This window comes from Collinsella aerofaciens (assembly GCF_039752985.1).
GTDB classification, from domain to species: Bacteria; Actinomycetota; Coriobacteriia; order Coriobacteriales; family Coriobacteriaceae; genus Collinsella; species Collinsella aerofaciens_BT.
The window spans coordinates 1-45,681 of sequence record NZ_JBDMHA010000007.1 but is presented as its reverse complement, the minus strand read 5'-3'; the positions used below and the strand labels follow the sequence as shown (position 1 = coordinate 45,681).

40 protein-coding genes, 1 pseudogene and 1 riboswitch are annotated in these 45,681 nt (G+C 59.4%); of the genes and pseudogenes, 16 read left to right on the top strand and 25 right to left on the bottom strand.

The features are described from left to right. The first annotated feature begins 610 nt into the window (after window positions 1–610). From ppk1 to ABHR76_RS01890, 5 genes are all read left to right on the top strand, one after another. Window positions 611–3,013: a polyphosphate kinase 1 gene (ppk1, locus tag ABHR76_RS01910; protein ID WP_346976671.1), complete on the top strand. Its 2,403-nt coding sequence runs from the start codon at window positions 611–613 to the stop codon at window positions 3,011–3,013. A gap of 98 nt (window positions 3,014–3,111) precedes the next feature. Next, window positions 3,112–4,440, top strand: coding sequence for a 23S rRNA (uracil(1939)-C(5))-methyltransferase RlmD (gene rlmD, locus ABHR76_RS01905; RefSeq protein ID WP_346976670.1), 1,329 nt, complete (start codon window positions 3,112–3,114; stop codon window positions 4,438–4,440). A 106-nt stretch (window positions 4,441–4,546) separates the two neighbouring features. Then, the gene (locus tag ABHR76_RS01900) at window positions 4,547–5,089 is read left to right on the top strand and encodes a DJ-1 family glyoxalase III (RefSeq protein WP_346976669.1); all 543 of its coding nucleotides are present in this window, start codon (window positions 4,547–4,549) and stop codon (window positions 5,087–5,089) included. After that, window positions 5,086–5,667 carry a Maf family protein gene (locus ABHR76_RS01895; protein ID WP_346976668.1) on the top strand — a complete coding sequence of 194 codons (582 nt, stop codon included), beginning with the start codon at window positions 5,086–5,088 and terminating at the stop codon, window positions 5,665–5,667. Before ABHR76_RS01900 ends, ABHR76_RS01895 begins: the two co-directional genes overlap by 4 nt. Before the next feature lie 101 nt (window positions 5,668–5,768). Beyond that, window positions 5,769–6,770, top strand: coding sequence for a P1 family peptidase (locus ABHR76_RS01890; protein WP_346976667.1), 1,002 nt, complete (start codon window positions 5,769–5,771; stop codon window positions 6,768–6,770). Window positions 6,771–7,146: 376 nt separating this feature from the next. Here the strand turns inward: ABHR76_RS01890 and ABHR76_RS01885 are convergent, their stop codons facing one another. Next, a complete protein-coding gene (locus ABHR76_RS01885; RefSeq protein WP_346976666.1) occupies window positions 7,147–8,178 on the bottom strand; it encodes a glycosyltransferase family 2 protein in 1,032 nt (343 codons plus the stop codon). Then, complete coding sequence (glf, locus tag ABHR76_RS01880) at window positions 8,171–9,373, bottom strand: UDP-galactopyranose mutase (RefSeq protein ID WP_346976665.1); 1,203 nt, start codon at window positions 9,371–9,373, stop codon at window positions 8,171–8,173. The genes ABHR76_RS01885 and glf overlap by 8 nt, the downstream gene beginning before the upstream one ends. 231 nt (window positions 9,374–9,604) lie before the next feature. On the opposite strand from glf, the gene pta reads away from it, so the two are divergent. After that, window positions 9,605–10,585: a phosphate acetyltransferase gene (gene pta / locus ABHR76_RS01875; RefSeq protein WP_346976664.1), complete on the top strand. Its 981-nt coding sequence runs from the start codon at window positions 9,605–9,607 to the stop codon at window positions 10,583–10,585. A 348-nt stretch (window positions 10,586–10,933) separates the two neighbouring features. On the opposite strand, the gene ABHR76_RS01870 is transcribed toward pta, so the two are convergent. The 9 genes from ABHR76_RS01870 to rnd form a co-directional block, all read right to left on the bottom strand. Beyond that, complete coding sequence (locus tag ABHR76_RS01870; protein WP_346976663.1) at window positions 10,934–12,112, bottom strand: acetate/propionate family kinase; 1,179 nt, start codon at window positions 12,110–12,112, stop codon at window positions 10,934–10,936. A 164-nt stretch (window positions 12,113–12,276) separates the two neighbouring features. Next, window positions 12,277–13,455: an acetate/propionate family kinase gene (locus ABHR76_RS01865; RefSeq protein WP_006234305.1), complete on the bottom strand. Its 1,179-nt coding sequence runs from the start codon at window positions 13,453–13,455 to the stop codon at window positions 12,277–12,279. Between the two features lie 120 nt (window positions 13,456–13,575). Next, on the bottom strand, window positions 13,576–14,736 hold the full coding sequence (locus ABHR76_RS01860; RefSeq protein ID WP_138112160.1) for an MFS transporter: 1,161 nt from the start codon (window positions 14,734–14,736) through the stop codon (window positions 13,576–13,578). 119 nt (window positions 14,737–14,855) lie between these two features. Next, entirely contained in the window at window positions 14,856–15,746 is an 891-nt protein-coding gene (locus tag ABHR76_RS01855; RefSeq protein WP_138112158.1) for a LysR family transcriptional regulator, read from the bottom strand. Window positions 15,747–15,787: 41 nt separating this feature from the next. Continuing rightward, window positions 15,788–16,123: a histidine triad nucleotide-binding protein gene (locus tag ABHR76_RS01850; RefSeq protein WP_035137921.1), complete on the bottom strand. Its 336-nt coding sequence runs from the start codon at window positions 16,121–16,123 to the stop codon at window positions 15,788–15,790. Between the two features lie 155 nt (window positions 16,124–16,278). Further along, window positions 16,279–16,545: an exodeoxyribonuclease VII small subunit gene (xseB, locus tag ABHR76_RS01845; protein ID WP_006234311.1), complete on the bottom strand. Its 267-nt coding sequence runs from the start codon at window positions 16,543–16,545 to the stop codon at window positions 16,279–16,281. Window positions 16,546–16,587: 42 nt separating this feature from the next. Beyond that, window positions 16,588–18,039 carry an exodeoxyribonuclease VII large subunit gene (gene xseA / locus ABHR76_RS01840; protein ID WP_430392680.1) on the bottom strand — a complete coding sequence of 484 codons (1,452 nt, stop codon included), beginning with the start codon at window positions 18,037–18,039 and terminating at the stop codon, window positions 16,588–16,590. A 115-nt stretch (window positions 18,040–18,154) separates the two neighbouring features. Then, complete coding sequence (locus ABHR76_RS01835; RefSeq protein ID WP_138112154.1) at window positions 18,155–18,859, bottom strand: zinc metallopeptidase; 705 nt, start codon at window positions 18,857–18,859, stop codon at window positions 18,155–18,157. Between the two features lie 64 nt (window positions 18,860–18,923). Next, a complete protein-coding gene (gene rnd / locus ABHR76_RS01830; RefSeq protein WP_138112152.1) occupies window positions 18,924–20,057 on the bottom strand; it encodes a ribonuclease D in 1,134 nt (377 codons plus the stop codon). A 98-nt stretch (window positions 20,058–20,155) separates the two neighbouring features. Here rnd and ABHR76_RS01825 point away from each other — a divergent pair, with 98 nt between their 5' ends. The 5 genes from ABHR76_RS01825 to ABHR76_RS01805 all read left to right on the top strand — a co-directional run bounded on the left by ABHR76_RS01825 (window position 20,156) and on the right by ABHR76_RS01805 (window position 26,970). Beyond that, window positions 20,156–21,073 (top strand): diacylglycerol/lipid kinase family protein, encoded by a 918-nt coding sequence (locus ABHR76_RS01825; protein WP_022094107.1) that lies wholly within the window; start codon window positions 20,156–20,158, stop codon window positions 21,071–21,073. Between the two features lie 410 nt (window positions 21,074–21,483). Next, window positions 21,484–23,286: a C69 family dipeptidase gene (locus tag ABHR76_RS01820; RefSeq protein ID WP_175406014.1), complete on the top strand. Its 1,803-nt coding sequence runs from the start codon at window positions 21,484–21,486 to the stop codon at window positions 23,284–23,286. Window positions 23,287–23,694: 408 nt separating this feature from the next. Further along, window positions 23,695–24,267 (top strand): hypothetical protein, encoded by a 573-nt coding sequence (locus ABHR76_RS01815; protein WP_346976661.1) that lies wholly within the window; start codon window positions 23,695–23,697, stop codon window positions 24,265–24,267. Between the two features lie 212 nt (window positions 24,268–24,479). Then, complete coding sequence (locus ABHR76_RS01810; RefSeq protein WP_346976659.1) at window positions 24,480–26,231, top strand: ABC transporter ATP-binding protein; 1,752 nt, start codon at window positions 24,480–24,482, stop codon at window positions 26,229–26,231. Next, window positions 26,224–26,970, top strand: a complete 747-nt coding sequence (locus ABHR76_RS01805; protein WP_346976658.1) for an energy-coupling factor transporter transmembrane component T family protein — start codon at window positions 26,224–26,226, stop codon at window positions 26,968–26,970. Before ABHR76_RS01810 ends, ABHR76_RS01805 begins: the two co-directional genes overlap by 8 nt. A gap of 125 nt (window positions 26,971–27,095) precedes the next feature. Here the strand turns inward: ABHR76_RS01805 and ABHR76_RS01800 are convergent, their stop codons facing one another. Both ABHR76_RS01800 and ABHR76_RS01795 read right to left on the bottom strand, forming a co-directional pair. Beyond that, window positions 27,096–27,842: an aspartate/glutamate racemase family protein gene (locus ABHR76_RS01800; protein ID WP_346976657.1), complete on the bottom strand. Its 747-nt coding sequence runs from the start codon at window positions 27,840–27,842 to the stop codon at window positions 27,096–27,098. 84 nt (window positions 27,843–27,926) lie between these two features. Then, window positions 27,927–29,183 (bottom strand): carboxylate--amine ligase, encoded by a 1,257-nt coding sequence (locus tag ABHR76_RS01795; RefSeq protein ID WP_346976656.1) that lies wholly within the window; start codon window positions 29,181–29,183, stop codon window positions 27,927–27,929. 234 nt (window positions 29,184–29,417) lie between these two features. Between ABHR76_RS01795 and ABHR76_RS01790 the strand changes: the two genes are divergently transcribed. Both ABHR76_RS01790 and ABHR76_RS01785 read left to right on the top strand, forming a co-directional pair. Further along, a complete protein-coding gene (locus ABHR76_RS01790) occupies window positions 29,418–30,017 on the top strand; it encodes an MOSC domain-containing protein (RefSeq protein ID WP_346976655.1) in 600 nt (199 codons plus the stop codon). A 267-nt stretch (window positions 30,018–30,284) separates the two neighbouring features. Then, window positions 30,285–31,418 (top strand): coiled-coil domain-containing protein, encoded by a 1,134-nt coding sequence (locus tag ABHR76_RS01785; protein ID WP_346976653.1) that lies wholly within the window; start codon window positions 30,285–30,287, stop codon window positions 31,416–31,418. A 37-nt stretch (window positions 31,419–31,455) separates the two neighbouring features. Here the strand turns inward: ABHR76_RS01785 and ABHR76_RS01780 are convergent, their stop codons facing one another. The 7 genes from ABHR76_RS01780 to ABHR76_RS01750 form a co-directional block, all read right to left on the bottom strand. Beyond that, entirely contained in the window at window positions 31,456–32,832 is a 1,377-nt protein-coding gene (locus tag ABHR76_RS01780; RefSeq protein WP_346976652.1) for a serine/threonine protein kinase, read from the bottom strand. Between the two features lie 98 nt (window positions 32,833–32,930). Further along, window positions 32,931–33,353, bottom strand: coding sequence for an XRE family transcriptional regulator (locus ABHR76_RS01775; RefSeq protein ID WP_346976651.1), 423 nt, complete (start codon window positions 33,351–33,353; stop codon window positions 32,931–32,933). 32 nt (window positions 33,354–33,385) lie between these two features. Next, window positions 33,386–33,829: an FxLYD domain-containing protein gene (locus ABHR76_RS01770; protein ID WP_346976649.1), complete on the bottom strand. Its 444-nt coding sequence runs from the start codon at window positions 33,827–33,829 to the stop codon at window positions 33,386–33,388. 164 nt (window positions 33,830–33,993) lie between these two features. Continuing rightward, the gene (locus ABHR76_RS01765; protein ID WP_050766085.1) at window positions 33,994–34,263 is read right to left on the bottom strand and encodes a hypothetical protein; all 270 of its coding nucleotides are present in this window, start codon (window positions 34,261–34,263) and stop codon (window positions 33,994–33,996) included. Window positions 34,264–34,346: 83 nt separating this feature from the next. Next, entirely contained in the window at window positions 34,347–34,688 is a 342-nt protein-coding gene (locus ABHR76_RS01760; RefSeq protein ID WP_346976647.1) for a HigA family addiction module antitoxin, read from the bottom strand. Continuing rightward, window positions 34,660–34,941: a type II toxin-antitoxin system RelE/ParE family toxin gene (locus ABHR76_RS01755; protein ID WP_271744584.1), complete on the bottom strand. Its 282-nt coding sequence runs from the start codon at window positions 34,939–34,941 to the stop codon at window positions 34,660–34,662. Before ABHR76_RS01755 ends, ABHR76_RS01760 begins: the two co-directional genes overlap by 29 nt. Before the next feature lie 101 nt (window positions 34,942–35,042). After that, window positions 35,043–36,230 carry an amidohydrolase gene (locus tag ABHR76_RS01750; protein WP_346976646.1) on the bottom strand — a complete coding sequence of 396 codons (1,188 nt, stop codon included), beginning with the start codon at window positions 36,228–36,230 and terminating at the stop codon, window positions 35,043–35,045. Window positions 36,231–36,375: 145 nt separating this feature from the next. Next, window positions 36,376–36,544, top strand: a riboswitch (Lysine riboswitch). A 65-nt stretch (window positions 36,545–36,609) separates the two neighbouring features. On the opposite strand from ABHR76_RS01750, the gene dapA reads away from it, so the two are divergent. Genes dapA through dapD form a run of 3 tightly spaced genes read left to right on the top strand, consistent with a single transcriptional unit; the run spans window position 36,610 to window position 40,411 of the window. After that, the gene (dapA, locus tag ABHR76_RS01745; RefSeq protein ID WP_346976644.1) at window positions 36,610–38,919 is read left to right on the top strand and encodes a 4-hydroxy-tetrahydrodipicolinate synthase; all 2,310 of its coding nucleotides are present in this window, start codon (window positions 36,610–36,612) and stop codon (window positions 38,917–38,919) included. Next, window positions 38,912–39,652, top strand: coding sequence for a 4-hydroxy-tetrahydrodipicolinate reductase (gene dapB / locus ABHR76_RS01740; protein WP_346976642.1), 741 nt, complete (start codon window positions 38,912–38,914; stop codon window positions 39,650–39,652). Before dapA ends, dapB begins: the two co-directional genes overlap by 8 nt. A gap of 39 nt (window positions 39,653–39,691) precedes the next feature. Further along, window positions 39,692–40,411, top strand: coding sequence for a 2,3,4,5-tetrahydropyridine-2,6-dicarboxylate N-acetyltransferase (dapD, locus tag ABHR76_RS01735; protein WP_346976640.1), 720 nt, complete (start codon window positions 39,692–39,694; stop codon window positions 40,409–40,411). A 97-nt stretch (window positions 40,412–40,508) separates the two neighbouring features. On the opposite strand, the gene ABHR76_RS01730 is transcribed toward dapD, so the two are convergent. The 5 genes and pseudogenes from ABHR76_RS01730 to ABHR76_RS01710 form a co-directional block, all read right to left on the bottom strand. Next, window positions 40,509–41,513, bottom strand: a complete 1,005-nt coding sequence (locus ABHR76_RS01730) for a nucleoid-associated protein (protein ID WP_022094136.1) — start codon at window positions 41,511–41,513, stop codon at window positions 40,509–40,511. A gap of 111 nt (window positions 41,514–41,624) precedes the next feature. After that, on the bottom strand, window positions 41,625–42,785 hold the full coding sequence (locus tag ABHR76_RS01725) for a DUF2974 domain-containing protein (RefSeq protein WP_346976639.1): 1,161 nt from the start codon (window positions 42,783–42,785) through the stop codon (window positions 41,625–41,627). 114 nt (window positions 42,786–42,899) lie between these two features. Next, window positions 42,900–43,850: an L-lactate dehydrogenase gene (locus tag ABHR76_RS01720; RefSeq protein ID WP_006234343.1), complete on the bottom strand. Its 951-nt coding sequence runs from the start codon at window positions 43,848–43,850 to the stop codon at window positions 42,900–42,902. Between the two features lie 201 nt (window positions 43,851–44,051). Then, window positions 44,052–45,215 (bottom strand): pyridoxal phosphate-dependent aminotransferase, encoded by a 1,164-nt coding sequence (locus tag ABHR76_RS01715; protein WP_006234344.1) that lies wholly within the window; start codon window positions 45,213–45,215, stop codon window positions 44,052–44,054. Window positions 45,216–45,333: 118 nt separating this feature from the next. Then, window positions 45,334–45,681, bottom strand: a pseudogene (locus ABHR76_RS01710) (NAD(+) synthase); the annotation flags it as partial.

Sequence of the window (45,681 nt, the reverse complement as noted above, 5' to 3'; positions counted from 1 at the left end):
CAGACCTTCCTGAGCTTGCCGATCTCGGAAGGCACGTGCAGACCTTTCGTCATGGCCTCCTACCTTTCTTTCGGGCCTTACTGGCCGAATGTATCAGCGCCCCTCCGTATGGGACGCTGCTTGCTGACAGCTCTAGTTATATCCAAAAACCACCTGCAATTCCACCTCGCCCCCGAACGGTCAGCAAAGTGCGATGAACGGTATATCGCATATGATTCCCCCATGATGCACTTCGGTTCTCTAAAGCAGGTTTTCAAAGGTAAATGTTCTTTTTTCTAAGGAATTAAGCTAGATTGCACAAATATTTTCATGTTTAGGAATTGCATAGCTAAAACGGTTTTCTGCATATATATGTCGTTTGTCCATGATTCAATTTGGATTCGATTATATTCAGCTCGCAATCATTCTTATTCATACATCCTCACCAGTTGAGTATGGATATAGATTGTTTCCAAACGAGTTGGACAGTTAGTTGCATGCCTTGGCAGCGTAAGAAGTAGGTAAAGATACCGTTCACGCGATACGTCCGTGCCAGCGGTCGACTAAATTGAGACAATAGTGAAAAGTGTTAGGCTACCGTCCTCTGTGGGGACTGAACGGACAGATGCATATGCCGAGCAAAATCGAAAAGAAGCAAGCCGCCGCAAAGCTGCGCAAACCGCCGCGCGACTTCTCGTACACGCAAAACCGAGAGCTTAGCTGGCTGCGCTTTGACAACCGCGTGCTTGACGAAGCCTTCGATGAGACCGTTCCGCTGTTCGAGCGTCTAAAGTTCGTGTCGATTTTCGAGTCCAACCTCGACGAGTTTCTCATGGTGCGCGTGGGCGGCCTGTCCGATCTGGCAGAGCTCAAAAAACAACCTGTCGACAACAAGAGCAATATGACCGCCTCCGAACAGGTCGATGCTGTCATGGCCGAAATGCCCGGGCTCCTTACCCGTTGGGAGTCCATCTTTAAGAGCATCGAGGGCAAGCTCGACACCTTGGGCGTTCACCGCGCCCGCATCGATTCGCTTACGCCCGAGGAGCGCACCTTTGTAACCCGCTACTTCCAGGCCTACGTGTCGCCGGTCATCTCGCCGCTGGTCATCGATCCGCGCCACCCCTTCCCCAACCTGCGCAATGGCGCGCTCTATCTGGCCTGTGGTCTGGACGGCGCCACCGACGAGGAGAGCCTGCTGGGCCTTATCGAGATTCCCGCCTCGATGAACCGCGTGGTCGAGATCCCCTCGCCCACCGGCACCTACTCCTACATCTTGCTCGAGGACGTCATCCTCGCCTGCCTGGACAGCTGCTTTGGCTCCTATAAGCCGCTGGATCGTGCGCTGATCCGCGTCACCCGCAACGCCGACATCGATCCGGACGGCGAGGGCGTCGAAGAGGAAGAGGACTACCGCCAGCACATGAAGCGCATCCTCAAGAAGCGCCTGCGTCTGCAGCCGGTAGTGCTCGCGGTCTCGGGGTCGCTCGAGAAGGCAACGCTCAAGACCATCCGCAAGGCGCTCGAGCTTTCGCGCCGCTCTGTCTTTACCTGCGATATCCCGCTCGACCTGGGCTACGTCTTTGGCATTGAGGGCAAGATTCCCGAGCACCTGCGCAACGAGCTGCTCTTTACGCCGTTTAAGCCGCAGCCCAACCCCACCATCGACATGACCCGCTCCATCCGCGAGCAGGTGCTGCAGCACGACAAGCTGCTCTTTTATCCCTATGAGGCCATGAACCCGTTCTTGGACCTGGTGCACGAGGCCGCCTATGACCCCGAGTGCATCTCGTTGCGCATCACGCTCTACCGCGTGGCCAAGCAGAGCCGCCTGTGCGAGTCGCTGATCGATGCCGCCGAGAACGGCAAAGAGGTCACGGTGCTCATGGAGCTCCGCGCGCGCTTTGACGAGCAGAACAACATCGAGTGGGCCGAGCGCCTGGAAGAGGCCGGCTGCACCGTCATCTACGGCTCCGAGGGCTTTAAATGCCACTCCAAGATCTGCCAGCTCACCTATCGCGAGGGCATGGCGCTCACCCGCCTCACGCTTTTGGGCACCGGCAACTTTAACGAGAAGACGGCCAAGCTCTACAGCGACTTTATGCTCATGACCGCCCATCCCGGCATCGGCGAGGACGCCAACCTGTTCTTCCGCAATCTGTCGCTGGGCAACCTGCGCGGCGACTACCGCTTCCTGGGTGTGGCGCCCGTCGGACTGAAACCGCTCATCATGCGCGGGCTTGACCGCGAGATCCAGCGCGCCCTTGCCGGCGAGCCCGCCCGCGTGTTCTTTAAGCTCAACTCGCTGACCGACCGCGAGGTTATCGACAAGATCGCCGAGGCATCGTGTGCCGGCGTGCGCGTGGACATGATCATCCGCGGCATCTCGTGCCTCAAGCCCGGTGTTCCGGGCAAGACCGAGAACGTGCATGTCCGCTCCATCGTCGGACGCTTTTTGGAGCACGCCCGTGTTTACGCTTTTGGCGTGGACTCGGACATGATCTATCTGAGCTCGGCAGACATGATGACACGCAACACCGAGCACCGCGTGGAGATCGCCTTCCCCGTGCTCGACCCCACCTGCCGCGCCCTGGTACACGAGTACATGGGTATGCAGCTGCGGGACAACGTGAAGGCCCGCAGCCTCACGAGCGACGGCACCTGGGTTCCCGTGGAACGTGCAGAGGGCGAGAAACCCTTCAACTCGCAGGAAGCCCTGCTGGAGCGTGCCTATCGCAACGCCGAGGCCGCGCCCGAGCCCGTCATTGAGGCGAAACCTGCCCCCGAGCCCGAGCCGCAGCCGGTAGCACCCAAGGTCCAAGAGGTCCAGGCGACCGTCATTGAGCCCGAGCCTGCACCTGCACCTCGGCCCGAGCCGCAGGTCACCAAGCCCGCACCCGAGACGAGTGCCCGTCGCGATAAGCCCGCTGGCAAGACCAAGGCCATCGAGCGCCATCGCCCCGGCCGCGTGCGCATGGGCCTGGGTCTGATCGGCCTGGGTCTTAAGACGCTCATTACCGGCAAGACGAAATAGTCGTTTGTAGAAGCAGTTTGTAGAAGCGCCCCGCATTTGAGGAAAGCCTCGGATGCGGGGCGCTTTTCCCTGCTACCATGGTGCGAACAACAACGCGAATGACAGGCAGGAATATGAAGCTCACTATAGAATCGATGACCTACGGCGCCGACGGGCTGGCGCACGCCGACAACGGCAAGGCCGTCTTTGTGCAGGGCGCCGTGGCAGGCGACACCGTCGAGGCCGAGGTCGTACAGGACGGCAAGTCGTTCATGCGTGCCCGCACCACCGAGATTCTGGAGCCAAGCCCCGATCGCATTCAGCCTCCCTGCCCCTTCGTGGGCATCTGCGGCGGCTGCTCGTGGGGCAATCTCTCACGCACGGCACAGCTCGCCGCCAAGGAGCAAAACCTGCGCTCCACGCTCGAGCGCATCGGCAAGTTCGCTCCTGAGCAGGTCGATGAGTTGGTACAGCCCATCTGCCACACCAAGGACGACTGGGGCTACCGCAATAAAATCGAGCTCGAACCGACCGTCGTCAACGGTCGCGTGCGCCTTGGCATGCACGGTGTCGACCCCAGCAAAATCGTGACCGTCGATACGTGCCCGCTGTTCGATAAGCGCTTCCCGAAGGCGCTCAAATCGGTCGTCGGCGCACTCAACTATCTAAGCGGCAGCCATGACTTGGGGCTCGAACGCGTGGGCATTCGCGCATCGCGCCGCACCAAGGCACTCGAGGTCGCACTCTGGACGCCCACAGGCTCTTTTCCGCGCTCGCAGGTCTCCCGCGTGCTGGCGGACGCCGCTCATCCCACGAGCATCGTGCGCGTGATGGGCAAGGGCGAAAAGAAGGCCCGTCGTGTCTCCAAGGTCGAAATGCTCGCCGGAGAGGGCTCATGGACCGAGAATATCGCCGAGGGTCAGATGCGCTTGTCTGCCCCGTCTTTTTTCCAGGTCAACACCAAGGGTGCCGAGATTTTGATCGATCTTGTCATGGAAGCGCTCGACCCGCAGGAAGACGAGCTTGCCGTGGACCTGTACTGCGGTGCCGGCACCTTTACCCTGCCGCTCGCCCGCCGCTGCGACTTTGTCGCCGCCGTCGAGGCCTACGGCCCCGCCGTGCGCGACCTGCGCCGTAACCTGGAGATCAACAAGCTCGATAACGTCGACGTCATTGGCGGAGACGCGGTGCGCGAGTTCCCCGACCAGGATGCCGACGTCTTGGTGGTCGACCCGCCGCGTGCAGGCCTCGCCCCCGAGGCGATCGACCTTATCGCCAGCACGAGTGCTCGCGATGTCGCCTACGTGAGCTGCGACCCGGCCACCCTGGCGCGCGATCTCAAACGCTTTGTCGAAGAAGGCACCTTCTCCCCCGTAAAGATCACGCCAGTCGACCTGTTCCCACAAACCTTCCACTGCGAGACCGTCGTCCACCTTAAGCGCAACTAGCCACTTAATCATTGCTCAGAAAAATCATTGGGAAATCGAGCGTGGCAAGCGGAGGTCTTCGGGGTATAAGACGGCTAATTGTATGCCGCCTATGAAAGGAACCCTCATGCCCAGCGTTGCCGTTCTCGCCGCCGATGGCTTTGAAACTATTGAATGCTTGACCATGGTCGATGTCATGCGTCGCGGCGGCGTACGTGCCACGCTCGTCTCGATCATGCCCACGCGTGAGGTCGTAAGTTCGCTGCAGATCCCCGTGACCTGCGATGCGCTCTTTGATGAGATCGACTTTGACGAATACGACTGTGTCGTGCTGCCCGGCGGCCTACCCGGTGCTACCAACCTGCGCGCCGATCAGCGCGTCTGCGACGTGGTCCGCGAGTTCGCCGCAACCAAGCACGTCGCCGCCATCTGCGCCGCCCCGTTTATCCTGGGCGAGCTCGACCTGCTCGAGGGGCGCCATGCCACGTGCTTCCCTGGCTTTGAGAAAAGCTTCCCCGAAGGCGCCTATACCGGCGAGAAGGTCACGCAAGACGGCAACATCATCACTGCCAGCGGCATGGCACAGTCACTCCCCTTTGCATTGGAGCTGCTGCGCACGCTCGCCGGCGACAAGGCCGTCGAGAAGGTTGCCGAGGGCATTCAGCTATGATTTTGGCTTCGCAATCACCGCGCCGCATCGACTTGATGCGCGAGGCGGGCTATGACATTCGCATCATTCCTGCCGATATCGACGAAACGCCGTTTGATGGCGAGGCCCCGCTTACGCTCGTTGAACGCTTAGCACGCGCAAAAGCCGCCGCCGTTGCCGCCGAGCATGCCGAGCCCAATGAGCTGACGGTCGCGGCCGACACCATCGTCACCTTTGACGGCAAGATTCTGGGCAAGCCGGCAACCGAGGACGAGGCGCGCACCATGCTCCGTGAGCTTTCGGGCCGCACGCACCAGGTCGCAACCGGCGTCTGCATCGTTAAGGCAGGCGATACGGCCGCCCCGCATGCCGCCGAGAGCCTGTCCTTTGTCGATGTGACCGACGTGACGTTCTACGAGCTCACCGACGAGCAGATCGAGCACTACGTCGCCTCGGGTGAGCCCATGGACAAGGCCGGCGCCTACGGCATTCAGGGCACAGGAGGACGCATGCTCGTGCACGATATTTCGGGCGACTTCTATAACGTGGTGGGCCTACCCATCGCCCGCGTCGCGCGCGCGATTCAAAAACTCTCGTAATTGCATCTGGCGCTGGGTATCCCCCGGCGCCTACAATTTTGGCGTACCGTACGGATCCCGACCGGGCACAAGGCGCGGCGGAAAACCGATAGGAGTTAAACATGGATACACTGCTCGAGGCCATTGACGTCTGCGATGTCGATGGCTTTTGCTATGGCAACTATACGGACGAGGAGGCCGGCACCGGTTGCACCGTAATCGTGGCACCCGAGGGCGCCACCGGCGGCGTTGACGTTCGCGGCGGTGCTCCAGCATCGCGCGAAACCGACCTGCTGCGACCCGAGAACACCGTCGACAAGGTCCACGCCGTCTGCCTTTCGGGTGGATCGGCCTTTGGCCTCGAGGCTGCAAGCGGCGTCGCTCGCGAGCTTGAGAGCCGCGGCATCGGCCTTCCCGTCGGCCCCACGCAGGTGCCCATCGTGTGCTCCAGCTGTATCTTCGACCTCGCCTATGGCGACCCGACCGTGCGCCCCGACATTGAGGCCGGCATCGCCGCCGTGCGCGAAGCGCTCGACCACACCCCCGCCACGCTCGAGCAGGGCAACGTGGGCGCCGGCACCGGCGCCACTGTAGGCAAGCTCATGGGGCCTGCCACCTGCATGAAGGCCGGCCTTGGAACTGCTGCCGTGGCGCTCGGCCCCGTCAAGGTGGGCGCCGTGGTCTCGGTCAACGCCTGCGGCAACGTCGTCGACCCCTTCACCGGCGAGTGGGTCGCCGGTATGCGCGCCGCAGCCGATAGCGACCAGATCGTCGACATGGAACTCGCAGCCTTTGCCGCCGCCGGATCCATGCAGATGCCGCTCGACCGCACCAACACCACCATCAGCTGCATCGTCACCAACGTGGAACTCACTAAGGCACAAGCCACCAAGGTCTCCCAGATGGCCGCAGACGCCTACGCACACGCCATCCGTCCCACGCACACCACCAACGACGGCGACACCATCTACACCCTCGCCAGCGGCAAACTGGGCGCCCAGGCAAGCGCCGCCGTTCCCCTAGACCTACTGGGCATGCTCGCCGTAAGGGCCCTACAGACCGCCATCGTAAACGGAGCCAAAACCGCCAAAACCTCCCACGGCATCCCCGGCGCCGCGAAGTAACCTCGCTCGACCGTCGGTCGGAGGCGGGCGGGCATTACGTTTGCTGCTCTACAGTCCTATGCGAGACGAAGGCCACATTAAGTGGCCTTCTTTGCATGCGGAACTCGCGACAAACGTAATGCCCGCCCGCCTCCGACCGACTACCAACTTAATTCTTTTCAGCCCAGGCCCCTGTGTACCGCGCGTCGAAGATCTTCAAATTCAAATAAACTGACAATCGATTCTTATAGCAGAGGCCCCTTGGCCTTTAGTTTGATACAAGTTCCGCACGAGCCGGAAAGCACTTAATGTGCTTTCCGTGCGAGCAGGACTGTTCGCAGTAGCAAACTAAAGGCCAAGGGGCCCAGTCAACCTATCAACAGCGATTACTCAGCAGCTAGTTGAATTTGAAGATCTTTGAGGCAAGACGGTATAGGCCGAGTGTGGTTTTGTCTCCGGCCCGTCCGCGCAGATTGGTGAAGAACCCGACCACGCCGTAGCGGGCACGACGATACATGCGCTCGTCGTAGGCCTTCAAATCATTCCACAGCATCTTTAGGCGCTCGTCGGCGCAATCTTCCTCGGAAAGCTTGGTGAGCACCGAGCAGATCGCCATCATCATGGTGAAGTAGCCCATCATGTACGAGCGCAGGCGCGACGACTCAACATCGCTGTACAGGTGGTACGACTCCATCATGATACGCGTAACACGGAACTGCTGGTCCAGACGCTTGACCATCGTTGCCTCGTTGACGCTCTGACCTTCGCGGCCGATAAAGTAGCGGTAGAGGTCGATGTCGGCGTAGTACATGGTCTTGCAACGCGGCAGTGGCACGTAGGCGTAGATGTTGTCCACATAGAACGTGTGCGGCGGCATGGGAAGGTTGGACTCGCGCAGCACATCCGTGCGATAGCACAGGCTGTGCATGAGTAGGTTCTGGTCCAGGCGGAAATGACCGATCTGATCCCAGGAAAAGATCTTTTTGCGCGGCAGGGCAAATTTGTAGCCAATAGCGGTATGCGTGCCCTCGTAAACCTTCTCGTACACGTAGTTCGAGATAAACAGGTCAACGCGCTGATCGCGCTCTTCAAAGCCACGCAGAATCGACAGCATAGTCGAAAGAGCCGCAGCGTCGAGCCAGTCATCCGAGTCGACAACCTTGTAGTAGGTGCCCTGCGCCTCGCGCAGACCCGAAAGGACGGCAATACCGTGACCGCCATTCTCCTGGTGCACCGCGCGGATGATTCCAGGATAACGGGCCTCCCACTCGTCGGCCTTGGCGGCCGTCTCGTCCTTGGAGCCGTCGTCCACCACGATAATCTCGATATCGGTGGCGTAATTGCTCCCCTCCAAGATGGAGGTGATGCAATGGTCCATGTCCTTGGCGGCGTTATACGAGGGAATACCGAATGTTATGACTTTATGCATGGCAGGCGATAATCTCATCCGAAAGATCGAGGGCGGAATTGGTCACAGCGTCCATATCGTAGTAACGATACTCGGCCAGACGACCCACCGGGTGGAAGTTCGTCAGGTTCTGGACGCGCTCAAGATAGCGCTCATAGAGCTCACGGTTCTCGGGCTCAAGAATGGCGTAGTACGGCGTCTCGTCCGAGCCGGGCGTATAGGCCTTAGAGTACTCCTTCATGATGGTGGTCTTGCCGGGCAGGATCTGACCGGTCATGTTCTTGAACTCGGTAATGCGCGTGTAGTCCTCGCTCGTGGTGTAGTTGACGGTGCCCACGGGCTGGAACTGGTCCATATCGAGCGTCTCGAACTTCATGTCGAGCGTGCGGTACGGTAGCGCGCCCAGATCGAGATTGAACAGCTCATCGAGCGGACCGGTGTAGACGATCTCGCCACCATAGACCTTGCCGTCGATCTTGACGGTAGTCTCGTCGATTTCAAAGAGGTCACGGGCGTCCACGTCGCAGAACACGTCGATCAGGTCGTGGTCGAGCATGTGCTCAAAGAGCGCCGTGTAGCCCTCCTGCGGCATGCCCTGGAAGGGAGCTTGCGGGAAGTAGCGGTCATCGTCGCCCACAAAGACGGGAACGCGACCGGTGATCGAGGGATCGATCTGGTCGGGCGTCTGGCCCCACTGCTTCATGGTGTAATGCAAAAAGACGTTCTCGTAGACGTAATCGGCGACCTCGGCAAGATCCGGGTCGTTCTTCTTGCGCAGCTCCATGATGGGCACCTTGACGTCCTTGCCAAAGGTCTCCACGAGCTTCTGATACAGCTCCTCGCCGCGCTCGTCGCCAAAGGCGAGCTTGAGGCTCGCGTGGTTAAAAGGCACGGGCATGAGGGTGCCGTTGATGTTGGCAAGCACCTTGTGCTGGTAGTCCGTCCACTTGGTAAAGCGCGACAGGAAATTGTGGACGCGCTCATTAAAGGTATGGTAGATGTGCGGACCATACTCGTGGACCAGGATTCCGGCCTCATCAGCGCAGTCGTAGGCGTTACCCGCAATGTGGCTACGGCGCTCCAGAACGGCAACACGATAGCCGATGGTCTCGGCGAGACGGCGGGCACAAACGGCACCGGCATAACCGGCACCGACGACAATCATGTCGTATGCGCCGGCGTTAAAGCCTTCAGGCAGGCCTGAGGTAATCTGCATCGATACTCCTTGTCAAAAGCCACGGGCTCGTTAGCTGGGCTTTTCTCGAACATTCTTCGAGACATATTTATCAGAGCGATTATAGCGCTAATGCGTCCTATAATGAGCTTGCCACACAAGGAAAGCTCAAGCACCGCGGCGAACATAATTGAAAGGTAAACCCGCTAGCAGCGGGTTTATTCGTGAACAGCCGGGCGCCTGGAGCTTAGCGAAACGCTTGTAAGGAGTAACATGAGCGATTTCCTAAACCGTATGAAGTCTGCCGCCAAGGCCGACCTTAAGACGATCGTCCTGCCCGAGGGCGAGGATCCGCGCACCATCGTCGCAGCCACCAAGATCATCGAGGAGGGCCTGGCAAAGATCGTCATCCTGGGTAACCCCGACGAGATCAACGTTCCCGGCGCTACCGTCATCGATCCGCGCAATGCCGAGAAGCACGAGGAGTACGCGCAGAAGTTTGCCGAGCTCCGCGCCAAGAAGGGCGTCACCATCGAGCAGGCTCGCGCCCAGGTGATGGACGCTACCTACTTTGGCACCATGATGGTCAAGATGGGCGATGCCGACGGCCTGGTCTCCGGCGCCTGCCACTCCACCGCCGACACCCTGCGCCCCGCGCTGCAGATCCTCAAGACCGCCCCGGGCACCAAGCTGGTCTCGGCCTTCTTCGTGATGTGCACCGACACCCCGCAGTTCGGCACCGACGGCACGCTGATCTTCGCCGACTGCGGCCTCAACATCAACCCGTCCTCCGACGAGCTCTCCGAGATCGCCATCGCCTCCGCTCACTCCTGGTCCACCTTCATGGGCAACGTTGAGCCGCACGTGGCCATGCTCTCCTACTCCACCATGGGCTCCGCTGGCGGCGAGGTCGCCAAGAAGGTCCAGGAGGCTGTGAAGTTCTGCAAGGAGAAGGCTCCCGAGCTCGCCATCGACGGCGACCTGCAGCTCGATGCCGCTATTATCCCCACCGTCGCCCAGCTCAAGGCTCCCGGCTCCTCCGTTGCCGGCAAGGCCAACGTGCTCGTGTTCCCCGACCTCGAGGCCGGCAACATCGGCTACAAGCTGGTCCAGCGCTTCGCCGGCGCCGACGCCTACGGCCCCATCCTGCAGGGCATCGCCAAGCCGGTCAACGATCTGTCGCGCGGCTGCTCTGCCGACGACATCGTGGGTGTCGTAGCCATCACCGCCGTCCAGGCTCAGATGGCTGAGTAGCAGACATACCCCCTCGGGGCCCTACAGGGTAAAGCTCTGAAAACGTCCTCGGACATGTCGGAAGCCCCCGCTGCGCACTACGTGCGGCGGGGGCTTCCTCCGTCCTGCGGAATGTTTTCAGAGCTTTACCCTGTAGGGCCCCTGCCGCTACGTGATGCTCAGGGAATCTGGGGTGGACGGCGGCTTGGCTACGAGCTAGAGCTGAGGATTTGAATGGATGGGTGTCGCTGCTGAGAGTGCAGGCGTTACTGGTGATGATCACTTTGGGACTGAAATTTCCGCCTGCCAGCAAAAAGGCCTCCCGAGCTGTTGCTCTGGAGGCCTTTCGTTTACTTGCAAATGCGCGCGTTAGTTGTTCTTGGTCAGACGCTCGACGTCGTGGGCGATCATGTATTCCTCGTCGGTGGGGATGACCATGACCGTGACGGAAGAGCCGGCGGCGCTGATGACCTGCGGGCCATTGCCCACGGCCTCGCGGTTCTTGTTGTTGTCGATGCGCACGCCCAGCCACTCAAAGCAGTCGCAGAAGGCCTTGCGAATCGACCAGTCGTTCTCGCCAATGCCGGCGGTAAAGGTGATGGTGTCCACGCCCGCCATGGAAGCGATCATGGAGCCGGCCTGCTGCATGGCCTTGTAGGCGAACATATCGAAGGCGAGCAGGCAGCGCTCGTCGCCCTCGGAGGCGCGCGTGCGGATGTCGCGGGCGTCGTTGGAGATACCCGAGATAGCAAGCAGACCAGACTGCTTGTTCATCATGTCGTCGACTTCCTGGTAGCTGTAGCCGCCCTCACGCTGCAGGTAGCACACGGTGGCCGGGTCGATGGAGCCGCAGCGGGTTCCCATCATCAGGCCGTCAAGCGGCGTGAGCCCCATCGTGGTGTCGCGGCACACGCCGTCCTCGATAGCGGCGAGCGAGGCGCCGTTGCCCAGGTGGCACGACAGCAGACGGTGGCAGCGCGTGCCCAGGATCTCCTTGGCCATCATCCACTCGTAACGGTGACTCGTGCCGTGGGCGCCGTACTTCCGCACGTGGTACTTGTCGCAGACGTCCTTGGGCAGGGCGTAGGTGTAGGCGACCTCGGGCATGGTCATGTGGAACGAGGTATCGAAGACGGCAACGTTGGGCAGCTCCGGATACTTCTCGCGGCAATACTCAATCGCTGCGGCCTCGCCGTAGTTGTGCAGCGGGGCGAGCGGCGCCACCTCGAGAATCTTAGCCATGACCTCATCGTCGACGACCGCGGAATCATCGAAGTACCAGCCGCCCTGAACGATGCGGTGGCCGATGCCATCGATCGCAAAGTCGGTCTTCTCGAGCTCCTCGAGCACGCGTGCGATAGCCGAGCGATGGTCGGGGAAAGGAATCTCCTCGGTCTGCTTGGCGCCACCGTTCTCGGAATGGCCAAAGATACCCATCTCCGAGCCGATGCGCTCGCAGTTACCCTTGGCGAAAACCTCGCGGGTATCGGTGTCCAAAAGCTGATATTTAAGGCTCGAGCTGCCGGCGTTGACAACAAGTACGTTCATGAGACTCCTTCGTGATTACAATACGGTCGGCAAACCAATAAAGCGGCCGTATCCTTAATAAGAAGTTATCAGAGTTCAATAATTCTCTATTAAACTCTTCGCCCAAAGCGCATAAAAGGGGGCCGAACGGCACCAGGCCATCCAGTCCCCTCCCCTTGCATCAATTACTTGCCGTTGACGATGCGCTCGACGTCGGAAGCGATCATGAACTCCTCGTCCGTGGGGATGACGAAAATCTTGACCTTGGAATCCTTGGCAGACAGGCACCAAGCGCCGTCACCACGCAGGGCGTTGCGGGCATGATCCATCTTGACGCCCATAAAGGCCAAGCGGTCGGCAACGCCGGCGCGGACAGCCGGAGCGTGCTCGCCGATGCCGGCGGTAAAGACCAGGGTGTCCATACCGCACATAGAAGTGGCCATCTCGGCAGCCTTGGCGGCAATCTTGTAGACAAACATGTCGAAGGCGAGCTGAGCCTCGGGGTCACCAGCAGCGGCGAGCTCCTCGACGTTGCGGCAGTCGTTGGTCTTGCCGCCGGTCACAGCCAAAAGGCCGGACTTCTTGTTCATCATCTCGTCGACCTCGTCGAAGGTGTAGCCGCCCTCGCGCTGCAGGTAGCACACAGTAGCCGGGTCGATGGAGCCGCAGCGGGTGCCCATCATGACGCCGTCGAGCGGGGTGAGACCCATGGTTGTATCCATGCACTTGCCGTCCTCGATGGCGCACAGGGAGGCACCGGAACCGATGTGGCACACAACGACCTTGCGGGCCTCGCCGTTGGTCATCTCGGCAACCTTCTTGGAGATGTAGCGATAGCTGGTGCCGTGGGCGCCGTACTTACGGATGTGCAGTTTGTCGCAAACGTCCTTGGGCAGGGCGTAGGTCTTGGCGACCTCGGGCATGTTGAAGTGGAAAGCGGTGTCGTAGACCGTGACGTTGGGCAGGTCGGGATACTGCTCCAGGCAGTACTCGATAACGTTGGCCTCGGGGTTATTGTGCAGCGGGGCGAGCGGAGCGACCTCGCGAATCTTGGCGAGAACGTCCTCGTCGACGAGGGAGGAATCGCCAAAGTACCAACCGCCCTGAACGATGCGGTGGCCGATGCCCTCGATCTTGACGCCGTTGGCCTCGAGGTCCTTCAGGACGACCTCGATGGCGACCTTGTGGTCGGGGAACTCGATGTTCTCGGTCACCTTCTTGGAACCGTTGGCAGCGTGGGTGAAGGTACCGCCGGTAAAGCAGACGCGCTCGCAGGAGCCCTTTGCGGACACCTTGTGGGACTTGGTATCGATGACCTGATACTTAAGCGTCGAAGATCCTGCGTTGACGACCAGAACGTTCATGTGTCTCCCTACTAACAGGCGGTGTGGCGCCGCCAGGTTACATACGCTTCAATAATAAACCCAAACGCCCTCGCGCTCGGGTTTATTGCGTTGATATATAAGTTATCGGTGCCCAAATACTCATGGCCTTTGACTTGTAAGACGAAAGAGCGCGGGGATATACACCAAAGAAGATATCCCGAGCGCTACAAGCAATATGACTCGAATGCCCGCGATGCTGCTCAACGCAGCATTGAACAGATAGAAAAGGATAGCGCCCACCGCCACCATCTGGCTTTGGACCGAAATTAGTGAACAGCGCATCGAAGAATCGACAGCATTTTGAAAAATTGAGTATTTAATTGGCGCAAATAACGAGTAAGCGACCGTCTGCAGTACATAGAACACGGGCAGCAAATAGACCGGAGTAAAGGGAATCAAAAACAGAGCAGTCAGGGAAAGGCGCACGATGCCGCAAATACGCGCAAAACGGCCCTTGTCGACATGAGCAATCACACTGGGCACAATAAGCCCCATGGAGGCCGAGGCAAGGAGCTGGACCGCAATGATCACACCCGAAGCGACGGCATTCATTCCGCGACCCGCAAGCAACAGTGAGAAAAAGTCTTCCAGGGCGACAAAAGCAAATGCCTGAGAGCAGTCCATGATGAACGCTGAACGAAGAATGCCGTTACGCGCAATAGCGGCACCGATCATCTTCGGGCTAATTCCACGCTTAGGTGTCGCTGCAGTGTCCCCTCTTCGCATCTCAGGAATGCAGACAACGACAACCAACGTCAACACCATTGCGATGATATCTGCCGAAAGACCAATGAGATATGCACCGACAGACGAAATGAAACCGCCCACGCAAGCGGAGATGGCATAAGAGGCATAGAAAACAAATCGCTCAACGACATTAAGTCTTACGAGCTGGTCCTGAGAGACGCTGTCAATGTAGATCGCTTCTATGGATCCGCTCACACATGCAACTGCAAATCCTTTGAGAGCAAACGCGCCGATTAAAAGCAAAGGAGAACGGGTGAAAAGTAGGGCGGCGTAGTATCCAAGCATTCCCACGACGCCAACGAGACCGCTTGTCTTTCGTCCAAACCTGTCAGCAATATAACCAGTAGGAACCTCAAGAATGAACTTACTCACTTGGTATGCAATCATCATGCTAGAAATCGCTACCATCGAGAATCCGACGAATTCAAGGTAAACCGTCAGAAAATACAAAATGGTGCTGAAGTTCGACAGAAAAACGAACGTCATATAAAGCAAAACCGTACGGTTTTTCATGCTCCGCCCTCCAAGAGCCAGCAATCTAAATCAGAATCTTGGAAAAGCATGAGGGCAAAGCTGTCAGCTATGTGTTACAAGGCGTCAATAATCACTTGACGTCTCGAAGCCAATTAATTTCACGAAGCAAGATGACGCAATAGGTGCAGAAAAACCGTCTGGTGTCGATCGGTCCAGGCATTTTGTCGATAGCAAAAATAGATGGGCAAGGCCACGTCATGCGAGGCTTCAATGGAGCACTCACTCACTTCTGATCCATCCGATGCGAGAGAGGACCCAGACAAACTCAATATCAATCCCCCGGCTTGAAGAAACTCAGCCTGAGCCCTGCTTCCGTATTCAACATCACGGAAGCGAAAATTGACGAGCTGGGCTTCAGGGCATTGGTTAATCGCATTGAGACAGGGTGACAAATTAATGGGAACAGCGAGCCTGCCGCTCAGTAGCTCGCGAATGGTCATGGCGCCCACAGATTGATGACCCGCTGGACACGAAAGAACCTTGAGCTCCTTTTCACCCAAGTATTTCGAAGAAAGGACGCTGTCCCTTGGTTCCTCAAATGAGATGGCCGCGTCCGAAATTCCAAGCATAAGCGACTCAAAGCATGTGGCCGTTGGCTGATGCCAAACATCAAGGTGAATCTGGGGGTGCGAGCTTTCAAACGAGTCGTACCAGTTTTCGGAAAAAAGACGCCCCCGCCCGTGAAGACAGGGGGCGTAAAGACGGAAGTGGCCGTCGGGCGAAACGCCGCCGTTCCCCGATTGAGCGTACTTTTTGAGATCGTCGACTTGTGCCAGGATCACGCGTGCACGACACGCAAATTCTCTGCCCGCCGGAGACAAAACAGCCTCCCCCGCCGATCGGTCGAGCAAAACAATCTGATACTCAGATTCCAACTTTTTGATTGCCGACGAAACGGCCTGTGGGCTCACGTGAACGGCGCGAGCCGCTTTGCGCACGCCGCCGTAGTTCGCTACCGCTTGAAGGTATTCGAGTTGAGAAAGCTGCATAGGTTACTCCAAAGGCAGCCAAGGCGACGGGCTGTGCGTCCTCAGATGAGGTTCTCGCCCAGGTTCTTGCCGCCGAGGACGTGCATGTGGAAGTGCATGACGGTCTGACCGGCGTTGACGCCCTTGTTGGAGATGACGCGGAAACCGTCCTCCAGGCCCTTGGCCTTAGCGACCTCCTGGATGGCATGGGCCATGGCGCCCATGGTCTCGGCAGGCACGTTGTCGGCGATGTCGCTGTAGTGCTTCTTGGGGATCACGAGCGTGTGGACCGGCGCCTGGGGGTTGAGGTCGTCGAAGGCGATGACCTGGTCGTCCTCGTAGACAACAGTCGAGGGGATCTCGTGGTTGGCGATTTTACAGAAGATGCAATCACACATGGCTGGTTCCTTTCTTACAGACCAAGGTAGTCTTTTTGGGACGGGGCTTTTTTGACTACTTTTTCGCAAAAGCAAGTGCTCGGCGAGCCGTCGCCAAAGGGTAGTCAAAAAAGCCCCGTCCCAAAAAGACTACCCCAAAGTGGGCTGTGGGATGGTTAGAACGAGAGGTTGTCGTCGGTGTTGGCGGCTTCGCCGTCGGCGAGCACGTCGTTGCCGTCGACGTCCTTAAGAAGCACCGAGACCTTCTGCTCGGCATCGGACAGGCGGGTGCGCAGGCTCTTGAGGAGCTCGACGCCGCGGGTATAGCTCTCGAGCGACTCCTCGAGCTCCATATCGCCCGACTCCAGGCTGCGGATGATGAGCTCCAGCTCCTGCGAGGCCTGCTTGTACGTAAGCTGCTCGACCGGGGTCTTCTCTGCCATATCTGTTTCCTTTCCTAAAGGTTTATCGCTATGAAACGCGGGTTACTCGACCGTATCGACCGTTGCAGCCACGTTGCCGTCTGCCATACGCACGCGGATGGCATCGCCGGGCTTAAAGCTCTTGGCGCTCGTAGCCACACCATCATCGCTGTACGCGATGGAATAGCCGCGGGCAAGTACCTTGAGCGGCGACAGGGCATCGAGCGAAGCCGCTGCACGGCCCAAGTCGGAAGCTGACTTGTTGAGCATTGTGCGCCCCTGATGCTCCAGACGGGAACTCGCAAGCGTGAGCGCATGGCGTTTGCCATCGAGCCCCGAGGTGCTTGCGATCAAGCGCTCGGGCAGACGCTCGAAGTTGGAGCGGAAGGCCCCAACCGAACGCGTTATGGCGCCCGACAGTCGATCGGCAGTCAGCGCAAGCTCGGACTCGCGACGCTCGACCATAAACGTTGGATCGTTGAGGCACGGGCGGCACGCGGCCGCATCGAGCGCGTCAACCAAACGAGCCGTATAGGTGTCCCAGGCACGACGACCGCGCTGGTCGAGCATTTCCAGATCGACCTGATCCGACCCGATCATCGAAGCCATCGCGGCACCCAGACGTTGATGGCGCGTCTCGAGCACGTCGGCCAACTCCGTCATAGCCGGCGCCACCGATTCTGCCGCTGCCGTTGGCGTGGAGGCGCGACGGTCGCTCACCATGTCGCAAATCGAGGTATCGGGCTCATGGCCAATGCCGGTCACCACGGGCACGGGGCAAGCCGCCACCGCACGGGCAAGCTCCTCGTCGTTAAAGGTCATGAGGTCCTCGAAGGAGCCGCCGCCACGGACAAGCAAAATGCAATCGGGCGCCGGCGTAATGGCAGCGGCGCGGCGCAAGCCTTCAATAAGCTCTGCCGGCGCGCCCTCGCCCTGGACCTTTGCGCCCACGCAGACAGGCTCGACGAGCGGGTTGCGACGGCGCAGCGTACGCTTGACGTCGTCGATCACGGCGCCCGAAAGCGAGGTGACGACCGCCACGCGTGAGCAGAACACCGGGATACGGCGCTTGCGCGCTTCGTCCATCAGGCCCTCGCGGCGGAGCTTTTCGGCCAGTTGCGCCACTTGTTGACGCAGCAGGCCCTCCCCCGCCAGCGAGAATGAGCGAGCGACAAAGCTCATGCGACCCGTAGGCTTGTAGAGATTGAAGCTGCCCTTAAAGCTTACCTGCATGCCGTCGCGCAGATCGAAGGTGCGCTTAAGGTAGGCGCCCTTCCAGATGATGCAGTCGACGGCCGCCGAGTCGTCCTTAATCTGGAAGTAGCAGTGGCCGCTTCGGGCATTGGGACCACGAAAACCCGTGACCTCACCCAAAACGCTCAACTGCGGAATGGCATCGAGCGCGCCGGCGGCGATCTCCACCGCTTGGCTCACGCTGAGCTCTTTGCGCTCCTGCTCGTCCGATCCGTCGAACTCGGCGGAAACGGTATTGCCGGTCAGATTCCAGCCTGCCACGCAGCCCCCTTTCGTCATCGAGCACAAGGGCTTCGACCCTGCGCAGATTCAAGTCCAACACATAGTACAGCGCCGCGGGGACAAGAATCTCCGCGGCGCCTGTCAAGCCAACTTGTTATCGGTTGGAGTTTCTGTTGTAGCGAGCCATCAGGTAGAGCAGCTGAATAATCGAGGTGAGCGCCGCCGCCACGTAGGTGAGCGCGGCCGCCGTCAGGACCTTCTTGGCACCGTTGACCTGCTTGGAGCTCATGCCCGACTGCTCGATATACGCCACGGCGCGTCGGCTGGCATCGATCTCGACCGGCAGCGTAACCAGCTGGAACAGCACGCTAAACGAGAAGAAGACCAGCGCGAGGGTCGTGAGCCCCGCGATGTTCATGAACAGGCCCATGAGCAGCACGATCGTCCAGGTGTTCTGGGTAAAGTTGACGACGGGAACCAAAGCGGTACGTACCTTCATCATGGCATAACCACTTTGACGCTGGGCAGCATGGCCCGCCTCGTGACAGGCCACGGCAACGCTTGCAACCGACCCGCCCGAACGGTTGGCATCCGACAGATACAGGTTGTTGTCCTGCGGGTTGTAATGATCGGTGAGCTCGCCGGCAACGCCCTTGATACCCACGGCGTTGCAACCGTTGGCATCGAGCATGCGACGAGCGACCGTGGCACCCGTGTCGCCGTCCGAGCGAACCTTGGACCACGTCTTGTACGTCGAGTTGATATAGCTCTGCGCGGCAAGGCCAAGCACCGTGCAGACAAGAACAACCAGCAGGTACAGCGGGTCAATGCCAAAGCCGTATCCATAGTAATAAGGCATGCGAATTCCTCCGAATCGAGTTACACGTTGGAGGCATTCTACCCACTCAGCCGGCTAGGCTTCCCTATAACAGTTCAATCTTTCCGTCCTTCACGGTGAGCCCCATATTGCCGGAAAGCAGATCGTCCAGACGCGAACCCACGAGCTCAAAGCGCCAGCCTTCGCGCAGGGGGCTCTGCTCGGGATGCTCAATATAGTCGGCCAGGTCATCGCGCGAGGCAATGACCGAGGTCGCCACGCCCGAGCGCTCGGCAACCAGGCGAATGAGCGCATACATCAGGTCCGTCACGCTCTCCAACTCCGGCGAAATCTGACGGTGCCCGCGCACCATGAGCGGCAGGCGATCGTGTGGGCAGCTCGCACCGCGCTTAATGGCCATGAGCGCGCCGTCCACGTCGCGCTCCCCCAGCTGGTCGGTACCGCGAATGCTGCGGAACTCCTCAACACGAACGGGATTACGTTTAACCAGGGCCAGCAGCGTATCGTCGGACATGACCCACTTGCGCGGGATGTTGCGGCGCTCGGCGCGGTCCTCGCGCCAAGCGGCAAGCTCGCGTGCGATGCCCAACTGGTGACGGCTACACGAGTTGATGCGCTTGACCTTGCGAAACGCCTCATGGCGGTCGGCGCGGTAGTGCGACTCGTCGGCCAGCGGACGCAACTCGTCGAGCACCCAGTCCACCCGGCCCAGCTCGCGCAGGCGACTCATCATCTCGGTATAGGCGACGATCAAGTACTTGACGTCATCGATCGCGTACTCGACCTGCTTATCAGTCAGCGGGCGGCGCGACCAGTCGGTCAGCGACTCGGTCTTGGGCAATGAGACGCCACAAGACGTCTGCACGAGCGCGCCGTAGGAAATCTGCTGGCGCTCGCCCAAAAAGGCGGCGGCCACCTGCGTGTCAAAAATGGGACGCGGCAGCACGCCCACGGTATGGAGCATGACCTCCATATCCTGCGAGCAGGCGTGGAAGACCTTAGTCACGCTCTCGTCGGCCATAAGCTCGGCAAGCGGCGACAGGTCGTCGATCACCAAAGGATCGACCGCGACGCTCTCGGCAGGGGTGGCAATCTGAACCAAGCACAGGCGCGGATGGAACGTGCGCTCGCGCAAAAACTCGGTATCGACGGCAATCGCGTCGAACTCACGGGCGCGCTGGCAAAAGTCGAGTAGAGCCTGATGTGTGGAAATGTACATATCAACCCATCGAATAAGGTTAGGCCCGAAAAACACGGGTAGGATATCGGCATTGCCTTACAACTATACTCGGTTAGTCACAGAACGGGAACGTAAGTATGCGCTGCCTTATCATCCACAACCCGGCATCGGGCCCCAGCTCAGATGAAATCTACGCATTCACGCACGCCCTCGCGCAGGGCGGCGACGAGGTCGTGATGCGTTTTATCGGCGATGGCATGGAGCCCGAGGACGCCGTGGCAGACGTGCGCGAGTTTGATCGCGTGGTCGTTTCGGGCGGCGACGGCACCGTCTCCAACGTGCTCGACCAGATGCGCGGATGCGGTGTCCCCACGCTCGTCTTCCCCTCCGGCACAGCCTGCCTGTTCTTCAACAACATCGGCAATGCCCCCGAGGCAGCGGCGCTTGCCAAGGCTTGCCGCGCCGGTCGCACGGTCAAAGTGGACATGGGCGAGCTCTTTTGGCTCGACGAGAACGGCAACGAGAAGCGCCACGGCTTTATCATCATCGCCGGCTCGGGCTTCGACGCCGAGATCATGATGAAGGCCGCCCCCGCCAAAAACGACATCGGCGAGATCGCCTATTTCCTGTCGGCGCTCGCCACACCCAACCCCACGGTGGCGCATTTTACGATTGAGCATGACGGCATTGTCGAGGAGCTCGATGGCATCTGCTGCATGGCCGGCAACACCTCGGTCATTCAAAACGACATCAACCTGTTCCCCGACTGCCGCATGAACGACGGCATGGTCGACATCGCGGTCATCGAGCCCGTAAAAACCGTCCAGCTCCTGCCCACTGTGATCACCGCCGCGCTCGACCCCGCCGGCAAGGTGCTCGGCCGTCCGCAGTTCAAGATCATCCAGACCAAGGAAGCCAAAATCACCTGCACGCCGTCGCTGGGCATGCAGTTCGATGGCGAGATCATCTCCAGCAACTCGGGCGTCTTTGGAGCCCGCGCGCTTCCGCAATGCCTCGACCTCATCGTCGACGAATTCTCCCCGCTCGGAAAATAGGAGGACCCCATGAACGACAATCCCCTGCTCGGCTTTATCGTCATTGTTCTGGCCATGCTCGTCGGCTATGCGATTAACGTGATCCACCGCCGGAAGAAGTAATTCCACATTGGTATGATATTCATCCAATTATCGTCTCCCCTGTTGTTTATGCATTTGCACGACAGCGGGGGATTTTTCTTTGTGCCCCGTGCAAGGCGCTTTATTCAGGTACAGTAATTGCAGGGCGTCTTTATTTAAATAAAGCTAGATAATGAGTATTCTTGTCCGCTCATCGCATATTTTAGGACGCTCATCGAGTATTTCATCGAAATAGATGAATACTATTGAGACTTCCTATAGGCTAATAGATGTATTTATTAGCTGAAATCCTGCACGGTTCCGCGGGGTTTCAACGGTTGGGAGGGATTATGAGGTTTACTCATCCTGTCAACACGCTCAAAAAGCTCGGCTGCGGCCTTGCGTTTGGAGCAACGGCCATCATGGCCATGCCGACTTCGGCACTCGCCTGCACCCAGATCTACATGGGCAGCAAGCTCACGGCAGACGGCAACACGTACTACGGCCGTTCCGAGGACTTCGGTCCGCGCTATGTCAAGCACTTTGGCATTGAGCCCGCACACAAGGACGGCAACGAGTACACCTCGGTCGAGTCCGGTTTTGAGTACAAGTCCAAGGGCGCAACCTACCGCTACACCTTCGTTCGCGACAACCCCTCGCAGTGGGAAGATCGCTACGACGCATATTCCGAGGCAGGCATCAACGAGAAGGGCGTCTCCTGCTCTGCCACGCTGAGCACCTCCTATAACGAGAAGGCCGAAGAGGCCGACCCCATCACCGAGGAGACTGGCATTGGCGAATACAGCTATGCCAGCGTCATCCTGGGCGAGAGCGCCACGGCCCGCGAGGGCGTCGAGCTCATCGGCAGCCTGATCGACGAGCAGGGCGTCTGCTCCAACGACCAGATCATCATCGCCGACAGCACCGAGACCTGGTTGTTCGCCGCGCTTTCCGGCCATCAGTGGATTGCTATGAAGCTCGCCGATGACATCGCCTCGCTCAACCCCAACATCGGCAACCTCACCTATAACGTCGACCTCGATGACACCGAGAACTGTCTCCATTCCGAAGGCATCGAGTCCATGCCTAAGGAGAAGGGCTTTGCCGAGTACACCGACGGCAAGTTCGACGTCGCCAAGACCTACGGCGAGGAGATTAGCGAGGCCGGTATGCACCAGTGGTCGCGCTATATCCAGGGTCGTGATTACTTCATGGCTCCGCTTGCCGAGGGCACCGACTACGAGATCGTCAAGGACGAGCGCGAAGAGGCTCGCGCCACGACCGGCGCCCTGGTCCACGAGATGCAGCCGCTGTTCTTCCAGCCCGGCAAGTCCGACTGGAACACCTTTGAGATGATTCGTTCCTTCGCCGCTCGCGGCGAGAATGTCGCCGGCCTCAACGCCAACACCGACGGCGCCTATGCCATCGGCTCCAACCGCAACACCGAGATCCACACCTTCCAGATCCGTCAGGGCATGGACCCCGAGATCGCGACCATTCAGTGGGAGATGCTCTCCAACGCCGAATTCTCCGTCGCCATCCCCTTCTACTCCGCACTGCTCACCGAGGTCAGCCCCTACTTCAGCGATCAGGATGTCTCCTTCGATCACTGCGAAGAGGAAGACGTCGTGAACAACGAGGAGCCCAAGAACTCCATCAACTACGTCCTCATGGACATCAACACGCTCGCCTATGAGAACCGCGACCACTGCGCCACCGGCGTCCGCGCCTATCTCGACGCCCTGCAGAAGGAACTCATCGAGCAGAACCTGACCGTCGACGAGGCCATGCAGGCCGAAGAAGGCACCGAGGCCCGTACCGCCCTGGCCAACAAGGCCGGCAAGGCTGCAACCAAGAACACCTATGTTAAGTGCAAGGCCATGCTCGAGGAGATGCGCGACTACCTCAAGGAGGGCGATTTCTCCGAGGAGTTCGTCCCGAGTGACTACGATGCTGACAACGACTGCCTGGTCGAGTCCATCACCTACGCCGACGAGGCCCTTTCCGATGAGGACGTGGCCGAGCCCGAGGCCGAAGAGGAAGAGGCCGCCGAGGAGAAGTCCGAGGGCAACAACATGGCCGCCATGGCCGTTGGCGCCGTCGTCATCATCGGTGTCTGCGCCTACGTGATCTATCGTCGCAAGAAGGCCTAAGACCCTCATGTCCTAGCTGAGCGGGCGGGGCACATGAGTCACCTCACCCGCTTAGCCCGCTCTTATTGACCGACGGGAAACCCGCCTGAAATCTTTTCAAAAAAGATTCCCCCGCACACACTTCGCTGTGCTATAGTGCAGCGCAACAGCAACTAGGTGCGACCGCGCCATGGCATCACGAAAGGAGTCACCAATATGAAGGACACGATGAAGTCTCTCAACAACTGGTGGTGGCGTGATGCGAATACGATCGGTCGACGGTGAGTCCCTCACGCCTGTTTTTGCGCTCTAGGTGATTGGAAGGCCTCCGGTTTCGACCGGGGGCCTTTTTCCATCTCGAGCCCGATCGCATTCGCATCACGCGCCTCCGCTTTACTCTTGTACTCCCCTTCCGAAAGGATTTTCACCATGTCCCAGAACACCACCGCCACCCAGCCCCGTACCGTCCAGACCGCCGACCGCGGCAAGCTCGATGTCCGCGCCCTTGTCCTGCTCGCCATCCTGCTTGCCGCCGGCTTCATCCTCAACTTCACTGTTGGCAAGGCCATCTCGGGCATCTCGGGCGGCATGATCAGCCCCGAGTTCATCATCTCGGCCTTCTGCCTCACTATCCTGGTCGTTCGCCCCAATATTGGCCAGGCGCTCGTCATCGGCCTCATCTCGGCCGCCGTGATTCAGATCACCACCACCTCGCCGTTCGTCGATTTTGCCGCCGAGGGCATCGCCGCTATGCTCATGGCCGCCATCGTCAACGCCGCTGGCAAGAACGGGCAGGTTAAGCCTGCCATCGCCATCGTCGCAACCTTCGTGACCACCTTTGTCTCGGGCGTTATCTTCATGGTCATCAAGATGGCCATGCTCGGCGTGGTGGGCGAGCTCGCTGCCGCCATGCTGCCCGTCGTCGCCATGACCGCCGCCTTTAATGCCATCCTGGTCGGCGCCCTCTACCTGCCCATCCAGAAGGCCCTGAAGCTCAACTAACCCGCTCGGCTTTACGAGCCACCCCATCTTGGCGTTCATTCGTCGCTCGCGTACCCAAGTACGCTTCGCTCCTCTTTCGCGCCAACCTGGGCCCCTCGTAAAGCCGTCTCCGTGCTTCACCACCAAAGACCGTCCCAAACAACGAGCTTTTTTGGGACGGTCTTAAACAACTGGTCATTTAAGACTGTCCCCAATGACTATGAAAGGTATCCATGGAAACGATCATCAACGTCGACGATGTCTCGTTCTCCTATGGCACGCAGACCGAGCAGGCGCTCAGCCACATCTCGCTCAGCGTGAACAAGGAAGATTTCATCGGCATCATCGGGCCCTCGGGCGCCGGCAAGTCCACGCTTGCCGCCTGCCTGTCGGGCGCCGTGCCCCACCACTACACCGGCACGTTCTTTGGGTCCGTCATGGTTGACGACCACGACACCTGCGAAGTCTCGCTCACCGACGTGTCGCAAATCGTCGGCAGTGTGCTGCAGGATATCGACACGCAGATGGTCGCTTCGGTCGTCGAGGACGAGATGCTCTTTGGCCTCGAGAACTTTGGCGTTCCCCACGACCAGATCGAGCAGCGCGTGAGCGAAACGCTCGAGACCGTCGGCATCAGCGACCTGCGCGACCGCGAGATCGCCACGCTCTCGGGCGGACAGAAGCAAAAGGTAGCCATCGCCGCCATCCTCGCCATGCGCCCGCGCGTCTTGGTTCTAGACGAGCCCACCGCGGCACTCGACCCCGCCAGCTCCACGTTGGTCTTCGAGACGCTGCGTGAGGCAAACCGCGCACTTGGAATCACCATCGTCGTCGTTGAGCAAAAGGTCGCCCTGCTCTCGGAGTACTGCAACCGCGTGCTCGTGCTCAACCATGGCGAAATCGCGCTGCAGGGCGAGCCACACGAGGTCTTCGCGCATACCGACGAGCTCCGTGTCATCGGCGTCGACTGCCCTCGCGTCACGCGCATCTTCAATAGCCTCGAGGCCGATGGTCTGGCAAGTGGTACCCCTTGCTTGGATGTCGATGAGGCCGAGCGCCTGATTTCGGGCATCGTCGACCCCGCACACGCGGCCATCGAAGCCCAGGCGCCTGCCGGTTCCCCACATGCACCGTCGTTGCGCCCTCATGCCAAGGACGCAGAACCCGTACTCACCTTCGACCATGTTGAGTTTGCCTATCCCAATGGCGGCGCCGCCGTACACGACCTTAGCCTGACGCTCTATCCCGGCGAGCTCGTGGGCATCGTCGGCCAGAACGGTGCCGGCAAGACCACGCTCACCAAGCTGCTCACGGGTCTGCTCAAGCCCGCCTCGGGCAGCGTGCGCGTCACGGGACTGGATACTGCAACCGTCCCCACGAGCCGCATTGCCCGCGAGGTCGCAACCCTCTTCCAAAACCCTGACCGTCAAATCTGCAAGGACACCGTGCTCGACGAGGTCGCCTTTGGCTTGGAGCTTGGCGGCATGGACCGCGCCGAGGCTCTGCGTCGTGCCCAACTCGTCATCGACCGCTTTGGCTTGCCGGCCGACGAGGCGCCCTTCTCGCTCTCGCGCGGTCAACGACAAATGGTGGCGCTTGCCTCCGTCGTAGTGGTTGAGCCCAAGATCGTCGTGCTCGACGAGCCCACGAGCGGCCTTGATTACCGCGAGTGTATGACCGTCATGGAAACGGTGCGCACCATGGCCGAGCGCGGTTGCGCCGTTATCATGGTCTGCCACGATATGGAAGTCGTCTCGGATTTTGCCGAGCGCATTGTGGTAATGGCCGACGGTCGCATCCTCGACCGCGGCCGCACGCACGAGCTATTCTCGAACATCGATCTCATGCGGCGTGCCTACGTGGAGCCTCCCCAGGTTATTGAACTCTCGCGCCGTCTGGCATCTTCCGTCTCGCCCGCTTTTGCGCAGGTGAGCGAGGTCACCGATGTCGTTCGAATTACCAAGGAGATGGTCCACCGTGGTTAACGTCATCGACTACATGCCGGGCGATACGCTGCTGCATAGCCTGAATCCCGTCGTCAAACTGGGCCTCGCCGCCGCCGTCATCGTCGGCATCTTCTTGTCCGACACCTACGTGGCGCTGCTGGGCTTTTTGGCACTCACCCTTGCGCTGGGCGCCTATGCCGGCGTCGTCGATCGTCTGCTCTCGCTGCTCAAGTTGCTGATTCCGCTCGCGCTTATCATGCTGGTGCTCCAGCTAGCCTTTATGCGCGATGGCAACGTGGTGTGGAGCTTTATCACCGACACGGGCCTCATCACGGGATCGAAGGCCTGTCTGCGCCTGTTGGGCGTGGCGTTACCACTCATCCTCATGCTCATGGTGACCAAGCTCAACGACCTTGCCAACGCCTGCGTCGAGGTGCTGCACGTGCCGTATCGCTATGCCTTCACCTTTACCACGGCGCTGCGCTTTGTGCCGGTGTTTGGTCAGGAGATGAACGCCATCATGGAGGCGCAGACCGCACGCGGCGTCGAGTACGACACCAAGAACCCCATCAAGAAGCTCAAGCTCATGCTGCCACTGTGCGTGCCACTGCTCATCTCGAGCGTGGGCAAGACCGATGCCACAGCCTTGGCGGCAGAACAGCGCGGCTTCTATCTGCGTACGCGCGCCAGCTCGTACAAGCGCTACCCCATCAAGGGCCTAGACATCGCCGTGCTCATCGTCAGCATCGCCCTCATCGCCATCGGCTTCCTGTTCTAGTTCATCACCGACAGCAACCGCCCAACGCAAAAGGTCTCGGCTCGCACCAAACGAGCCGAGGCCTTTACTGTTTCACCAGATAAAACCTACCGAAATTAACCTGTCCCTTTTTGGCGGGTCGGAAGCTAGAGGCGGTAGGGGGCGCCGCTGCGGATGATGGATTCGCGCACCAGGACATCCATCGCATCGAGGGTGATCTCGGGCATCTCGCGATACTTCTGCAACACCGAAAGCTCCGTGCAGGCCAGGATGACGCGGTCGCAGCCGCTACGGGCGAACTCCCACATCACGCGGTCGAACTTGTCCATATCGGGTTCGCGCCCGGCCTTCACATCGTCGTAGATGAGCGACATCACGTCGGCCTGACGCTTTTCGCTGGGATAGACGACCTCAACGCCCGCGGTCTCACATTCGCGCCCATAGACGTCTGCGCCCACGGTACCGTCGGTGCCCATGATGCCGATCTTGCGCACCGGCTCGGCCGGCATACTCAGGTTGGGGTCGAACTCGCACTCCCCCATCACCGCGCCGGCCAGAGCATAGCGCACCGACTCGCGCGGCATGTGGATAATCGGCACCTTCGTAAACGACTGGATCTGGTCGTAGAAGTAGTGTGACGTGTTGCAGGGAATCGCTATGTGCGCGCAGCCCAGCGACTCGAGCGCCTGAGCGCACTCCTTCATGGTCGCCAACAGCTCGGCATGCTCGCCGGTCTTGATGGCCAGCGTGCGGTCAGGCATGGTCGACTTGGAAAGCACCACCATGTCGATATGCTCCTGATCACAGGTAGCCGCCGTATGACGTACCACCTGGTCGTAGTAATACGACGTGGCCTCGGCGCCCATGCCGCCGATAACTCCCAGCTTTTCCATCGCCGCCTCCTTGGTGACGCCCACGCAATTGCGCGTATCATACCCGCGCCCGTCCGATGCAAACCGGGCGGGCGCCGCGCTGATCTACTTGTAATACGTCTTGAACAGCTTAAAGTGGCGCAGCTTGGTGTGCCACATGCGCAGCCAGCGGTTAAAGACAAAGTCGCCCTTCATAAACGAAGGGTCGGCGCCCTTACCTTCCTTGTCCAGGCGATGCACCTTAGCGCGCAGCTCGGGATCCTTGACGTACTTGTCGACGACGCCCATGGGGACGACCATCCACAGGGCCTCGTCCTGCGCCGTCACAAACTCCGGCTCAAACGGGCGGTTGAACACATACTCGTCCACCACATACTTGGCAACGTTAAAGCCGCTGTTGGTAACGTAGTAGTTGCTGCGACCCTGGCGCGTGTTGAAATCGAAGAACTTAAACGAGCCATCGCGCTCGTCGTACTTAACGTCAAAGTTGGAATAGCCCACAAAGTGAAGGTCCTCGAGCAGCTTGCGCACGCCGCCCATGAGTTCGTCGTTAGGCTCGGTAATGATACAGGCATGGTTGCCGACACCGTGGGGCTGATGCTCCTCGAGCAGCACATGGCCCAGGCACATCATGCGGACCTTACCGTTGCGGTCGGAATAGCTGGTGAGCACGCGCATGTACTCGTCGTTGCCGGGCACGCGATCCTGCAAGATCAGATCGTCGGTGTAGCCGCTGGCATACGAATCGCGAATGACCTGTTCCAGCTCGGCGCGGTCGGCAATCTCATAGGCCTTCTTCTGGCCCTCGAACTCATGCTGCCACCACATGATGCCGTCAGAAGGCTTCAGAATCATCGGGTAAGGAAAATCGATCTGGTCGAGCACTTCGGCAGGCGCCTCACCCTGAGCATTGAGCATCGCCTTGGTAAAGGTAAACGTGTGTGGATAGGGCACGCCATGCTTCTCGCACAGCTCGTAGAAGATCTCCTTCTTCTGGCACTGCTCGAGCATGCTGTAGGGCGCGTAGGGAGCGACGATGTTATCCGCCAGCTCATGAGCATCCTTGGCTTGAGCCACGAGAGCGACATAGTTGTCGCCGCAGCCCACAAGGACAATAGTCCTGTCGGCATGCGCTTGGGCAATGCCGTTGACGGTTTTGAGCATCACGGGCATGGTGTCGATATCCACGTTGGGCGTGTAGTCGATAATCTGGCTGCGGTACGCGGGACCCGTCTGATACTTGCCAAAGACCAGACTCTTGACCTGGTACTCCTCGTAGAAGGCGCGCGCCACCGAATAGGCGTTGATGTCGCCACCAAGCAGCACGGGAATGAACTCGCGCTCTGTAAATTGCAATGCCATGGAAACTTCCTATCATGAACTGCCCACACAACGGGCGGTCTTTGCGCAACTGATTTATTCTAGCGTGCCAAGCCGCCGGCGCCCAAAGCTCCACCGTATCTATGGCAATCGACGTAATCGTCCAGCACGAAGGCCAGCACGAAGACGGCGCTCACCGTTGTATGACAACGGGCAATGAACCTACCATTGTTGTAGGATTCAGTGTATTGACATCCTCGAGCGAAAGGCGCGCACGTGCCCCAAGACCATCCGACCGATAATCCCATCCTCAATGCCGCGAGGCGCGAGCTGGCGAAACGTGCGAAAGCGACCGCTCCCCTGTGCACGGCAAACGACGCCTACAACGGACCCGCCCACATCGTCTCGATCAACACGTCGGTACACAAGGGCACTCGCAAGTCGCCCGTCGCCGATGGACGCGACACCGTTATAGAGCAATTTGGCCTCGCCACCGATGCGCACGCCGGACATTGGCACCGTCAGGTTTCCTTTTTAGCCGCGGAGTCCATCCAGACGGCGCAGGCACGCGGGCTCGACGTACACGAGGGTGACTTTGGGGAGAACTTCACAACCCGGGGCATCAACCTGCTCTCGCTCCCTTTGGGCACACAGCTCAAGCTTGGAAGCGACGTGCTCGTCGAAATCAGCCAAATCGGCAAGGTCTGCCACACCCGTTGCGCCATCTACTATCTCGCCGGCGACTGCATCTTTCCCCACGAGGGCGTTTTCGGCGTGGTACTAAAGGGCGGAGAGGTCAACGCCGGTGACGAAATCCAGGTAGTCAAGCTCGGCGACGGCACCTGTTCGTTCACCCCCGCCGAGGCCCTCGAATAGATTGAGCAGGCTCGCCAGAAGGGCACGCTGTAGTTATAAAACCCCACGTTGAGATGGCTTTTACAGCCCAAAACTCCTCTCAAACAGAGCTCTGTAACGTTAAAGTTGAACTCTATGGTTTCTCAACAATTCATCATAACTGCAGGTCAAAGCCAAAGCCTCAAGTTCAACTTGACCCTTTGGAACCTTTAAGGTTCAAGTTGAGGTCGAAAGCAGTAGTAGAATACCGTTCGAACCATAACCTACGATTGATTGCAGAGGGACTGGATGCAGCATTCGAATCATCGCACCGCAGCGTTCATTGCGTCGAAGCCGGCTCGTATCATCACGAGCGCCGTGCTCGCCGTTGCGCTGACGGCCACGCCGATGCTCTCCCCCGTTGCGGCGTATGCCGCCTCGCAGGCAACGCAGGACCAGCTTTCCGCAGCCCAGCAGAAGATCGAAGCCGCCACGAGCGCCTACAACGACGCCCGCACCAAACTCGATGACCTGCAAAAGCAGATTGACTCCAATGAGGCAAGCATCGAGGAAATCGAGGCCAAGCTTCCCGAGCAGCAGGCCAAGGCAAGCTCCGCCATGCGCGATCTGTACAAGTATCAGAAGGGCACCAATCCCATCGTGAGCTTCCTGGTCAACGCACAGAGCCTGGGTGAGTTCATCACGACCTGCAAATACACCAACCAGATCACGAGCTCGAGCGTCGACGAGATCGAACAGCTCAATAACATGCAAACCGAACTCGAGCAGAACAAGGCTGAGCTCCAGCAGGCCAAGTCTCAGCTTGAGGCAGAGCAGAAAAACGCCGAGGATGCGCTGGCGCAGGCCCAGCAGCTCCGCAGCGAGGCACAGGCAAAAGCCGAGCAGGAAAATGCCGCCGAGCTTGCCAAGCTTGAGGCCGATAAGGCCGCTGCCGCCGAGAAGCTCTCGGGCGAGGGCGTAAGCGGCAGCAATTCCAGCAGCCAGGCCACCAACACCAACACCACCATCGACACCACGGTGAACAGCTCCAATACTGGTAGCTCCGATTACGATTCGTTCATTAATGAGTGGACAGGCCGCATCGACAATTATCTCGCCGGCTCCCCCATGGCAGGCCAGGGCTATAACTTTGCCGTCGCCGCTTGGAATACCGGTGTCGACCCCCGTTGGTCCCCCGCCATCGCCTGCATCGAGAGCACCAAGGGTGCTTATTGCGCCAATTCTTACAACGCCTGGGGCTGGAGTGCACGTGGCGGCGGTTGGCGCAGCTTTGGCAGCTGGAGCGAGGGCATCTCCGCTCACGTTGCCTATCTGGGCGCCAACTACGGCTCCACCCTTACCCCGGAAGCGGCCAAAAAGTACTGCCCGCCCACGTGGCAGGACTGGTACAACAAAGTCGCCGCTCAGATGAACCGCATCTAAGTGCAACTGCAAAGGGCCCCAATGGGGTCCTTTTCTTTTAGGTAGCGGAGGTATCGACGACGCCGGTCGCATTGGCAACCGCGACTATGACAATCATGCATAGGAGCAGCACACCCAATGCCTTGAGCCAGAGTTTCGCGAGTTTCTTGCCGCGATAGCTGTCGAGCAGTGCGAATCGCCGACGAAGACGGCGCTTATCGAGCAGTGCGAAATGCATAAGCACCATAAGGCCATCGACAAAGAAAAAATACTCGATTATGAGAAGCCACGTCGGGTAGCTTTGGTTTGCTCCGGTGGGGTGAAAGACGGCAAAGTGACTTCCGGCAAAGAACACAAGCAGCGAGAAGCAGACGAGCGTATTCCAAATGCGGCCCAGAGACTCCGGAACGCGAGAGAGCAGGCCGCATGCAGCGGAGGCGGCAGGGCCAGGAGGCCCTGCGGGGTTCTGGAGCCCTTGGGGCGTCAACACCGTCTCCGAGGCCGGAGTTCGGACAGGCGGCGCAGGAGGCCGCACGGGGCGACTCAGATCGTATGCCGCGCGCGTCGCCCGTCCCAACGCTTCCGCACTCGCAAAACGCTTGGCCGGGTCGAGCGCCATCGACATGCAGACGGCATCGGCAAGTGGAGTGGGAATGCCGCGCGCCTCGCATTGCTCGCGCATGTCGAGCCCTGGCTTAGGGTCGACTCCCGTCAAGCAGAAGAACAACAGGGTGCCAAGTGCGTAGACGTCGCTTCGCACGCTCGTCTGCCCAAACCCATACTGCTCGGGCGGCGCATAGGGTCGCGTCCCAAACTTGACGGTATCGGCATCGGCGCCGTCGCGCCATACGCGAGCGATCCCCAAGTCGATAATCACCAGCGATGAAAACGTCAGGCCGTCATCAGGCGTATAGTTGGCACCTGTCACGATGATATTCGACGGCTTGAGGTCGCGATGGATCACCGGCGCCGACGTCTCCCCCGCCATTGCAAAACCGGCGTGGAGCTCGCCCACGGCATCGCATAGGGCAGGATACAACTCGTGCGCATAATCGGGGGTGGCTCCCAGACGGTCCACCAGCGCCCCGAGCGTCTCCCCTTCGATGTATTCCATAACCACGTTGAGCTCGTCGCCCACACGACGACAATCGACGATTCTGGGCAGGTGCTCAAAACGCCTGCCTGCCCGCTGAGCGGCAAACAGACGCTCGTATGCCCCGCCGATTTGAGCCGAAGCATCGATGCGTTTACGGACAAAGGGGCCGAGCGAACCACCTCCGGTTCCTTCAAAGTACACGAGCTCGGTTGCTTCAACGGACGAGCGCTTAAGTACACGCTCCACGCGATAGCTGTCGTCGCGATCGAGCGACGCCAGGTGCTCGGCAAGCGCTGCGGTCAGCTCGTCATCGGAATATGTTGGGCTCTGAGTATCCATAGCCTCCATCATAGCGCAGGGCGCAGACACCCCATGGCATCCGCGCCCCGTTCGTTTGCATCGTTGTTCGACAGCTCTACCGGCTCAGATATCAGCCGCTAACTCACCGTCTCCTCGCCAAAGCGATACAGTTCCTCGTTGACCTTTTGGAGACTGCACCCGCGATCGATGCAAAAGATGATAATCGCATCGCGGCGGTCCTTGCAGTTAAGGACGCTTACCCCGGCAGCCGTCAGCGCACGGTTGGTCTCTTTGAGCGTCAGCGCCATCGCAAAGGCAATCTGCAGCACCTTATTGCGACTCGGATGACGCGCACCGGCAAAGATCTGATAGCCAAAGGTCTCATTGAGATCAGCCATACGGACCACGCGCGAGCGCTCCAAGCCCTTTTCCTGCAGTAGCTGCTTCAGGTAGTCCGAAAGCGACGGGGCGGCAAAGTCGTGCTCCCTGATATAGCCATCGATGTTCGGCGCGTCGAGAAGTTCATTGAGCAACTCCTCGGTCAGCTTTTTATCGGACATACGACTTCACCTCCCCCAGTGCATGCAACATGCTAGAAACCGCTTACGTCCGAACGCTCCCAGCTAGCAACCTGGTCGGGAGACACCGTACCCAGCGCCTCGAACTTCCAGGAGCCGCCCGCCTTCAGATGATTGGTGTTTGCAAGAGCCGTTCCAACCTGGTTGCCATCGGCATCATACAGAACATATTCAATCTGAATGTAGCTCTTTTCCTTGTCCGTGCTATTGGTCAGGGTGCCCGTGATCTTATAGGTAAACTGATTGGAAGTGTCTTCAGCCTCGTCAGCAATGGTATACGGTTCTTGCGGTTCTTTTTGCTCCTCAGCCTGCCGTGTCGTCTCGGCAGGTTTTGCCGAATCGCTCGCAGACGAATCGGTTGAGTTGCCGCCCATAGAGCCCACGGCACCGACAATAACCAGCACCACGATGATGCCTAGGACAATCTTGCCGATTGGCTTCTTTCCCTCTTTTGCCATTATTCATCCTTCCTACGATCCGGCTACCGTGCCGGTACACAGCACATCGTAGGAAGGATTGAACTTGAATTCATTAGCTGAGAGCTAAGGCTGCGGTAAACGACCAATGCAGTTATCCAAACGCCGAGCAAACGCACTGCGCGCGACCGTCTGCTGGCAGTGCATCAACCCACCGTGACGGATTCCCCGGTAAAGGCACTGATCATCAACAGGACAAAGAAAACAAGGTAGCTGGCACTCAGCAGGTACGCAATGATCAGAAAGACGACCCAGCCGACATTGGTTTTACCGTCGGCACGGCGTTGCTCGCGATTGCGGCAGAGCCAAATCGTCACGCCGATGGCAGTGATAAACAGCACGAGCGCCGCCGCGGCAAGCCCGGCAAGCGCAAACATCACGCCAATGCTCACAGCAATAACCGGAAGCAGCAGCAAACCGCACCCGCATCCACCCGGACTATATACGGCAGACTGTCGGCGTCGCCTCATCGCCGCGCCACCCCCATCATCTTTGAGCACTACAGTGCGATAGCCTGCTGAACAGGAACGATCTTGTCGAGTTCCGGCTCGATGCGCCTCTTCTCTGCCTCGAGGTCAAACGCCATCTGAGCGCGAAGCCAATAGCCATCCGTTAGGCCAAAGTAGCGGCAAAGGCGAAGATCAGTGTCAGCCGTAACACGACGCCTTCCCAAAATAATCTGCCCAATACGCTGTGCCGGAATCCCGGTCTCCTTAGCAAGGCGATATTGAGAAATGCCCATAGGAACAAGAAATTCCTCTTTGAGAAGTTCACCAGGAGTCACCGGCGACAGCAAATCGGGCGCGGTCTCATCACTTGTGATAATCGACGATTTCGACATTCCAAGCCATCCCCTGTCTCCACTCAAAACAGACCCGATAGCGCTCATTAACACGGATGCTATATTGACCAGCGCGATCGCCCTTCAACGCTTCAAGACGATTACCTGGCGGAACGCGAAGATCATCAAGCGAAGCGCAGATCTGCAGTTGGCGAATCTTCCTCAAGGCGACCCGCTCAAAAGGAATGAACTTCCTAATCCGCACACCCATTGCGAAGCGTTCAGTGTCTTCATCTTTATATGATGCAATCATAGTATCGCCTTACGTTAATAACGTCAAACGTTTCTATAGACTTACATCTCTATTATACCGTACATCTGTTCGTGTTTTCTAGAGCAGGTATCCTTCGCCAATTAACCAAGCAGAAGCAATCGTTTGTAGACATCGAGACCCTTGAGTAGGATTTCCTCGTCAAAGAGCATGGTATCGGTGTGAAGGGCGCTCGTGGCATAGGCGGGACAGCCATCCGGATCACTCGGGTTTTCTTGTCCCTCTGGCACGCCCGTGCCCAGCAGGAAGAACACGCCCGGAAGATGGCGCTGATAGAAGGCGAAGTCCTCGGCAATCAGCAGCGGCTCGTCCACAAGTTGCAGCTCGGACAAGGCAGGCGCAATGCAGGCAAACAACTCGGGGTCGTTATCGACCGGCGGATAGCCCTCGGCAAAGTCGAGATCATACGTGCAGCCCGTTGTGGCGCAGGCATCGTCCAACACGCGGCGCACGCCCTCGCGCGCTCGGTCGAACATATCGTCCGTAAACACGCGCAAGCTGCCCGCAACATGGGCCTCCCCCGCCACCGCATTGCAGACGGTGCCGGCCTGCAGCAGGCCGAACTTACCAATGCAGGGTTCATCGGCGCCCAGCTCATCCATCAGTTCGCGCTCGGCAACCAAGAACTTGGCAGCCGCCAGTGCCGCATCGTGCGACTCCTCGACTGGAACGCCGTAGGTCTTGGCGATATGGATGCTCGCGCCATGGATATGAATGTGCGTCTCGCTTGAGCGCGCCAGCAGCGGACCGGGACAACTCGCCAACGTACCGGCAGGCAAATCGGGCCACACATGGAAGCCAAAGATGCGATCTGCCCCATAGCGCTCGAATACGCCGCTCTCGCACACTGTCTTGGCGCCACCGGTCGTTTCCTCGGCCGGCTGAAATACAAAGAGCACATTGCGCTTGATGGCGCCCGGCTGCTCGCGAATCGTTCGGTCGACATGCGTCGCGGCGGCAAGCGCCATGGCCATGTGTCCATCGTGTCCGCACGCATGCATCTTGCCGGGATGGGTCGAGGCGAAGGCCGCACCCGTCGCCTCCGCGATGGGCAACGCGTCCATATCGGCGCGAATCGCCGTGGCATGCGCGGCGCCCGTGCCAGCGTCGAAGAAAGCGCAAACACAGCTGGGGCAGGGATGGACCACTTCACAGGCAAGCGAGGCGAGCACGCCCTCTATATAGGCTACGGTTTGAGGAAGCTCGAAATCGAGCTCCGGAATGCGATGCAGGTCGCGACGATAGCGACGAAGTTCTTGGAGCTCGGTCATAAAGGATCCTTTCATGGGGCATATCCATTCCCACAATATTGTGATGCAGAATTGTGACGCCCTTGTTTCTAGCATATCCCTGCATTTTTTAAACGTTATATACGAATACTCTTGTTTGGTAAAGTGCAACGTGGTAGGGTCGTTACCACTTGATAGAGGCGCGGGCACGAAGAGCCGCGGGCGAGCCGGCAGGCTTTGACCCCGCGGGGAGGCGAAACCCGCCGAACTGGGTTTTTCGGGCACGAACAACCTGGTGGGCCTGCGGGAAACACCCGCAGGACTGTCTGCAGCAATGCGGGAGCGCTATCCGGACATGGGGTCCACGCTATGCGGATTCGATGCGCCGATGGCGCCGTCTGGATAGCGAGGTTTACGGGACATGGCATTGACCCCCAACGAGGCATATGCGGCCAAGCAGCCGTTTGTCGACAAGGAGACGCTCGAGCATATCGTCGAGCAGTTCCCCACGCCGTTTCACCTATACGACGAGGCGGGCATCCGCCGCAACATGCAAGAAGTGCGCGACGCCTTTGCATGGAACCCGGGCTTTAAGGAATACTTTGCCGTCAAGGCCAATCCCAACCCGGCGCTCATCTCCATTCTCAACGAATACGGCTGCGGTTGCGATTGCTCGAGCTATACCGAGCTCATGATTGCCCGCTCGCTGGGTATCACCGGCCACGACATCATGTTCTCGTCCAACGACACGCCGGCAGCGGATTTTGCCCTTGCAGATAAGCTGGGCGCCATCGTCAACTTTGACGACATAAGCCATATCGAGTTCTTTGAGCGCGTTGCGGGGCCCATCCCCAAGACAGTCAGTTGCCGCTTTAATCCGGGCGGCCTGTTCCAGCTCTCCAATGGCATCATGGACAACCCCGGCGACTCCAAGTACGGCATGACCACCGAGCAGCTCTTTGAGGCCTTCCGCATGCTCAAGGCCAAGGGCGCCGAGAATTTTGGCATCCACGCCTTCCTTGCCAGTAACACCGTCACTAACGACTACTATCCCAAGCTCGCACGCATCCTCTTTGAACTTGCCGTGCGCCTGGAGCGCGAGACCGGCGCACATGTCGCCTTTATCAATCTGTCCGGCGGCGTCGGCATCCCCTATCTGCCCGAGCAGCAGGCCAACGACATTCACGCCATCGGCGAGGGAGTGCATGCGGCATACGACGAGATCCTGGTCCCCGCCGGCATGGGCGATGTGGCGATCTGCACCGAGATGGGTCGCTTTATGATGGGCCCCTACGGATGCCTGGTCACCAAGGCCATCCACGAAAAGCAAATCTACAAGGACTATATCGGCGTGGACGCAAGCGCCGTCGACCTCATTCGTCCCGCTATGTATGGTGCCTACCACCACATTACGGTAATGGGTCAGCCGGGTGGCCCTAACAAGACCGCAACACCGGTCACGAACACGTATGACATCACGGGCAACTTGTGCGAGAACAACGATAAGTTCGCTATCGACCGCGAGCTGCCGCAGATCGACATGGGTGATGTACTCGTAATCCACGATACCGGCGCGCATGGCTACTCCATGGGCTACAACTACAACGGCCGTCTGCGCTCCGCCGAGGTATTGCTGCACCCCGACGGCTCAGCAGATCTCATTCGTCGCGCCGAGCGCCCGGACGATTACTATGCCACGCTCGACGTGCTGCCGTGCGGCCGAGAGCTGCTGGCCAAGTCGCGCGCCGAAAGTGCCCGCCGTCGCGCCCAAGACGAGCGCCTGGCCGTCGCCATTCAATGGAACAAACGCATCCAGATCGCGGACGCGAAGGAGAAGAACATGGACATCCGCAATCTCGAGGGCTCAATCGTCGCCCTCGTCACGCCGTTTAAAAAGGACGGCAGCGTCGACTTCGACGCGCTCGAGCGCCTTATCGATTTCCACCTGCAAAATGGCACCGACGCCATCCTCACCCTGGGCACCACCGGCGAGAGCGCCACGATGACCGATGACGAGGACAACTCCGTCGTCGCCGCCGTGGTCAAGCATGTTGCAGGACGCGTCCCCGTCATCGCCGGCTCGGGCTCCAACTCCACGCAGACGATGCTCACCAAGTCGCTCACCTACCAGGGCTTGGGAGCCGACGGCCTGCTGCTCATCACCCCCTACTACAACAAGTCCAATGAAGAGGGTATCTATCAGCACTTTAAGACCGTCGCCGATGCTGTGGACATCCCCTGCATCCTGTACAACATCCCCGGCCGCTGCGGCTGCGGCATCAGCGAGCGCAACGTAGAGCGCTTGGCCGCGCACCCCAACATCATGGGTATTAAGGAAGCCTCGGGCAACGTCGCCTACGCGGCCAAGATTGCCCACCTGCTGTCCGACGACTTCCGCATGTACTCGGGCGAGGACGCGCTCACCGTGCCGCTCATGAGCCTGGGCGCCTCGGGCACCATCAGCGTGTGGGCCGACGTTCAGCCGCAGCTCGTGCATGACATGTGCCGCGCCTATCTGGACGGTGACGTGGCGCGTGCCCGCGATATCCAAATTGCCGGCCAGCCGCTCATCAATGCCCTCTTTAGTGAGGTCAACCCCATCCCCGTCAAAGAGGCGCTCGCTCAAATGGGTATGATCGAGGCAAACTACCGCATGCCGCTGTGCCCCATGGCAGACGACACGCGCGCTGCACTTACCGATGCTCTGAAGGGAGCTGGTCTGCTTGATTAAGACCGTCATTATGGGAACGGGCCGCATGGGCTCGCTCATCCGCACCACCGCCGAGGGCGTTGTCGACGCCGCCGGTAAGCCCGTTTTTGATATCGTCGCGCAGGTCGGTTTTGACCTGTCCGAGCTCGAGAGCGCACCAGCAGCCGACGTCATCATCGACTTCTCGAACATTGCGACCTTCGATGCTGTCGTCGCCTATGTCGAGCGCACGGGGGCGGCGTTAGCCTCGGGCACCACGGGTTACACACCCGAGCAGATGGACCGCCTGCGCGAGCTGGGTCAGAACGCCCGCGTCATGCACTCCGGCAATTACTCCATCGGTATCGCAGCCCTGCGTCATCTGGTAGCACAGGCCACGCGAGAACTGCCCGGCTTTGACTGCGAGATTGTCGAGACGCACCACAACCAAAAGGTCGACGCCCCGAGCGGCACTGCCAAGCTGCTACTCGACGCCGTCGTCGAAGCCGAGCCCGAGGCAGGCTACCACCCCGTCTATGGCCGCGAGGGCATGTGCGGCGCTCGCGATCCCAAGGAAATCGGTATGCACTCGCTGCGCGGTGGCACTGTTGCCGGCGTGCACGAAGTGAGTTTCTTTGGCCAGGACGAGGAGGTCACGCTCACCCACCGCGCCACGAGCCGTCAGATCTTTGTCAACGGCGCCTTGGCAGCCGCGCAAAAGCTCGTCACCCGCGAACCCGGCTTCTATACGTTTGACCAGGTCATGTTTGCCTAACCAGGTATCAACCGAATCCACCCAAAGGAGAGATAGCAAATGAGCAACGCAGCCGAGATGGATGCACAGGAGATTATCAACTACATCGCCACCGCGCCCAAAAAGACGCCCGTCAAGCTGTACGTGCGCGAGAAGCCCGGCATGAAGGTTGCCTGGGGCGACGCACATGTCTACGGCGGTCGTCGCGGCAAGACCGTCTTTGGCGACTGGGATGAGCTCAAGGCCATCCTCGATGCCAATGCCGACTCCATCGACTACTACGACGTCGAGAATGACTGTCGCAACTCCGCCGTGCCCATGCTCGACCTTAAGGGCATCAACGCCCGCATCGAGCCGGGCGCGATCATCCGCGACCGCGTCGAGATTGGCGACCGTGCCGTCATCATGATGGGCGCCATCATCAACATCGGCTCCGTTATCGGCGAGGGCTCTATGATTGATATGGGCGCCGTCCTGGGCGGCCGCGCAACCGTGGGCAAGAACTGCCACATCGGCGCCGGCACCGTACTGGCAGGCGTCGTTGAGCCCGCGAGCGCCACGCCCGTCATCATCGAGGACGATGTCATGATTGGCGCCAACGCCGTGGTCCTGGAGGGCGTGCGCGTGGGCAAGGGCGCCGTCGTGGCTGCCGGTGCCGTATGCGTCGAGGACGTCCCCGCCGGCGCCGTCGTGGCCGGTGTCCCCGCCCGCGTTATCAAGATGCGCGACGAGAAGACCGACAGCAAGACCGGCCTCGAAGAAGGCTTACGCCGGCTCTAGAGGCGTGTCAACCTGCAAGGAAATGCAGTTCTAAGCAAAAAGGCCGAAGCTCCATTGGGGCTTCGGCCTTTGTTTTTCTGCAGCGTCCAAGCGCAGTTTATCGATTCTCAATTGACCCGATGTTCTTGAGCTCGATGGAGATGAGGCCGTTGGGCTCGTTGACAAACTCGATGTACTCAGAGTTCGAACCCATCTCGGCCGGGAAGCTGATCTCGATGCCCGTGTCGGTACGGATCTTGTGGTTGCGCACCGCCGCGCGTTCGACCTGCTTGCGCTCCACGGGCACACGCTCAGGCACCTTCTCCTCAGTCAGTGCCGCGCGCACGCTCTCCTTGATAACCGGCTCGTCCTCAAAGACCTCATCGACGATATCCCAAGGGGGCAGTTCCTCGTCATCCTCAACTTTCTCGGCAACAGCAGCCTTAACCTTGGCGAGTGCTACAGCCGTGTTGGCACCGTGCTCCTCGGCGACTTCCTCGACCACACGCGTCACGGTGTCGATGACCTCCTTGCCCGATACCCCCGTGTCGCACTGCAGCAGGCCATCGGGAATGAGCATGCGATCCTCGCCGGCAATCTTGCGCTTCTTATCCACATAGCCGATCTCCATGGTGCTTGCACGCACGATTGCATAGCTCGGCACCTTTTGCGAGGGATTCGGCAGAATGGCGTAGTGGCGCGCAATGTCGTTGCGCACCTCGCCCTCTTCGCGACCCACCTCGTGCATAAAAGCCTGCTTGGAGCCCAGCAGCATCACGGCAAACCAGCGGGCATCCTCATCGTCATCAAAGTCCGCCACAAGCACGTCAGTGGACTCGGCTTTCTCGGCCTTGGTAAGTTCGGAAGAGATGAACTCCGCAATCTGCTGAGACAGATCCACGAACTCACGCTCACCAAAGAAATAGCCCTTGAGCTCGCCGCCGAATGCGGAGTTCTCGGCAAACGTGGCACGCTTGTTATCAGCCGAGGTACGAGCGCGCCGCAGGTGCGTGGTTACGAAATTACGCACGGTGCGGCTCTCGATATCGAGCTCGCGCTGGCTCATAACGTTGACGGCAGAGTCAAAGTCCAGGATATGCAGAATCGCGTGATTGATTTTCATATACGGCATTCCGTTCTAGATCGATTTCGGCACGAACCAGTATAGCGGTCGATCCCGCCCCAGGCGCATCGAAGATTGGTGCATCGGGGACAGGTTGCTTTGCACCAATGGTTAGCGCAGGAGCTCGGACTGCCAAGCCTCGAGCTGTTCTGCCAAGCTCTTGCCGGCAGCGGGCATGTCGATCTGGGGACGTTTGGGCAGAAGCGCACACTTAAGAATCGCAACGATAGTCTGCGAGACAAAGCGTCGCGTATCCTTGTCAAAGCCTTGCGCAGCCTGGAGCATCACGGGCAGGCTCTCGCGCAGATTCCCAGCGATATCCGCAAACCGCTCAGCACCCGTAGCCTCAAACACGGAGAACAACGCATCTACAAAACGCTCGCGCTCGCTAGGCGACACTGCAAGCAGCATCTCGCGAATGGAGCCATCAACGTATCGAGCACCGGCGGACAGGCGCTCACAGTACACGAAGTCGCGACCATCAACCACCCAGCTAAAGGGATTATGCTGAAGCAGGCTGAACTCGGTGCTCTCAACGATGGCATAGTCCTCCTGTGTCTCGAACATCATGCCAAAGATCGACGACCGAGGTAGCGTCTTGTCGATTCGACCGGATAGATCGGCGAAGGCGTTGCCGCTCAGAAACTCCTCGACGAAGCCCGGACCATCATGGGAATACGCCCGTTCGATTCGCTCACGGGCGACATCGGGGCACATCGCCGCACCGTACACCGCAAGGTTTCCACCCTTGGAATGACCTCCGCACAAAAGCGGCCCGTCAATCGCATCCGCCGCCTCGTCTACATAACGCGCCGCGGATTCCTGGGCCGGCACAGGACACCGGAACGCCATGTTAAAGTCCTCTTTCCAGCCCACAATCGTGCTGTCGGTCCCCCGGAAGGCAAGATAGCTAAACCCCGCCGGAAATCGGAACGTCATGGCCGCAAACTGCTCCGTTGTCTCGGCATCACTCACGCTACGATAGCCGCAAACACGAACGCCACGGTAGCGAGGGCTTGCTGCCACAGCCTCCAACAGGGCACGACTCCCCTCCGGATCCCACAGGTCGCCAATCATGTCTTGGTAGCACTCGGCGCGCAGCAGCTCGCGTACGTCTAGGCCCTGCCAGTTCGTCAGCTCCGCCATATCACCCGGCAAACGCAAATAGGACAACCACGCAAAGACCAGGCTATCCACCGCGCAGAACGGCCGTTCCTCAAACGGATCAAACGCTGTCTGGGCATAGGTCAAAAAATTAGGCGAATCCGACATGGCCCTCCCATCAACTATGGTGCATTGGGGTCAGGTTACTTTGCACCAAAAAGGCGCCCGGGCCGTGTGGACCCGGACGCCTTCATTGTAGCTTTTCGCTCTAGCGAGCTTGATTTAGCAGGAGAAGTCGACGCTGTCGATGATGTCCTTGAGGGCCTTGGCGGAGGCGGTGAGCTCATGCTGCTCGTCATCGTTCAGCGGCACGGGGACGCGGCAGACGACGCCGTCGCGGCCAACGACCGTCGGCATGGAGATAGCCAGATCGGACAGGCCATACTCGCCCACCATGAGCGAGGAAACGGGCAGAACGGTCTGCTCATCGCGCATGACAGCGGTGCAGATGCGCTTGACGGCCATGGCGACGCCGTAGTAGGTGGCGTGCTTCTTCTCGATGATGGTGTAGGCGGAGTTCTTGACGTCCTCGGCGATACGCTTCTCGGCAGCCTCGTGCTCCAGATGACCGTGAAGCTCGCAGAAGGTGTTCAGCGGAACGCCAGCAACCTGAGCGCTGGACCAAGCGACAAACTCGGAGTCGCCGTGCTCGCCCATGACATAGGCCTGGACATCGCGCGGGTCAACCTCGACGTGGGCACCAAGCATCTGCTGCAGACGGCCAGTGTCGAGCACGGTGCCGGAGCCGATGACATGGCCCTCGGGCAGGCCGGACATCTTGATGGCAGCATAGGTCAGAACATCAACCGGGTTGGAGACGATTAGCAGAATGCCGTCGAAGCCGGACTTCTTAATCTCGGGGATAATGGACTTAAAGATGTTAACGTTCTTGTTGACCAGGTCCAGGCGGGTCTCACCGGGCTTCTGGGCAGCGCCAGCGGTGACGACGATCATGGCGGCGTCGGCGACATCGGAATAATCGCCGGCGTAGATCTTCATCGGCTCGGCAAACGTCATGCCGTGCGCGATATCCAGAGCCTCACCCTCGGCGCGGTTCTTGTCCACGTCGATGAGGACCATCTCGGAGAACAGACCGCTCTGCATCAGAGCGAACGCCGAAGACGAACCGACGAAACCGCAGCCGACAATAGCGACCTTCTTCTCGTTAACCATTAGAAACTCCCATCTTTCTCCACAAACAAGCCGCCCGGGAACGACCCGAGCGGCTTGTCGTAATCCCAATACATCCAATCGGGACTTTGATTATGCCCCTATTCGCAGCCAAAAATCGACCGTTTACCGAAATTGTTTGCAGTATTCGTAAAATAACTGCACGAAATCGGTTTCGAGCTATTGACGGGCCGAAACAGGTTTCTAATACAGGCCCGCCTCGCGAATGGCCTCGACAGCCAAAGCGATCTGATCGGGCGGCAGGACCAGCGCCATGCGCACGTGCCCCTCGCCCGAAGGACCAAAACTCGCGCCCGGCGTCACCACAACGCCGGCCTTCTCCATGAGCTCCTCGCAAAACGCCATGGAATCGGTGCGACCACCGGGAAGCTTGGCCCACACAAACATAGAGCCATGCGCGTTGGGACGCTCCCAGCCCAGGCCCTCAAGACCGTCGCACAGGGCATCGCGGCGCTCCTGGTACTTCAGACGCTGCGCCTCGACCTCATCGCGCGGACCGTTCAGGCAGGCGATGGCGGCCTTCTGGATCGGGAAGAACATACCGAAGTCGATCTGGCCGCGCAGCTTGGCAAAGGCCGAGACTACATCCTCGCGACCGACCAAAAAGCCGATGCGGGCACCGGTGACGTTAAACGACTTGGAAAGCGAGAAGAACTCAACGCCCACCTCGAGCGCGCCGGGATACTGCAAGAAGCTGCCGCCCGGCTCGCCGTCGAACACGATGTCGGAGTATGCGTTGTCATGGACGATGAGCAGGTCGTGCTCGCGGGCGAAAGCGATAATCTCCTCGTAGACCTCGGGCGTACCCACCGAGCCGACCGGGTTCGCGGGCAGCGACACGATCATATACTTGGCACGATCGGCCACCTCGGGATCGATACCCGCCACATAGGGCAGGTAATTATGCTCGGCAACCAGCGGATAGTATTCGAGCTTGGCATCGGCGATCTTGGCACCCGCCTCAAAGACCGGGTAGCACGGATCGGGAACCAGAATGGTGTCACCCGGATCGAGCAGGGCCAGGCCCAAATGGCCCACGCCCTCCTGCGTGCCGTTGCACGACTGCACCATAGACGGCGTAATGCCCGAAACGCCAAAGCGACGCTCATAGTAATCGCACACGGCTTGCTTGAGTTCGGGCAGGTCGCGCAGGGCATACTTCCACATCTCGGGATCTTGGGCTGCCTGCGTGAGCGCCTCGACCACGTGGTCGTACGGCTTAAAGTCGGGCGTGCCCACGCTCATGTTGTAAATGGTCTTGCCCTGAGCCTTCAGCGCGAGAAGCTTGTTGTTGAGCGAGGCGAAGACCTCCGCGCCAAAGCGGTCGAGACGCTGCGATGCCTGCATGGTGCCACCTTTCGATATAAAAAACGCGGCGCTCCGACAAGAGCGCCGCGCGATACGGGCCATCAGATTGCAAAAGTGTAACGCTTGCAACCCCCGTATTGGTTCAATTTAGCCAACCTTAGTCAACTGGATTGAGCGCGTCGATCTGCGCAAGCCACAGACGCGAGCTAGCGTCACTCGGCATACGCCAATCGCCGCGCGGGCTGAGCGTCACCGAGCCCACCTTGGGACCATCGGGCAGGCAGCTGCGCTTAAACTGCTGGGCAAAGAAGCGACGGTAGAACGTACGTAGCCACGTGTGGACGGTCTTGGCGTCGTAGACGCCCTCGAAGCTCTTGAGCGCCATGCGGTAGATCTTGCCCGGCTCAAAGCCAAAACGCAGCAGGTAGTAGAGGAAGTAGTCGTGCAACTCGTACGGGCCCACCAAATCCTCGGTCTTCTGCGCAATCTCGCCGTCGCCCGTGGG

Coding starts and splice junctions, on each gene's coding strand:
- ABHR76_RS01795 (WP_346976656.1), bottom strand. CDS start 29,183: ATGGCATTGCAATTTACAGAGCGCGAGTTCATTCCCGTGCTGCTTGGT.
- ABHR76_RS01855 (WP_138112158.1), bottom strand. CDS start 15,746: ATGCAGCTTTCTCAACTCGAATACCTTCAAGCGGTAGCGAACTACGGC.
- ABHR76_RS01810 (WP_346976659.1), top strand. CDS start 24,480: ATGGAAACGATCATCAACGTCGACGATGTCTCGTTCTCCTATGGCACG.
- ABHR76_RS01885 (WP_346976666.1), bottom strand. CDS start 8,178: ATGCATAAAGTCATAACATTCGGTATTCCCTCGTATAACGCCGCCAAG.
- ABHR76_RS01775 (WP_346976651.1), bottom strand. CDS start 33,353: ATGTCCGATAAAAAGCTGACCGAGGAGTTGCTCAATGAACTTCTCGAC.
- ABHR76_RS01715 (WP_006234344.1), bottom strand. CDS start 45,215: ATGCAGGCATCGCAGCGTCTCGACCGCTTTGGCGCGGAGGTCTTCGCC.
- glf (WP_346976665.1), bottom strand. CDS start 9,373: ATGCAGATTACCTCAGGCCTGCCTGAAGGCTTTAACGCCGGCGCATAC.
- ABHR76_RS01890 (WP_346976667.1), top strand. CDS start 5,769: ATGGATACACTGCTCGAGGCCATTGACGTCTGCGATGTCGATGGCTTT.
- ABHR76_RS01760 (WP_346976647.1), bottom strand. CDS start 34,688: ATGTCGAAATCGTCGATTATCACAAGTGATGAGACCGCGCCCGATTTG.
- ppk1 (WP_346976671.1), top strand. CDS start 611: ATGCCGAGCAAAATCGAAAAGAAGCAAGCCGCCGCAAAGCTGCGCAAA.
- ABHR76_RS01865 (WP_006234305.1), bottom strand. CDS start 13,455: ATGAACGTTCTGGTCGTCAACGCAGGATCTTCGACGCTTAAGTATCAG.
- ABHR76_RS01825 (WP_022094107.1), top strand. CDS start 20,156: ATGCGCTGCCTTATCATCCACAACCCGGCATCGGGCCCCAGCTCAGAT.
- ABHR76_RS01870 (WP_346976663.1), bottom strand. CDS start 12,112: ATGAACGTACTTGTTGTCAACGCCGGCAGCTCGAGCCTTAAATATCAG.
- ABHR76_RS01725 (WP_346976639.1), bottom strand. CDS start 42,785: ATGTCGGATTCGCCTAATTTTTTGACCTATGCCCAGACAGCGTTTGAT.
- xseB (WP_006234311.1), bottom strand. CDS start 16,545: ATGGCAGAGAAGACCCCGGTCGAGCAGCTTACGTACAAGCAGGCCTCG.
- ABHR76_RS01835 (WP_138112154.1), bottom strand. CDS start 18,859: ATGCCTTATTACTATGGATACGGCTTTGGCATTGACCCGCTGTACCTG.
- dapD (WP_346976640.1), top strand. CDS start 39,692: ATGAGCAACGCAGCCGAGATGGATGCACAGGAGATTATCAACTACATC.
- ABHR76_RS01750 (WP_346976646.1), bottom strand. CDS start 36,230: ATGACCGAGCTCCAAGAACTTCGTCGCTATCGTCGCGACCTGCATCGC.
- ABHR76_RS01850 (WP_035137921.1), bottom strand. CDS start 16,123: ATGTGTGATTGCATCTTCTGTAAAATCGCCAACCACGAGATCCCCTCG.
- ABHR76_RS01900 (WP_346976669.1), top strand. CDS start 4,547: ATGCCCAGCGTTGCCGTTCTCGCCGCCGATGGCTTTGAAACTATTGAA.
- ABHR76_RS01780 (WP_346976652.1), bottom strand. CDS start 32,832: ATGGATACTCAGAGCCCAACATATTCCGATGACGAGCTGACCGCAGCG.
- ABHR76_RS01770 (WP_346976649.1), bottom strand. CDS start 33,829: ATGGCAAAAGAGGGAAAGAAGCCAATCGGCAAGATTGTCCTAGGCATC.
- rnd (WP_138112152.1), bottom strand. CDS start 20,057: ATGTACATTTCCACACATCAGGCTCTACTCGACTTTTGCCAGCGCGCC.
- ABHR76_RS01895 (WP_346976668.1), top strand. CDS start 5,086: ATGATTTTGGCTTCGCAATCACCGCGCCGCATCGACTTGATGCGCGAG.
- ABHR76_RS01815 (WP_346976661.1), top strand. CDS start 23,695: ATGTCCCAGAACACCACCGCCACCCAGCCCCGTACCGTCCAGACCGCC.
- ABHR76_RS01720 (WP_006234343.1), bottom strand. CDS start 43,850: ATGGTTAACGAGAAGAAGGTCGCTATTGTCGGCTGCGGTTTCGTCGGT.
- dapA (WP_346976644.1), top strand. CDS start 36,610: ATGGCATTGACCCCCAACGAGGCATATGCGGCCAAGCAGCCGTTTGTC.
- ABHR76_RS01730 (WP_022094136.1), bottom strand. CDS start 41,513: ATGAAAATCAATCACGCGATTCTGCATATCCTGGACTTTGACTCTGCC.
- rlmD (WP_346976670.1), top strand. CDS start 3,112: ATGACAGGCAGGAATATGAAGCTCACTATAGAATCGATGACCTACGGC.
- ABHR76_RS01755 (WP_271744584.1), bottom strand. CDS start 34,941: ATGATTGCATCATATAAAGATGAAGACACTGAACGCTTCGCAATGGGT.
- ABHR76_RS01785 (WP_346976653.1), top strand. CDS start 30,285: ATGCAGCATTCGAATCATCGCACCGCAGCGTTCATTGCGTCGAAGCCG.
- ABHR76_RS01820 (WP_175406014.1), top strand. CDS start 21,484: ATGAGGTTTACTCATCCTGTCAACACGCTCAAAAAGCTCGGCTGCGGC.
- pta (WP_346976664.1), top strand. CDS start 9,605: ATGAGCGATTTCCTAAACCGTATGAAGTCTGCCGCCAAGGCCGACCTT.
- ABHR76_RS01800 (WP_346976657.1), bottom strand. CDS start 27,842: ATGGAAAAGCTGGGAGTTATCGGCGGCATGGGCGCCGAGGCCACGTCG.
- ABHR76_RS01860 (WP_138112160.1), bottom strand. CDS start 14,736: ATGAAAAACCGTACGGTTTTGCTTTATATGACGTTCGTTTTTCTGTCG.